The organism is Streptomyces sp. NPDC048415, assembly GCF_040651675.1.
Lineage (GTDB): Bacteria > Actinomycetota > Actinomycetes > Streptomycetales > Streptomycetaceae > Streptomyces.
In genome coordinates, this window is record NZ_JBEZKJ010000072.1 from 1 (window position 1) to 42,375 (window position 42,375).

Genomic DNA, 42,375 nt, shown 5'->3' on the forward strand with positions numbered 1-42,375 from the left:
CCGCGCGCCCCGCCGCGCCCGCGCCGCCCCCCCGGCGCCGGGCGCGCCCCCGCGCCGGGCCCCGGCGCCCCCCCCGCCGCGCGCGCGGGGGGGTGGGGGGAGGCGATTGCCCGCAGGGGTGAGCGGTCCCTCCGCGAGGTTTCTGGTTTCCCTTCGGGGGGCGGCCTTTCCCCCGGGATGGAGGATTTCCTGGGGGACGGGTTCCCGGGGGGGGCGGGTTCCCGGGGGGCGGGCTCCCGGGGGGCGGGTTCCCGGGGTGGCGGGGTTTTCTGGGGTGGCGGGGTTTCTCGGGTGTCGGGTTCCTGGGGTGCCGGGTTCCGGGTGCCGGGGCTACTGGGGTGCTGGCTCGCCTCCGGGCGGCGTGGCGCGACGCCCTCCCCCGGGGCCACGCTTGGGCTCAGCCCATGAGGGGAAGCAGCCCGCCGAGGTCGGCGCGCTCCCCGCTCGCGCTGACCTTCGCGTCGTCCAGCGCCGTCTTCCACTCCGTACGTCCCGTCGCGAGCCGGATCCACGTCAGCGGGTCGGTCTCGACCACGTTCGGCGGGGTGCCACGGGTGTGCCGGGGACCCTCCACGCACTGCACGACGGCATACGGCGGAATCCGTACCTCCGTCGACGCGCCGGGCGCCTTCGCCGCGAGCGCGTCGGCGAGCAGCCGGGTGCAGGCGGCGAGTGCCTGACGGTCGTACGGGATCTCGAGCCCTGGCACGGCGCGGTTCAGGTCGTCGGTGTGGACGACGAGTTCGACCGTGCGGGTGACGAGATAGTCGGCGAGCGTCATGACGCCGGTGCGCGCGGCGATCAGCCGGTCGTCCGGCGCCGTGGCCAGGCGCTCGGTGATGCGCTGCTCGGTGCGGGCGTAGAGCGCGTCGAGGTCTGGGTTCCGCTCGGCGAGTTCGCGGCTGTCGTCGGCGATGTCCGGGGCTCGCCCGGCGGTCGCGAACGGCCAGTCGAGCAGGGCGAGTGCTCGCGGGGCGGGCTCCGTCCGGGCGGACTCGGGCCGCGTGGACTCCGGGCCCACGGACTCCGGGGGCCCGGGCTCCGGGAGGGCGGGCTGCGGCCGAGTGGACTCCGGGCCGACGGACTCCGGGGGCCCGGACGCCGGGAGGGCGGACTCCGGGCGGCTGGACGCCGGCCGGGTGGGCTCCGGCCCATGCGGTCCGGGCATATCCGACCCCGGCCCATCCAGCGCCGACCCATCCGACCCCGGCCCACCGGACCCCAGCCCACCGGCCTCCTGCCGGTCAAGGTTCCGGCTGACGGTCTCGACGGCCATCGTCACGTGCGCCGCCAACTCCCGCACGGTCCAGTCCCCAAGGTGCGTGGGCCGCGCCAACTGCTCGTCGCTCAGGCCCCGTACGCCTTCTCGTACGTGCCCGAACTGCGTAAGGACCGCGGCACGGATCTTGGCGTAGTCGTACGTACGGGCGCGTCTCTTGGCCGGGGGCATGATCTCCAGCCTAGGCCTTGACCGCGTATCCGTTCAGGCCGTTCTCGATCAGGTCGAAGGCCAGATGGGCCAGTTCGGCGGCGTCGGCGGCGACCTCGGTCTCCGCGACGGACGTGGTGTTCTGGGGAGCGGCCGGAGTGATGGCACTGGGGACGGTGCTCGCGGTGCGGTTGCCCAAGACCGCCGCGCCGCAGGGCGGTTCCCTGTCCGAGCCGGCGCGGGAGGGGCAGCCGGTCGCGGCCTGAGTACGTCAGGACGAGCGAAGGCCCCGCCCGGGAACGCCGGACGCTGCGTCCGGGAACGCCGGGCGGGGCCTTCTTTCCTGCCCTGCTCAGGCCAGCAGCGCCGGGATCGTCTCCTCGTGCGCCGTGCGCAGCTCGGCCAGGGAGAGCGCGAACTCGCCCTGGACATCGACCGCGTCGCCGTCGATGACACCGATGCGGGTGGCGGGCAGGCCCCGCGCGCCGCACATGTCGTTGAAGCGGAGTTCCTCCGAGCGCGGGACGGCTACGACCGCGCGGCCGGCCGACTCCGAGAAGAGGAAGGTGAAGGCATCGAGACCGTCGGGCACGATCAGCCGGGCGCCCTTGCCACCCAGCAGCGCCGACTCGACCACGGCCTGGATCAGACCGCCGTCGGACAGGTCGTGCGCGGAGTCGATCATGCCGTCGCGGGAGGCCGAGATCAGGATCTCGGCGAGCAGCCGCTCGCGCTCCAGGTCGACCTGCGGCGGCAGGCCGCCGAGGTGGTCATGGATCACCTGCGACCAGGCCGAACCGCCGAACTCCTCGCGGGTGTCGCCGAGCAGGTAGAGGAGCTGTCCCTCTTCCTGGAAGGCGACCGGCGTGCGGCGGGCGACATCGTCGATGACTCCCAGCACGGCCACGACCGGGGTCGGGTGGATGGCGGCCTCGCCCGTCTGGTTGTAGAGCGAGACGTTGCCGCCGGTCACCGGGGTGCCCAGCTGCAGGCAGCCGTCGGCCAGACCACGGATCGCCTCGGCGAACTGCCACATGACGGCCGGGTCCTCGGGCGAGCCGAAGTTCAGGCAGTCGGAGACGGCCAGCGGCTTGGCGCCGGTGGTCGCGACATTGCGGTAGGCCTCGGCGAGCGCGAGCTGTGCGCCGGTGTACGGGTCGAGCTTGGCGTAGCGGCCGTTGCCGTCCGTGGCGATGGCGACGCCGAGTCCGGTCTCCTCGTCGATGCGGATCATGCCCGAGTCCTCGGGCTGGGCCAGCACCGTGTTGCCCTGCACGAAGTGGTCGTACTGGGAGGTGATCCAGGACTTGGAGGCCTGGTTGGGAGACGAGACCAGCTTGAGGACCTGGTCCTTGAGCTCGTCGCTCGTCGCCGGGCGGGGAAGCTTGTTCGCGTCGTCGGCCTGAAGGGCGTCCTGCCACTCCGGACGGGCGTACGGGCGCTCGTAGACCGGGCCGTCGTGCGCGACCGTGCGCGGGTCCACGTCGACGATCTTGCCGCCGTGCCAGAAGATCTCCAGGCGGTCGCCGTCTGTCACCTCACCGATGACCGTGGCGATGACGTCCCACTTGTCGCAGATCTCGAGGAAGCGTTCCACCTTCGCCGGCTCGACGACCGCGCACATGCGTTCCTGCGACTCGCTCATGAGGATTTCCTCGGGCGAGAGGGTGGAGTCGCGCAGCGGTACGTCGTCCAGCGTCACGCGCATGCCGCCGGAGCCGTTGGAGGCCAGCTCGGACGTGGCACACGACAGTCCGGCCGCACCCAGGTCCTGGATACCGACGACCAGCTTCTCGGCGAAGGCCTCGAGCGTGCACTCGATGAGCAGCTTCTCCTGGAAGGGGTCGCCGACCTGGACCGCGGGACGCTTCGACGGCTTGGCGTCGTCGAAGGTCTCGGAGGCGAGGATCGAGGCGCCGCCGATGCCGTCGCCGCCCGTGCGGGCCCCGTACAGGATGACCTTGTTGCCCGTGCCGGAGGCCTTCGCGAGGTGGATGTCCTCGTGCTTCATGACGCCGATGGCACCGGCGTTGACGAGCGGATTGCCCTGGTAGCAGGCGTCGAAGACGACCTCGCCGCCGATGTTGGGCAGGCCCAGACAGTTGCCGTAGCCGCCGATACCGGCGACGACACCCGGCAGGACACGCTTGGTGTCGGGGTGATCGGCCGCACCGAACCGCAGCGGGTCCACGACCGCGACCGGCCTGGCACCCATCGCGATGATGTCGCGCACGATGCCGCCGACGCCGGTGGCCGCGCCCTGGTAGGGCTCGACGTACGACGGGTGGTTGTGCGACTCGACCTTGAAGGTGACGGCGTAGCCCTGGCCGACGTCGACGACACCGGCGTTCTCGCCGATGCCGACGAGGAGGGCGTCGGACTGCGGGGCCTTCTCGCCGAACTGGCGCAGATGCACCTTCGAGGACTTGTACGAGCAGTGCTCGGACCACATGACGGAGTACATGGCGAGCTCGGCACCGGTGGGCCGACGGCCGAGGATCTCCACGACCCGCTCGTACTCGTCCTTCTTCAGACCGAGTTCGGCCCAGGGCAGCGCGACATCGGGGGTCGCGGCCGCGTTCTCGACCGTGTCCAGAGGCGTGCGGCTCATGCGGTGACCAGCTTCTTGAGGATCGAGGTGAAGAAGGGGAGGCCGTCGGTGCGTCCGGACCCGATGAGGGGCTCGACGGCGTGCTCCGGGTGCGGCATCAGACCGACGACGTTCCCGGCCTCGTTGGTGATGCCGGCGATGTCACGCAGCGACCCGTTGGGATTGAAGCCCACGTACCGGAAGGCGACGCGGCCCTCCGACTCCAGCATGTCGAGGGTGCGCTCGTCGGCGACGTACCGCCCGTCCATGTTCTTCAGCGGGATGTGGATCTCCTGGCCGGACGCGTAGTCGGTGGTCCAGGCGGTCTCCGCGTTCTCCACCCGCAGCTTCTGGTCACGGCAGATGAAGTGCAGGTGATCGTTGCCGAGCATCGCGCCGGGCAGCAGGTGCGCCTCGGTGAGGATCTGGAAGCCGTTGCAGATGCCGAGGACCGGCATTCCGGACTTCGCCTGCTCGATGAGGGACTCCATCACCGGGGAGAAGCGTGCGATGGCACCGGCCCGCAGATAGTCGCCGTAGGAGAAACCCCCGCACAGCACCACGGCGTCGACCTGCTTGAGGTCCTTGTCCTTGTGCCAGAGGGCGACGGGTTCGGCACCGGCGAGCTTGATCGCACGCTGCGTGTCCCGGTCGTCGAGGCTGCCGGGAAAGGTGACGACTCCAATACGAGCGGTCACTTTCCGGCCTCCGCGACTTCCTCGACCTTGACGGTGAAGTCCTCGATCACGGTGTTGGCGAGGAAGGATTCCGCCAGTTCATGGATGCGGGCGAGCGCGGCGTCGTCCACCGGTCCGTCCACTTCCAGTTCGAATCGCTTTCCCTGACGTACGTCGGAGACACCTTCGAAACCGAGGCGCGGCAGTGCACGCTGCACCGCCTGGCCCTGGGGGTCGAGGATCTCCGGCTTGAGCATGACGTCGACTACGACGCGTGCCACTGGCACTCCCGGTGTGTGGTGCTGAGCAGGTTCCTTCAGACTACCCGCACAAAATTTCTACTCGCGTAGATTCGTAGAATCCTACGTGACCGCGATCACGATCCCGCATCGACGCGGGGGCCTGCACGGAAAATCCTGGGAAAAACCGCAGAAGAACGGCAGGACCCCATTGCCTCCGGACACGCGGAAGGATTTAGTCGGGCTTCACAATGCAATGCCGGGCACTGTACAAAGGAATTGGCAATAGCCGATACTTTGCCCAATAACAGCCGGACAGTCGACATCTCCACGACAACTCCGTGACGTCAGCGCACGTCATGATGCTTGATCGCAGAGGTGTCGCACGAAGGGACCGATATTCGTGGCGCAGCGTGTCGTGGTCACTCTCTTTGACGACATCGACGGCTCAGAAGCGGCGGAGACGATCGCCTTCGGACTGGACGGCAAGTCGTACGAGATCGACCTCAATCCAGCGAATGCCAAGAAACTGCGTAAGGCGCTCGCGCCGTACGTCGAGGCCGGCCGCAAGCGTTCGAAGTCCGGGAAGGCGTACACGCACACCGCGCTGACCCCCGACCCGGCCGCCGTCCGCGCCTGGGCCCGCTCCAACAAGATGGACGTGCCGCCGCGCGGACGCATCCCCAAGAAGGTCTACGAGGCCTTCGCCGAGGCGCAGTGAGCCGAGGGCGCACCGAGTCGGAGTGTCCCGCCAGGGCCCGTCATCGGGCCCTCGGGACAACCGACTTGCGCTGACCCCCCGCTGGTCAGCTAGAGTCTGGAACACGCCGAGGGGCAAGGCCGAAAAAGCCGGACCCCGAGGAGTCACGCGGGTGTAGTTCAGTAGCAGAACATCCCCCTTCCAGGGGGAAGGCGCAGTGTGCAATTCCTGTCACCCGCTCTGCATCCCTTACCGACCACTCTTGTGGATCAGGTAGGGTGGTGCTCGCGCCGATCGGTGAGAGCCGGTCGGAGGCAATGCGGACGTAGCTCAGTTGGTAGAGCGCAACCTTGCCAAGGTTGAGGTCGCGAGTTCGAGCCTCGTCGTCCGCTCCACGAAGCAAAGGCCCCGGTCAGTGACCGGGGCCTTTCTCGTGCGCGCACACCCTTGTCGGTGGTTCTGACATTTGTCATGCGGAGTGATGACACCGCGCACTGCTGCCGCCTCCCGTCCGCGGGGAGGCTGATTCCATGAACACGAACGAGCACGATGACGTGATTGAGGTCACTGATCTGCGACGTGTGTATGGGGGAGACGGGGCAGCTTTTTGAGGCGGTGCGCGGAGTCACGTTCTCCGTGGCCGCGGTGAGCTCTTCGCTCTGCTGGGCACGAATGGCGCGGGCAAGACGTCCACGGTCGAACTGCTGGAGGGCCTCGCGCCTCCGACCGGCGGCCGGGTGCGGGTCCTCGGACACGCTCCGTATCAGGAACGGCGGCTGTGCGGCCCCGGATCGGCGTGATGCAGTGACGTCTGTGTCGTCGTCCGTCCCCTCCGTTCTGCCTGTGCGGCTGTCGCTCGCTGACGATGAACACCTCATCCGGGGAGCGCTCGCGGCGCTGCTCGCTCTGGAGGACGACCTGGTCGTGGTGGCCGAGGCGGCGACCGGGCCGGAGGCAATGGCGATGGCGCGGGCGCACCTGCCCGATGTCGCCGTGTTGGATCTTCAGATGCCGGGGGCGGACGGTGTGAGGGTGGCCACAGCGTTGCGGACCGAACTGCCCGACTGCCAGGTGCCGATCGTGACGAGCCATGGGCGGCCGGGGCATCTGAAGCGGGCGCTCGCGGCGGGTGTGCGGGGGGGGCGTCCCGAAGACGGTCAGTGCGCAGCGGCTCGCGGAGATCATTCGTACGGTGTATGCGGGAAACCGCTATGGGGACCCGGAGTTGGCCGCCGACGCGATCTCCGCCGGGGATTCGCCGCTGACCGCGCGCGAGGCGGAGGTGCTCGAATTCGCCGCCGACGGGGCACCCGTGGCTGAGATCGCCGAGCGGGCCGCGCTGTCCCAGGGGACCGTACGGAGCTATCTGTCGTCGGCCGCGACCAAGCTGGGGGCGGAAAACCGTCACGCGGCGGTGCGGCTCGCGCGTGAGCGAGGTTGGGTATAGTGGCTGTCGCGCCACGGCGCAATGCGGACGTAGCTCAGTTGGTAGAGCGCAACCTTGCCAAGGTTGAGGTCGCGAGTTCGAGCCTCGTCGTCCGCTCAGGAGAAGAAGCCCCCGGCCTCAGGTCGGGGGCTTCTTCGTGCGCTCCGGGCCCGGCGCCGGTGCTTGCGGGCCCATACGCGATTACGACCAGCTCGTGCCCGTCAGGCGCTCGTACGCCTCGATGTACTTGGCGCGGGTCGCCTCCACGACATGCTGGGGCAGCGCGGGCGGCGGCTGCTCGCTCCTGCGGTCCCAGCCGGACTCCGGGGAGGTCAGCCAGTCACGGACGTACTGCTTGTCGAACGACGGCTGGGCGTGGCCCGGCTCCCACACGTCGGCGGGCCAGAAGCGGGAGGAGTCCGGGGTCAGGACCTCGTCGGCGAGCACGAGGGTCTCGCCCTCGAAGCCGAACTCGAACTTGGTGTCCGCGAGGATGATGCCCCGTTCGCGGGCGATGTCGCGGGCACGGCCGTAGACGGCGAGGGTCGACTGGCGCAGTTGGGCCGCGGTCTCGGCGCCGACCTGGCGGGCGACCTCCTCGTAGGAGACGTTCTCGTCGTGCTCGCCGACCGCGGCCTTGGTGGCGGGGGTGAAGATCGGCGCGGGGAGCTGCGAGCCGTCGACGAGGCCTTCGGGGAGGGCGAGGCCGCAGACGGTGCGGGACTCGTTGTACTCGGCGAGACCGGAACCGGTGAGGTAGCCGCGTGCCACGCACTCCACCGGGACCATCCGCAGGGACTTGCAGATGAGGGTGCGGCCGGCCCAGTCGGCGGGGGCGCCCGGCGGGAGTTCGGTGCTCAGGACGTGGTTGGGCGCCAGGTCGGCGAGCCGGTCGAACCACCACAGGGAGAGCTGGGTGAGTGTGCGGCCCTTGTCGGGGATCTCGGTGGGGAGTACCCAGTCAAAGGCGGAGATGCGGTCGCTGGCGACCATCACGAGGTCGCCCGCCTCGTTCTGGTACAGGTCGCGCACCTTGCCGGTGTGCAGATGTACCAGACCCGGCACCTGGAGAGGCTCGGGCTTTTCGACGAATCCGGACACGGTTCCTCCCCGTGGTTTTGTGCAAGTGGCTCGATTCTCCCGTATGCGGGGAGCGGTCTTGGCCAGGGGGTGTGGGGTGACGGTATGGGACGCGGCGTTCGGAGGTTTCCTCAGTCGCGTTTGCAGATGCGGTCCAGGAGGTTCGCGGTGGCTCGCTGGATACGGGCGTCGACGTGGCCGGGGCGGTCGAGGGCAGGAGACCACGCGAACGTTCCGGATGCGAAGACCAGGGCGCCGGACGGCGCTCGGTAGAGGGAGGTCTCCTGGTGGCGGCCGATGCCCTCGCTGTCCCGGTACGGGGAGTGGGCGAGGAGGATGCGGTCCTCGTGCTCGGGGAGGGCGGTGCGCGGGAAGTAGCGGTCGGCCTCGCCCGCGACCATGCCCTCCAGCTCGTCGCTCTCGTGGGCACCGGTCGCCTCCCACAGCCAGTGGTCGGCGTTGCGGACGATCAGCGGGTGGGGCTCGGGGACCCTTCCCGCGTACTGGATGCCGATGAGTTGCTGTTCCGGGCGGTCGATTTCACGCCACAGGGCCGGCTTCCCGGGGCCCTTGCGCTTGCGGCAGGTCAGCAGGCGGTCGGGGACCCCGGACGGGGACGGGCCCAACTCCACCTGCCAGTACATGGTGTTGGCGGAGAGGAACACCAGCGATGTGCCGTTTTCGCGGGCGAGTTCTGTGGTGCGGCGCATCTGAGGCGACCAGTACTCGTCGTGGCCCGGGAAGACGAGGCCGCGGTAGCGGCTGGGGTCGACGCGGCCCGCGTGCATGTCGCGGGCGTCGGCGTAGGCGAGGTCGTAGCCGTAGCGCTCGGCCCAGCGGATGAAGTCATAGGCGTGGCCCACGTGGAGGGGGAGGCCGGCGCCCGCGTACGGCCGGTCGAAGGAGACCGTCGTCGCGGCGTCGGCCTCGCCGAGCAGCCGGCCCTGCTCGTCCCATGCGTGGTAGAGGCTGGCACCGGTGTGGCCGTCCTCCGGGTACAGGTTGTAGGCCTGCCACGTGATGTCCGGAAGCAGGAGGAGCAGGTCGGCGGGGTGGTTGTCGCGGATGGTGAAGGGGACGTGGGAGCGGTAGCCGTCGACGGTGGTGAGGACGGCGACGTACGCGCCGATGCTCCAGTACGACGGGATCTGGAGCCGCCAGGACAGCCACCAGTGGTGGCAGGAGACGGTGCGGTCGGCGGTGAGGGGCGGGGGCTGCACGATGCCGGAGAGGCGCGGGCTGGTGGTGATCTTGCTGGCGCCGTCGCCTCCGTAGTGGCCGATCCGGTAGATGTCGACGCTGAATTCCTGGGGCGGGTCGACGGTGACATGGAAGTCGATGGCCTCGCCTGGGGCTGCCGCGCCGGTGGAGGCGAAGCCCTTGATCTGGCGGTGGACGTCGTCGGCGGAGCGGGGGCCGCCCGCTCGGGGGTGGGGGATGGTGAGCCTGGCCCCCGCCTCCTGGACCAGGGTGGCGCCCGGGGCGTTCTCGATGTACCAGGGGACGACATGGCCGGTGTCGTCGAAGTAGTGCTCGTCTCCGCGCAGCCACGGGACGGGCCCCTGACCGAAGGGGTCCGTCACAGCGTGCGCGAGTGCCCCCGACTCCCAGCGGCGGATCTGCTCCGACCCCATGCCTGCTCCCCTCCCTCATGCCCCCGTCGTCCTGTAAGCCCTTGCCGTGCGCGCGATCGGTCCCAGCACATCACATTACGCACGCACTCCGTCACCGTTCGTCGCGAATTGACGCGAGTGGAACGAGGGCCTCCGCCTCGCTTAGCCCGTCCGGCGTGCTGTTGGGGTCTGCACGGGAAGCCGTCGGTCTCAGACCAGCCGAACCGGCTTCTCCGGGCGGACGCCGAGGTGGCGAAGCCAGTCGCGCAGCGGTGCGGCGTCCCCGGTCTCGATGAGGGTGAGCACCCGAGGGCCAAGGTCGGCGGCCCGCTCACCGCCGACGAGGAGCGAGGGCCCGTCGAGCCAGTCGAGCCCGGGCGCCGCCCCCGCGGTGTCCATCGCGGCGCAGCACACCATCGCCGTGACATGGTCGGCCAGCAGCTCACGCCCGGTCCGGGGCGGCTGAAGGGGGAAGAGGGGAAGCATCCCGTCGTCCCACAGGGCCCGATCGGGATCCTGCGGCTCCGCGCCCACGGCCGGCGCGGGCGCCACTGCCGACGTCAACGCCTCCTCGCGGGCCAGCTCCGCGGTGATCCCGGCCGCGAGCGCGGCCGTCCGCTCGTTCCCGACGGCGAGGTCCGTGTCGTCCTCGTCCTCGGCCATCCCCATCTCCTCGTACGCGTCTGCGCGGTGGGGGGCGAGGGCAGCCGCGTGCGGGTCCGGCATCTCCGCGTCCTGCGACCGCGAGGAGAGGTGCTCCATCACCCTCGCCAGCGTCGGACCGACCGAGTCGGGCACCGCGGGGTCGGTGGCATGCCGGACGCCCAGCGCGTCCAGCACCCGGTGCAGTCGGGCGGCGTCGGTGCGCCACTTACGGTCGACCACCTCGTCCGGGTATTCCTGCCAGTTGACCGGCGCCCAGTCGGGCCCGGGTTCGGCGGGGCCGCCGTGGAAGAGGCGGGCGGCGAGGAGGGAGGCCGCCTCATCCACCGTGCCGGGCTCTTCGAGCAGGTCGCAGGCCGGACGCTCGCCGAGGCGGGAGGTGAAGCCCTCGGCCAGGCGGTCGCGGCGGGACAGTTCCGTGAGGGCCGCGACGACGCCCACGTCCAGCCGGGACGGCCAGCGGCCCATCCGCCAGGCGGGCAGCGCGACGCGGGTCAGCAAACGGTCCCAGCCCGCATAGGCCAGACCCACCTGTTCCTGGGCGACGATCCGCAGTCCGTAATCCACAGCCTGTGCACGCTCGGCCGCGGCGGCCGCCACTCCCCTTTCCATTTCGGCCGCGTGGCCCCGACAGCTGCGCAGCAGGAGGCGGGTCACCCACCCGACGCCGGCCAGGACGGTGCGGGACAGGGGGCCGCGGGCGGGCGCCGAGGTCACTGCCACGGCCGCGTCCAGGCCCCGTACGAAACGGCGGGCCGCGGCTATGTCCGGGTGCGCCGACGGGCCCGTACCCGCGACGACCGGGGCGAGGACCGCGCGCAGTTCCCCAACTCGCATCCACCACAGGAAGGGCGAGCCGATGACGAGGACGGGAGCGGAGGCCCGGTGGGACCGGGTCGGCAGTCCCCGCCCGCCCCGCCCGCCTCGTATCCCTCGCACTCCGTTGGCCGCGTCCTCGGGCGGGCCGTGCGCCGGGTGGGTGCGGTCCTCCAGCCAGCTGTCGCAGTCCGGGGTGAGCGCTATCGCGGAGGGGGCCGGGACCTCGAGGCGGTCGGCCAGGTCGCGGACCATGCGATAGAGGTCGGGGGCCGATTCCTCGGCGATCGGGACCGTGGGGCTCACGGCGGGCCGCGCTCGGGCGACGACGAGCGCGATGCCCGCGGCCGCGAGGAGCACGACGACGGCTAGGGCCGTCACGATCCAGCGCGTGATTCCCCAGTGCCCGCCGGAGATATGGCCGGTGGAGCCGCCGACGAGCAGCACGACGGCGACGGCCGCGGGCAGCAGGGCGACGGCCAGCGCCCTGCTGCGTATGCGCAGCACGGCGAGAGCCCGGGAGCGCGCGGCCTGCGCGCCCACCTCCACACCCATACCGGTCACGACCGGACGTCACCCCCTCTTGTCCGCGCGGCCCCGGCTGTCTCACAGCCCGCGTCGGCGGATGCCTTGGCGTTGCTCACTCCCCCACTGTGGCACCCGTCACTGACATCGCAATGCCGGTGGGCCAAGTGCCCGAACGCTTTCGCCGCACCCTAGTTGGGGCCCCGGCCCCCGTCAGCCGGTTGGGGCATCGGTCACTCGATGGAATGGCTTTGGGGAAAGGTGGATGACGCTGGGCAATGATCAGGCCCCCGATTCCGTACAGAAATGACCCCGGATTCGTATGGAATCCGGGGCCTGGCGACTCAGGTGAGGGGGGAGGAGAGAGCGGGTCTACGCCTCCGCCGCCGCCTTCGCCGCGATGTCCGTGCGGTGCTGCGAACCGTCGAGACCGATGCGGCCGACCGCCGCGTACGCGCGCTCGCGGGCCTCGGTGAGGTCGGCGCCGATCGCCGTGACGGACAGCACACGGCCGCCCGCGCTCACCACCGCGTCTCCGTCGCGCTTCGTCCCGGCGTGCAGGACGTACGCGTACGGGGCGTCCTGGGCGGCCACCTCGTCGAGCCCGGTGATCGGGTCGCCGGTGCGCGGGGTTTCCGGGTAGTTGTGCGAGGCCACGACCACCGTGACGGCGGCGGCGTCGCTCCAGCGCAGCGGCGCGAGGTCGGCGAGGGTGCCGGTCGCCGAGGCCAGGAGCACGCCCGCGAGCGGGGTCTGCAGACGGGCGAGGACCACCTGGGTCTCGGGGTCGCCGAAGCGGGCGTTGAACTCGATGACCCGTACGCCACGGCTGGTGATCGCCAGACCCGCGTAAAGAAGGCCGGAAAACGGTGTGCCGCGGCGGCGCAGCTCGTCCACGGTCGGCTGGAGGACGGTCTCCATGACCTCCTCGACGAGCTTCGGGTCCGCCCAGGGCAGCGGCGAGTACGCGCCCATGCCGCCGGTGTTCGGACCCTCGTCGTTGTCGAGTGCGCGCTTGAAGTCCTGGGCGGGCTGCAGCGGCACGACGGTCTCGCCGTCGGTGATCGCGAAGAGGGAGACCTCGGGGCCGTCGAGGAACTCCTCGATGACGACACGGTCGCAGGCGTTGGCGTGCGCGCGGGCCTTCTCGATGTCGTCGGTCACCACGACGCCCTTGCCGGCCGCGAGCCCGTCGTCCTTGACGACGTACGGGGCACCGAAGGCGTCGAGCGCCTCGTCGACCCCCTCGGGCGTCGTGCAGACGTACGAGCGCGCCGTCGGGACGGCCGCACAGGCCATCACGTCCTTGGCGAAGGCCTTGGAGCCCTCCAGCTGCGCGGCCTCCTTCGAGGGACCGAAGCAGGGGATGCCCGCCTCGCGCACGGCGTCGGCGACCCCCGCCACGAGCGGGGCCTCCGGGCCCACGATCACCAGCTCGGCGCCGAGCTCCGTGGCCAGCGCGGCCACGGCGGCGCCGTCGAGGGCGTCGACCGCGTGCAACTCCGCCACGTCCGCGATGCCCGCGTTCCCGGGGGCGCAGTGCAGGGCGGTGACGTCGGGGTCGAGGGACAGAGAACGGCACAGGGCGTGTTCGCGGGCACCGCTGCCGATGACAAGGACCTTCACGGGGTCAGCCTAACCGCCGGGGAGGGACGGCTTTGTGGGGGCTGCCTAGGTGGAGGGTGGGAAGGGTTGGTGTGATCGTCCGAGAGGGGTGGGCCGAGCTGGGGGATCACAGGGACGGGGGTGTACGTCTTTGGGGTCCTGTGCGCTGGAGGCGCCGCCCAGTCAGGCGCGGTACGTCGCTGGAGACGCCCGCCGCGCCAGCCGCCGTACGTCGCCGGAGGCGTCCACCCCGCCAGCCGCCGTACGTCGCCGGAGGCGTCGCCCTCCAGCTGCACGGCCCCGCTGGCCGCCGTACGTCGATGGAGGGGTCCGTCCGCGAACCGCCGTACGTCACTGGAGGCGTCGCCCTCCAGCTGCACGGCCCCGCTGGCCGCCGTACGTCGATGGAGGGGTCCGTCCGCGAACCGCCGTACGTCGCTGGAGGCGTCCACCCCGCCAGCCGCCGTACGTCACTGGAGACGCCCGCCCCACCAGCCGCGCGGCTCCGCTGGCCGCCGTACGTCGCTGGAGGCGCCCCGCGTCGCCCGCTCGTCCTACTCGTTCGTGAACTCCTCCATCACCGTCGCCCCGAGTTCGCGGACGATCAGGTCGTGGCCCGAGAGGGCGGACTCGTCGAGGTCGGGGTCGTCGTCCTCGGGGATGTCGTCCTCCGGGGCGACGGGCGGCGACTCGGGGGCCGGAGGCCGGGTCGGTGTCGGGGCGGGCGCGGCCTGAGCGTGGCTCGCGGACGGGCCGCCGCTCTGGGGTGAGGATGCAGGGGCCGTTGGCTGCTGGGGAGCAGGGCGCTGGGCGGCCGGAGCCCCGCCGTAACCGCCACCACCACTGCCACCGCCGTAGCCGCCACCGCCGCCGAACCCGCCCCCACCGGATCCGGGACCGGCCGAAGCCGGCGGTGCCGAGCCGCCCGAGGCGTCGATGATCGCCTCGATCTTCCACTGGACGTTGAACTGCTCGGTCAGCGCCTGCCGCAGCACCTCCTCGCTGCCGCTGCTCGCGAAGTTGTCCCGCGCGCCCGCGTTGACGAAGCCGATCTGCAGGGTCGTACCGTCGAAGCCGGTCACCTGTGCGTTCTGGCTGAGCAGGATCCAGGTGAACCGGCGGCGGTTCTTCACCGCCTCGAGGATGTTCGGCCACAGCGTGCGGGGGTCGACACCCCCGGAAGCCGGAGCCGGTGCCGAGGCCTGAGCCGAGCCGGGCGCGGTGGGAGGAGCCGCCGCAGGAGCAGGTGCGCCGGCGGCCGGAGCCGACGGGGCCGGGGACTGTCCCCCACCCGCCGGTGTCGCCGTCGGCCACCCGCCGGGTCGCCGGCCACTGCCCGCAGTCGTCGCGGTGGGCCAGGCGCCGGGCGCGGCCCCCGACGGGGCAGCGGCGGCGGGAGCAGGCGGCTGCGAAGCCACCGGAGCGGCAGCCGCGGGGGCGGCGGGGGGAGCGGAGGGGTGCGCGGCAACCGGAGCGGCAGGGGGTGCGCTCACGACAGGAGCCGCGGCCGCGGCCGGGGCCGATCCCGCATCAGGCTCGGCCCCACCCGCACCGCCCACTCCAGGCCCTGTCCCCCGTACGGCGGCTCGGGCCGCCGCGGCCCCGCCCCCCGGAGGGGCCGCGGATACGGAAGCGGCCGGCGCGCCGGGTGCGACGGGCACCGCCCCATGCACCTCGGGTCCGGGCACGTACCCCATGGCAGGGGCGCTGCCGCCGCCGGAGAAGTTCAGCCCGCGCTCGATACGGTCCAGCCGGGCCATCACGGACCGCTCGTCACCGTAGGCGGCGGGCAGCAGCACGCGCGCGCAGATCAGCTCGAGCTGGAGGCGCGGCGAGGTGGCGCCGCGCATCTCCGTCAGCCCCTCGTTGACCAGGTCGGCGGCGCGGCTCAGCTCGGCGGCACCGAAGACCCCGGCCTGGGCCTGCATCCGCTCCACCACATCGACTGGAGCGTCGATGAGCCCCTTCTCGGCGGCATCGGGCACAGCCGCCAGAATCACGAGATCCCGCAACCGCTCCAGCAGATCGGCGACGAACCGCCGAGGATCATTGCCGCCCTCGATGATCCGGTCCACCACCTCGAAGGCCGCGGCACCGTCCCCCGAGGCGAACGCCTCGACCACCGAGTCCAGCAGCGACGCGTCCGTGTAACCGAGCAGCGAGGTGGCCATGGCGTACGTCACACCGTCGGTGCTGGCCGCCGCGAGCAGCTGGTCCATGACGGACATGGAGTCACGCACGGACCCCGCACCGGCCCGCACGACCAGCGGCAACACACCGTCCTCGACGGGGGTGCCCTCGCTTCCGCAGACCTCGCCGAGGTACTCCCGCAGGGTGCCCGGAGGCACGAGCCGGAAGGGGTAGTGATGGGTCCGCGACCGAATGGTCCCGATGACCTTCTCGGGTTCGGTGGTGGCGAAGATGAACTTCAGATGCTCGGGCGGCTCCTCGACGACCTTCAGCAGCGCGTTGAAGCCGGCCGACGTGACCATGTGGGCCTCGTCGATGATGTAGATCTTGTACCGACTGCTCGCGGGGCCGAAGAAAGCCTTCTCCCGCAGGTCACGGGCGTCATCCACACCACCGTGGGAGGCGGCGTCGATCTCGATGACGTCGATGGAGCCCGGCCCGTTGCGAGCGAGATCCCGGCACGACTGGCACTCACCGCACGGGGTGGGCGTGGGCCCCTGCTCGCAGTTGAGACACCTGGCGAGAATGCGCGCACTGGTGGTCTTCCCGCACCCGCGCGGACCGCTGAACAGGTACGCGTGATTGACCCGGTTGTTCCGCAGCGCCTGCTGCAGCGGGTCGGTGACATGCTCCTGCCCGATGACCTCGGCGAACGACTCCGGGCGATAGCGGCGGTACAGCGCGAGAGACGACACGCATACGAGGTTATAGGCGCCCACTGACAACGCGGACCGCCCGGGAAAGCCCGGGGCCGGCCCCCTACCCGTACCGGGAACGCAAGCGCCCCCCACGCACCCGCCAGAGCCAACCTACCCTTGCTGCCTTCCGGCCCTGGGGGAGTTCAGTCAGATAGCGCCACGTGAGGGGCTCCGCACAGGGTACAGGATCTGAGCGGGGGGAACGAGTTCGCGAGCACTCCTCAACGTCTTGTATTGTTTGCCGCGGAGGATTCGCCTAGTGGCCTAGGGCGCACGCTTGGAAAGCGTGTTGGGGGCAACCCCTCACGAGTTCGAATCTCGTATCCTCCGCCAGTGCCTCACCGGGCACGATGTCGAAGGGCCCCACCGTTCGCGGTGGGGCCCTTCGACGTTCTCCGTCTCAGGTTTCCGTCTGATCCGCGCTGACAGCCGCCGCGGGGCCCTGTCAGCGCGCTGACCGCCTGCTGTCAGCTGACCCCGGCATCGTCTTGTTCATCGAGAACGGCGAGGGCTGAAGGGGAGAGACGATGTCATACGCCATCCGGGCCGAGGGTCTGGTCGAACGCTACGGGGACATGGTCGCGCTGGACGGCGTCTTCCTGGAGGTGCCGGCCGGCAAGGTGATCGGTGTGCTCGGCCCGAACGTGGCCGGGAAGACCGGAGCGGACGGACTCGACGCCCTTGCCGGCCGGGTCCTGCAGCGACCATTCGAGGTACTAGGTACTTCTTGCGCGGTCGCCCGAGAGGCAGTGGAGAAACCCGGCGGCCATCTGCGAGCGCCCGGCGCTGTGGACACAGAGGAATCCAGCAGCGGCAGCGGCTTCATATGCGACAGACATCTATGGCTTCATTTGCGACAGACATCTATGTTGACGCACGTCAAATCAGTGGGCCGGGGGCCGGACGGCAGGCTCAGAAGCGGACCCCGGTGTCGGATCAGCCGATCTTCACGGTCTTCGACACCGTGACCTGGTCGATGTCGCTGGTGCGTACCGTGACTCTCATCGTCCAGGTGCCGGCCAGCGGGAGGGTCAGGCCGTCGGTGCCCCAGTAGCCGCCCTTGTCGGTGAGTTCTGCGTCGAGGGGGCCGATCTGCTGGGCGGCCAGGGTGAAGGTGAGGCGGAGTTCGGGGACGGTCGCGATGCCGCCGTCTGGGCCGAGGATCACGGCCTGCACCGAGTTCTCGCCCACCCGGCCCGGTGCCAGCTCGATCTGTACCTTGCCATGGCCGCCCGGCGTACCGACGTCGAAGGGCACCAGCGTCGTCGAGGACGTCGGCCGGTCCGCGGCGGCGGCCGACGCGGCCGTCTCCGTGGCCGCCCGGCCCGGCTGGGTCCCCGTGAGCACCGTGGTGATCACCAGGACGACGATGCCCACGGTGACCTCCGCGAGGACCGAGCGGCGCAACGCCCGACGGTGCTTCGAGGAGTCCGGAGGGGTGGATTCCGTGTCGTGTCGTACGTGTCGTACGCCCTTGGGAGCGGCCGTCTCCATGACGGGCGGGCCCCCGACGGCCTCGCGCACCCGCGCGGCCGGCACGGTCACCGTCTCCTCCGTCGGGGTCGCGGCCGCCACCACCCACCGCCCCGTCCACCGCCGCGAATACGCCGCCCCCGCCAGGAGCAGCAGCACCGCGCACACCTTGGCGAGAAGGAGCCTGCCGTACGACGTCGAGGTGAGGGCGTTCCAGGAGCCGAGGCCGCGCCAGGACTGGTAGACGCCGGTGGCGGTGAGGACGGCGACGGAGGTGAGGGCGAGACGGGAGAAGCGGGTGACGACCGCGACGGGGAGGGGTTCGGCGGGGCGGTGCAGTGCGGTGAGCAGGGCGGTCAGGCCGCCGAGCCACACCGCCATGGCGAGCAGGTGCAGTACGGAGGAGACCATCGCCACGGGGACCTGGATCCCGGCGGACGCGTGTTCGGCAGCGGCCCAGGTGACCGCGAGGCCGAGGCAGAGCAACCCGCCGAGGACGAGGAGACCCCGGCCGCGTACGGGGAACAAGCCGCGCTCCCGAGCCCGCACGGGAAGGATGCCGCGCTCCCGAGGCCGTACGGGATAGAAGGCGGCCGCCCCCAACAGCACCAGCCGCACCACCAGTGCCACCCCCGGTCTGCTCGTCAGCGTCTCGCGCAGGACGGCCGGGTCGACCGCCTCGGTCACGCCCGTGCCGCGTTCGTACGGGCCGCGCAGGAGCAGCAGCGCGAGCGTGGACAGCAGCAGCGTCCACCAGCCGGTCAGCAGCAGGCGCCGTACGCTGCCCGGGAAACCGCAGGCCAGGACGAAGGTGGCCGTGCCGATGAGCAGGGCAAGACCGCTGTACGCGGCGTACCGGGCAATGTCGTAGAGGGCGGCGGAGGCGGGGTTCTCGGCGGATGCGGTGGGCACGGGCGCGGCGGTCTCGGAGGGTTTGCCGATGGAGAAGGTGAACGCGCCGGAGACGGGGTGGCTGTCCGCCGAGATGACGCGCCAGGCCACCGTGAACGTGCCGGTGCCCAGGCCCCGTGGCAGCGTCACCCGGGCGGTGTCGGAACGGCCGCCCGCGTGGCCCGGCGCGCCCGTGTGGACGCGCCGGTTCTCCGGGGTGAGCACGCGGAAGGAGTCGTCGAGGAGGCCCACGGACTCGCTGAAGGTCAGCGTGACCTGTCGGGGCGCCGACTTCAGCACGCTGCCGTCCTGCGGATCGGTGCCGGTCAGCGCGGCGTGCGCGGACGCGCCGCCCACGCCGCCGAAGAGGACCAGCACCAGGACTCCGCCGAGCAGCGCCAGGGCCCGCACGGCGCGCCGCCGCCCGCCTCGCTGTCGGCTTCCGCTTCCGCTCACACGCCGTCTCCGTATCCGCGTTCCCCGAGTTCTGCGCTTTTCCAGGGTCTCGGATACGTACGGACGAGGACCGCGCGCTGCTCACCGCCCCGCTGAGGAACCTTCCCCGAAGGTCTCCCTGGAGAGGAAGAGGAGTTGGGCGCGCTTCTCGGGCAAGTAGACGTCGGGCAGGTCTATTTCGGGCAGCACGACTTCGTGTGCGGGGACGAAGCCCTGCCGGGTCAGGCGGGAGATCGCCTTGGCGTTGCGCGCGTCCGGCTCGACCACGACCCGCTGCCGGTCCAGGCCGATCAGCACATACGTCGCGAACGCGGTCAGCAGGGCGGACGACCAGCCCGGCCGGTCACCGCCGGGACCCGCGGGTCCGATCAACAGGTGTACGCCGATGTCGCCGGACCGGACGTCGTAGCACTCACTGACGCGGTCGGCCTCAGGCTCATACGTCTGGAAGAGCGCGGCCGGCCGGCCGTCCTTGACCGCGAGGAAGGCGTGATGGGTGTCGAGGGAGTCCAGCTGGACGTACGTCTTGCGCACCTGCTCCCTGGTGAGCCCGTTCATCCCCCAGAACCGGGCCCGCTCCTGTGTGACCCAGCCGTGGATGACGTCCAGGTCGGCATGCGGATCGACCGGCACGACACGGACGGTGCCGAAGCCGTCGAGCAGTTGCTCGTGCACGGCCTCGCGATCCTGGGCGTACGTCTCAGTCGTCATGCCTCTTCCTTGGTCAGCTTGTTCCAGTCGGTGGTCACCGGGACGAGATCTCCCTCGCGCCACAAGGGGAGTTGGTCACGGTGGTGGGCCGAACCGGGGACACCGTCGGCGCCGAAGGGAACCACCCAGAGGCTGTGGTCGCGGTCCGCGAGATCCCAGACGTATCGGGCGGCGGGCCCGCGCGCGCTCAGGTCGGTGAGACCGGGCACCGCCGATGTGCACAGCACACAGTGGTGGTCGCCGGACAGTCCCGGTTCGTCGTACGACGTGCCTTCGTCGTACGACGAACCGGTGAGCGCGCGCCACGGCGCGAGCCGGTGGGTGTCGCCCCAGGTGGGGGACGTCCGCCGGGCGGCCACCTCTTCGACGGCCTCGCGGACGACCGAGTCGCGATCGATGCCGTACAACTCCGGTGCGTTCAGCAGGTTTTCCAGGGCGTAGCCGACGCGGGGCGTGAGCGCGAGCCAGGGGAGGAAGACCTCCGGGTATGCGGGCGGGTCGGCCAGGACGGCCAGCGCGGGGTGCGCCACGAGCCGCCGTACGACCGTGCCGCGCACCGCGGCGTAGGCCGCCGCCACCGTGCTGTCGGCGTCCATGTGCCGGTCCCAGCACAGGAGTTGATCCCTCAGCTCGGCCGCCTCGGGGCTGAGGTCCCCCTCGACGAGCCGGTCCAACAGGGATGCCGCCGAGGCGAGATGGGTGTCCATGTGGACGGCGGGCATGTCCTGCGCGGACCACTTCCGCGACGCGTCGAGGAGCCGGCGGATGCGCGTGGCGCGGTGCGGAGGGGCGAACTCGACGCCGAGCGGGGTGGCCGGGCCGCGCTGGTTCGCCATCACCGCGATGCCGTCCTCGACGGGTCCGTACGGCGTCTCGTGCCAGCCGAGCCAGTCGTGCCCGGCCTCCCACGCGGCCACCACCCGGGTGCGGTTGTCCTCGCCGCGGACCGGGACCTTTCCCGCCACCCGGTGCAGCAGACCGCCCTCGACGTCGGCGGCCTGCACGACGTTCACGGGCTCCGCCCAGCGGTCGAACGCCCGGTCGACGTCGGCGACTCGGCGGGCGCGCAGGAGGGGAAGGAGCGCGCTGAAGCCGAGGTCCTCCGTGACGCGGGGCGGGTAGCGCAGACTGATGGGCTCCCGCGCCTCGGCCGCTGTGATGATCACCGGTCCGCGTGCCGTCTCGGTCACCTCGACCTCGACGGACTCGCCGCCGGCCACCTCGATCGTCTCCGTGTGCCGCCGCGCCGGCCGCCACTCTCCGTCCGAATCGAGTGCTTCGACGGACACACTGTCATCGGTGCCGGTGACCCGCAGGCGTTCCCGGTACAGGTCCTGGTAGTCGGCCATGGCGTTGGTGATCGCCCAGGCGACCGTTCCGGCGTGGGCGAAGTGGGCGATGCCCGGGACGCCGGGGACCGCGAGCCCGACGACGTCGAACTCGGGGCAGGAGAGGCGGATCTGCTGGTAGACGCCGGGGTCCTCGATGAAGCGGTGGGGGTCCCCCGCGATGAGCGCCCGCCCGGTGACGGTCCGTTCGCCGCTCAGCAGCCACCCGTTGCTGCCCGACGTGCCCGGCCCGTCCGTGGCGAACAGCGCGACCGCCTCCGCGCCCAGCCGCCGTACGACCTCCTCGCGCCACAGCTTCGCGGGGAACCCGGCGAAGAGGATGTGCGTGGCGAGCCAGACGCCGAGCGGGCTCCAGGGCTCCCACCGGCCGGGAGCGAGCCCGGTCGCGGCGAACTCCGGTGCGCGGCGGGCGCCTTCGGCGAGGCCCTCATTGACTCCGTCGACGTACGAGGCGACCCACTCGGCGGTCTCGGGATCCCGTCTCTCCAGGGCCGCGAAACAGCGTCGCGCGGTGTCGTCGAGCCTGGCCTGCCTCGCGAACCGGTCCCAGGCGACGGCGTCGGCGCCGAGGAAGGCGGCCGAGGTGCCCTGCGAGCGGTGCCGTTCGACTTCCAGCTGCCAGGCGCGGTCCAGGGCGGTGGTCCGGCCCTGGGCGTGGGCGAGTTCGCCTGCGCTGTCCGCGCGCAGGTGGGGGATGCCCCAGGGGTCACGGTAGGTTTCGGCGGTCACGTTCCATCCCCACTCGTATCAGGTTAGGCTAACCTAACTTACACCTCGTCGGAATCGTGAGCTCAGGCAGGCCGCGCGACCGGGCCCCGTACGCGGGATCATCGGTCCATGGACGTCACTCTTCACCTCGCCCAGCAGTCCGAAGCCGACGAACTGCTCGGCCGCAGCCCGCTCGCCGCGCTGGTCGGCATGCTGCTGGACCAGCAGGTACCCATGGAGTGGGCCTTCGCGGGGCCGTACACGATTGCCCGGCGGATGGGGACGGACGATCTCGACGCGCACGAGATCGCGGCGTACGACCCCGAGAAGTTCGCCTCGCTGCTCTCCGCCAAGCCGGCGGTGCACCGTTATCCCGGATCGATGGCCAAGCGGGTGCAGCAGCTGTGCCAGTACCTCGTGGAGCACTACGGGGGCGATGCCGCCGCGCTGTGGAAGGACGCCAAGACGGGGGACGAGCTGCTTCAGCGGCTCAAGGAGCTTCCCGGGTTCGGGGCTCAGAAGGCCCAGATCTTCCTGGCGCTGCTGGGCAAGCAGCTCGGGGTGCGGCCCAAGGGATGGCGTGAGGCCGCGGGGGCCTACGGGGAGGCGAAGTCCTTCCGGTCGGTGGCCGACATCACTGGGCCCGAGTCGCTGGCGAAGGTGCGGGCGCACAAGCAGGAGATGAAGGCGGCGGCCAAGGCCGCGAAGGCCTCCGGCAAGTAGCGCACGCGTTCCCCTTGCCTGGGCCTACAGCGGGTTTCGCCCCTCCGCCCCTGCCCGGGCCTACAGCGGGTTTCGCCCCTCCGCCCCTGCCCGGGCCTACAGCGGGTTTCGCCCCTCCGCCCCTGCCCGGCTCTCATCCGGGGGCCGCCCCTCAGACCCCCGTATCGCGCTTCGCGCTCGTCCTCGAACGCCGGACGGGCTGAGACCGGACGGGCTGAGACCGGACGGGCTAACAGCGGTGGCGGGATCCCCATGACCGTTCACACCCTGGGGTATGACCGAGCCCCCAGAAGGCTCCCCCTGGAGCCCTGAATATGACGATCGACGCGTGCACGCGCAGGCGAGGGATCCGCGTGGTCCCGTGGAAGGGCCCCTCGTCGAGGGGCCGCTGCATCTGTTGACGCGCACTGCATGGCAAACCGTTCTCGTCGCGGGAATCGCCGCCCTGGTGCTGGGCGTCATGGTGCTGGTGTGGCCGGGCGCCTCGCTTCTCGCCGCCGGTGTCCTCTTCGGCCTTTATCTGCTCGTCAGCGGGGTCCTGCAGCTTGCCGCGGCGTTCGGCACGCATGCGGCGACCTCTCTGCGCGTCATGGCGTTCATCAGCGGCGCCGTATCGATCCTGCTGGGGCTGTTCTGCTTCCGCGGCGCGATGCAGTCGATCCTCCTGCTCGCCCTGTGGATCGGCATCGGCTGGCTCTTCCGCGGCATCACACAGACGCTCGCCGCCGCGTCCGACCCGAGCGTGCCGGCCCGCGGCTGGCAGGTCTTCCTCGGGATCGTCAGCTTCCTGGCGGGCATCGTGCTGATCGTGTCCCCGTTCGCGTCCGTCGCCGTGCTCACGCTCGTCGGCGGCTGGTGGCTCGTCGCGGTCGGCATCGCCGAGATCGTCACGGCGATTCGGATCCGCTCCGGCGCCCGGCGCGTCCCGCAGGTCGTCTGAGCGCCCCCCGGCGTCAACTCCGCGCCCGCCACGTACGCCAACAGGATGTATCTCCCGGCGAGTCCGATGAAGCACCCGCCTTCGGTGGGGAGATGAGGTCTCATGAGCCCCTCCCCGCGCCTCCCGCACTCGCTGCGCCGCCACGGGCGGGCGCGGGAAGGGGCTCCCGTGAGGACCTTGCTCCGCCTTCTCGTCCTCCTGGTCGTCGCCATGCTGGCGGCGGGCCCGCATCCCGAGGCACTCGCCACGCCCCCGGCGACCGTCAGCTCCGAGACCAGCGCCGCCGAGCACGACGTACTCGACTCGGTCCTGCACCCCTCCGCCCGGCAGGGACACCGCCTCCTCGCCGCCCCGCGCGTGCGCGCCGTCACGGGCACGGGGCCGGAGCCCAGCCGCGGCCCCGTAGCCGCGCCTCCCCCGTACTCCCCGCTCCCGCGCCTCCTGCGCTGCGTGGTCCTGCGCTGCTGACAGACCCGGCCACCCAACCGGCCGACCGGTCACTCACCAGCGAACTCGAGGACACATCCATGACCAGCGACCCCTACGCGGTTCTGCGCGCCCTGCTGCGCGCCGAAGCCCTACGCAACGCGCCGAGGCGGGACACCCGGCCGGCCCCGGACGGACAGCCGTCCGGCACACAAGGCCGACAGGCCCCCCAAGGTCCCCAAAGCCCCCAACGGAAGACGTCCCCGAAGGAACACGGACGGGACTGATCACGACGGCGACCGCCCCGCTCCGGGGTGGTCGCCCCTTACCTCCGCCCCCTTACCTCCGCCGCCGCGCCGTCCCGAAGAGCGAGCGGGTGATCTCACGCCCGATCTGCGTACCGACCGACCGGGCGAGGGACTTGAAGAGCCCACTGCCGACGACCTGTTCGACGACCGAGGCTTCCTCCCTGGGCTCCCTGGGCTCCCTGGGCTCCTTGGACTCCTTGGTCTCCCTGGCCTTCGCTCTCGACGCGGGCCGAGGAGGCTCCGGGGCCTGGGCCTGCGCCGCCGTGAGTTTCTCGTACGCCGACTCCCGGTCCACCGCCTGCGCGTACCGCCCGTACAACGAAGACCCCTTCACCACCTGATCGAGCACGCCCTCCTCAACCGGCCCCATCAGGGACTGCGGCGCCCGCAGCCGCGTCACCGCGACCGGTGTCGGCGCGCCCTTCTCGCTCAGCACGGTGACGACGGCCTCGCCGGTGCCGAGGCCGGTGAGGACCTCTTCCAGGTCGTACCCGGAGTTGGGGAAGGTCTTCACGGTGGCCTTCAGCGCCTTCTGGTCGTCCGGGGTGAAGGCGCGCAGCGCGTGCTGGACGCGGTTGCCGAGCTGGGCGAGGACATCGCCGGGTACGTCTTTCGGGGTCTGCGTCACGAAGAAGACGCCGACCCCTTTCGAGCGAATGAGCCGGACGGTCTGCGTGATGGAGTCCAGGAAGGCCTTCGACGCGTCGTTGAAGAGCAGATGGGCCTCGTCGAAGAAGAAGACGAGCTTCGGCTTGTCGGCGTCGCCGACCTCGGGCAGGTCGTGGAAGAGGTCGGCGAGCAGCCACATCAGGAAGGTCGAGAAGAGCTGCGGTTTGTCCTGGACCTCGGGGAGTTCCAGGACGGACACCACGCCGCGCCCCTGAGACGCCGTACGCAGCAGCTCGCTCGTGTCGAACTCCGGCTCTCCGAAGAACGGGCTCATGCCCTGCGCCTCGAACGCGGTGAGGGAGCGCAGGATCACCCCGGCCGTGGCGGTGGACAGACCGCCGATCCCCTTCAGCTCCTGCTTGCCCTCGTCCGAGGTCAGGAAGGCGACGACCGCGCGCAGATCCTTGAGGTCGACCAGGTCCAGGCCCTTCTGGTCGGCGTAGTGGAAGATCAGGCCGAGCGACTGCTCCTGGGTCTGGTTGAGCTGGAGCACCTTGGAGAGCAGCACCGGGCCGAAGCTGGTGATCGTGGCGCGTACGGGGATGCCGTGGCCCATCCCGCCCAGCGCGTAGAACTCGGCCGGACAGCCGGTCGGCGTCCACTCCTGGTGGACGTCCCGGGCACGCTCCTGGACCCTGTCGTTCGACACGCCCGGCGCCGAAACGCCCGACACATCACCCTTGATGTCGGCGAGGAAGACGGGCACGCCCTGGGCCGAGAGCTGCTCGGCGATCAGCTGGAGTGTCTTGGTCTTGCCGGTGCCGGTGGCGCCCGCGACCAGTCCGTGCCGGTTGAGCATCGGCAGCGGGATGCGGATCTGTACGTCGGGCAGGCAGGGGCCGTCCCAGAGCAGGGCGCCCAGATCGAGGGCGGGACCCGTGAAGGCGTACCCGGAGGCGATCTTCAGGGCTTCCTGGGGGAGTGCGGGAGCACTTCTGGGGGTTTCGCGGGTTTCGGCGGCGGCCGTGGGCGCGGTGTCAGAGGCAGCCGACGGCACGGTCTCGCTGTCACTCATATCAGGCCTCTGTTCCCGATTCACACGGATTTGCGGCGTTTTTCCAGCGTCGCACTCCGACGCTCAGGCTGCGCCCGGAAGGTCATGACCGGTAGGCTTTCCGTGTGATCTTCAAGCGCATCGGAAACGGCCGGCCGTACCCCGACCACGGCCGGGAAAGCACCCGGCAGTGGGCGGACGTCGCGCCGCGCCCGGTCCGCCTCGATCAGCTCGTGACGACCAAGGGCCAGCTGGACCTGGAGACCCTCCTCGCCGAGGACTCCACCTTCTACGGCGACCTGTTCGCGCACGTAGTGAAGTGGCAGGGCGACCTGTACCTGGAGGACGGCCTGCACCGCGCCGTCCGCGCGGCGCTCCAGCAGCGCCAAGTGCTCCACGCGCGCGTGCTCGAGCTCGGCTGACGCCCCCAGGGGCAGAGACGCACCCGCCGCCGCGCTACTCGGCTGACGCCCCCACGGGCAGAGACGCACCCGCCGCCGAGCTCGGCCGACGCCCTTGGGACCGAGGCTCACCCGCCCGTTGACCCTTTTGGGTTGGACTGAGCATCGGGCAATGATCATTTAGTAGGCATCGCCGTCCCGGCACACTACGCTGCGCCCATGAGCATGCTCACTCCCCCTGGCATGGGCGGCCAGTACCGGATCACGGGGGACAAGTACCCGCGGATGCGCCGACCCCGGGGGCGCCGCAGGCTCGTCTTCCTCGTCGTCGCCTCCGTCACCGCACTCGGGCTGATCGGATGGGGCACACTGCAGCTCATCGACGTCTTCACGGGCGGCGGCGACAAGGCTTCGGCGGCCGGACCCAAGACCGACTGCGCCTCGAAGGTCAGCCCGTCACCGAGCATCGCCGCCAAGGCGCTGCCCACGCCCGGCCAGATCACCGTGAACGTCTTCAACGCCACGCCCCGCAGCGGGCTCGCCAAAGAGACCGCGGACGAACTCAAGAAGCGCGGGTTCAAGATCGGCGACGTGGGCAACGCGACGGACGCGTACGACAAGAAGGTCGCAGGCGCCGGGATACTGCTCGGCGCGAAGGCCGCCTACGGGGCCGCACTCCCCGTCCTCAACACACAGCTCCCCGGCGCCCAACTCAAGACCGACGGACGCGACAAGGCCACCGAGGTCGACCTCATCATCGGTACCGGCTTCAAGGCGCTGACGAAGAAGGAGGACGCCGACAAAGCCCTGGCCGTCCTGGCCAAGCCCCAGCCGACGCCCTCCACCACGAACAAGAGCTGCTGAACCCCGTACCTACTCGGCAGCCCCGTACATCCGGTCCCCCGCGTCCCCGAGGCCCGGCACGATGTAGCCGTGCTCGTTGAGCCGCTCGTCGACCGAGGCCGTGACGACGGTGACCGGTGTGCCCGCCAGCTCGCGCTCCATGAGCTCGACGCCTTCGGGGGCGGCGAGCAGGACCACGGCGGTGACGTCGTCGGCGCCGCGCTTGATCAGCTCATGGATCGCCGCGACGAGGGTGCCGCCGGTGGCCAGCATCGGGTCCAGGACGTACACCTGGCGCCCGGAGAGATCGTCGGGCATGCGGGTGGCGTACGTAGAGGCCTGGAGCGTCTCCTCGTCGCGCACCATGCCCAGGAAGCCCACCTCGGCGGTCGGCAGCAGGCGCACCATGCCGTCCAGCATTCCCAGGCCCGCCCGCAGGATCGGCACGACCAGCGGACGCGGGTAGGAGAGCTTGACGCCCGTGGTCGGGGCGACGGGGGTCACGATGTCGACCTGCTCCGTGCGTACGTCCCTGGTGGCCTCGTAGGCGAGCAGGGTGACCAGCTCGTCGGCGAGCCGCCGGAAGGTCGCGGAGTCGGTGCGCCGGTCGCGCAGGGTGGTGAGCTTATGGGCGACCAGGGGGTGGTCGACGACGTGGAGACGCATGTCCACCACAGTAGCCGGGCCCTGCGCCCCCGCCACTGTCCAGCCCGGCAAGGCCCGGCTCCCGCATTAACCCGTGTGCTGGCATCAAACCGCCCATCAGAGGGAAAGTGGGAGGGACGGACCTGGGGTGGTGTGCCTATGCGGAACCCGGAAGAGGAGTCCCCCGAGCGGCTGGAGACCGACGCCGACCGCAGGCGGCGGCGCGCCCAGTTCCTCAGGGAACTGACCGAGGCCCGCGAGCTGCGCGACCGCGTCCAGCCCCGCCGCGCCAAGGCCGCGCGTCTGCGCCACGCCATGCGCATGCGCAGCTTCCGCTGGTAGACCGCCCACGGTGAAGTCGGTGTCCCGCCCGCGCCGCGCGAGCCCGTGTCGGGCGAGGAGGTACGTACGCGGCGCCGACAGCCGCGTACGATCCGCTGTTACCGATCAAAAGAGGCAGACACAGCAGGCCGAAGACGTCCCCTGAGCGCTCTGTTTCTGCCACGATTCCGAGTGGGTGGGACCTCGGAGCAGCACGCCCCGCCCACAGCCTCCGCCGGGGGGATCCCCAACCGGCACGCCTATGACCAGTGGGAGAGTCACGGTGTACTTCGCCGCACTGCTCGCGCGCACCGAAGACGGGTGGGAAGCGAGCGACACAGAGCTCGACGATGTGGAGACCCTGTCGGATCTGACCGACCTGGCCCGTGAAGCCTCGGACGAGGACACGGTGCTCGTACTCATCGAGCAGGAGGACGCGTGGTTCGGCGTCGTCCGCGTGGACGGCGAGGAGGACCCTCGTATCTACGTCTCGGACGCCGCCGCGGCCGCCCGCAGCTCGTACGGCGAGATCCTGCTCACCGACGAACTACTAGGACGGGAGCCCGGTGACGACGACGCCGACCTGGACTCCCTCGACCTGGACGGCACGGAGGACGGTGAACCCGACGGCGACGACTCCGACGAAGAAGAAAACGAGGAAACCGTGTCCGGCGAGGCCGTGTCGCACAGCCCCGTCGGGGACCGCGACATCCTCGCCGACCTCGGAGTGAGCGAGAAGGAACTCCTCGCCCTGGACGAAGGCGACGCGCTCAACACGATCGCCGACGCCCTGGGAGCGGCGGAGGTCCTGGAGACGGTGCGCTAGGCCTGGTCTCCGGGGCAGGCCGGGCCGGCTGCTCCGGGCAACGGCGCCCGGTCGGCGTCGGTGAGCGGGGTCTGACGCGGCCTTACGTCTGTCCCCGGGGATCTCGCGCCGGCTCGGGCTCACGCAGGGAAGCTTCCGCCGGGTCGGGCTCAAGCTCACGCACGGAAAGCCTCCGCCGGGTCCGGCTCGGGCTCACGCTCGGAGAGCTTCCGTCGGCTCGGGCTCCGGCTCACGCTCGAAGAGCTTCCGCCGGGTCGGGCTCCGGCTCACGCTCGAAGAGCTTCCGCCGGCTCGGGCTCGGGCTCACGCACGGAAGCCCTCCGCCGGATCCGGGTCGGGCTCGGGCTCACGCACGGAAAGCCTCCGCCGGATCCGGCTCGGGCTCGGGCTCACGCACGGAAAGCCTCCGCCGGATCCGGCTCGGGCTCAGGCACGGAAACCCTCCGCTAGGTTCGCCGGGTGAGCAACACCGACCAGACCTTCCCACCCGATCCCGTGCGCGACCGCTGGCGGGCCGCGATGCGGCTCGCTCTGGACGAGGCCCGGCTGGCCGTCCGGGGCGGGGACGTTCCCGTCGGCGCCGTCGTGCTGTCCGCGGACGGTACGACGGTGCTCGCGACCGGGCACAACGAGCGCGAGGCCACCGGCGATCCGACGGCGCACGCCGAGGTCCTCGCACTGCGCAGGGCCGCGGGCGAACTCGGCCAGTGGCGGCTGTCCGGCTGCACGCTGGTGGTCACCCTGGAGCCCTGCTCGATGTGCGCGGGCGCGCTCGTGCAGTCCCGGGTGGACCGGGTCGTGTACGGCGCCCGCGACGAGAAGGCGGGCGCGGCCGGCTCCCTGTGGGACCTCGTACGCGACCGGCGGCTCAACCATCGCCCCGAGGTGATCGAGGGCGTCCTCGCCGACGACTGCGCCCGCGTCCTCACCGACTTCTTCCGCGACCGCTGACCCCCGTACGTCCCCCGGAAACGGATTTCAGAGCACGACCCACCTTGGGGTAAGGTCTCCCTCGGTAGCGTGTCCGAGCGGCCGAAGGAGCTCGCCTCGAAAGCGAGTGTGGCGCAAGTCACCGAGGGTTCAAATCCCTCCGCTACCGCTTGAGAAGGGCCCCGTCGAGAGACGGGGCCCTTCGTGCTCCCCGTGCCGTGACGCCCGTTACGGGCTCGCCCAGCCGAGGACGGGGGAAGCCCGCGGCGTGGATCCCGCAGTGGGGTCCGTCCCGGCCCCGCGGACTCCTGCCGGGCCCACCGCACCATCCATCCTGGGCCCTCAACCTCCCGGACCGGTCCGGCAAAAGGCCTCGACCAGCGAGCCGTTGGTCCTTAAAAGCGGCGTGAAGGTTACACTCACCGCCGGCAACAGGGGGCCCACCGGGCGCAGCAGTCACAGGGAGGCCGCGATGGCGGTGAATTCGAAGAAGATCGCCGTCTACGCACTCGTGGTCTTCGCGCTCTACGTGATCATCACGGATCCGGCCAAGGCCGCGGATTACGTCCAGATAGGGTTCGAGGGCATATCGAGTGCCGCTCAAGCCATCGGGGACTTCATGACGTGGGTCGCCGACGGCGCCAAGAACTGAGCGTCGTCCGCCGCACCTCCAAGGAGTTCCCGTGATCCGCCATCTGGTCCTCTTCAAGCTCAACGAGGGCGTGGGACGTGACGACCCGCGCGTCGTCGAGGGCGTCGCCGCCTTCCGCGCGCTGGGCGGCCAGATCCCCGAGCTGCGGTTCTGGGAATGCGACTGGAACATCACCGACCGGCCCATCGCGTACGACTTCGCGATCAACTCCGCCGTCGACGACACCGACGCGCTGACACGGTATCTGGAGCACCCGGCGCACCAGGCGGGCGTCGCGCTGTGGCGGGAGTTCGCCACCTGGGTGATCGCCGACTATCCGTTCTGAGCCGCACCTGTCCCTGAGCCCCTGGCCGCAACCGGCCGGGGGCTTTTCGCAGCTTATGGCCCCAACTCTCCTTCAACACGGCGTTATGCGGTGCTTGCACACAGTGCACATGTCTTGTGATGCTATGACCGCTTTTGACGGATGCGTTGACGGATGATGAAGAGGTGGCGTTGACCGTGTCGGCCAGTACAGCGCCGCCCCAGGAGGAAGCCCCGGCCCAGGCCGCCCAGACGCCGGCCCAGGCAACGCCCCAGGAACCGATTCAGGAACCGCTCCAGGAGGCCCTCCAGGAGGCCACGCCCGAGCGGCGTCGCGGCGCTGACACCCGGGCCCTCACCCAGGTGCTGTTCGGCCAGCTCAAGACGCTGGAGCCGGGCACCACCGAGCACAACCGCGTACGCGGGGCCCTCATCGAGGCCAACCTCCCGCTCGTCCGGTACGCGGCCGCCCGCTTCCGCTCCCGCAACGAGCCCATGGAGGACGTCGTCCAGGTCGGCACGATCGGCCTGATCAACGCGATCGACCGCTTCGACCCGGACCGAGGCGTGCAGTTCCCGACCTTCGCGATGCCGACGGTCGTCGGGGAGATCAAGCGGTACTTCCGCGACAACGTACGCACCGTCCACGTACCGCGCCGCCTGCACGAGCTCTGGGTGCAGGTGAACGGCGCCACGGAGGACCTGACGACCGCCTTCGGGCGCTCGCCCACCACCGCCGAGATCGCCGAGCGGCTGCGCATCACGGAGGAGGAGGTGCTGTCCTGCATCGAGGCCGGCCGCTCCTACCACGCCACCTCCCTCGAAGCGGCCCAGGAGGGCGACGGAATGCCGGGACTGCTCGACCGGCTCGGCTACGAGGACCCGGCGCTCGACGGTGTCGAACACCGTGACCTCGTACGGCATCTGCTCGTACAGCTGCCCGAGCGCGAGCAGCGGATCCTGCTGCTGCGCTACTACAGCAATCTCACCCAGTCACAGATCAGCGCCGAACTGGGAGTCTCCCAGATGCACGTGTCAAGGCTGCTCGCCCGCAGTTTCGCGCGTCTTCGATCCGCAAACAGGATCGAGGCGTAACCGGTGGGAGCGAATCGCTCCGCGGCGCCTTTTCCGACAGTTCTGCGCTGAAAAACCGTCAGACCCCTTCTTTCCAGGGCCTATTCATGCTTTACATGTCGACATGTCACTACAGCGTGTTGCCGACATGTGACATTCTGCCGGAAGCGCGTTTGCCGCGGCCCCGCCTCCGGTATTCAGGTGGAGGCTGCGTTCCTCCGACGGGAGCGACTGCCGCTACCGTCCGCGACCCAAAGGGGGTGGCATGTCCGCAGACCAGGGCAGCTCGAAGGTGCTCACGCTCACGAAGAGCGAGTCCGCGCCCGACGCGCTTCACGATGTCCCGGCCCTTCCGGCCCCCGACGCCGCTCCGGCCCTCGAAGCCGTCCCGGCTCCCGAGTCCTCGGGCGCCATCGACACCCGCACCCTGTCCCGCTCCCTGTTCCTGCGGCTCGCCGCACTCGGCGAGAACAGCCCCGAGCGTGCCTACGTCCGGGACACCCTCATCGAACTCAACCTCCCGCTCGTCCGGTACGCGGCAGCACGCTTCCGCTCCCGCAACGAGCCGATGGAGGACATCGTCCAGGTCGGCACGATCGGCCTGATCAAGGCGATCGACCGCTTCGACTGCGAACGCGGCGTGGAGTTCCCGACGTTCGCGATGCCGACCGTCGTCGGCGAGATCAAGCGCTTCTTCCGCGACACGTCGTGGTCGGTGCGCGTGCCGCGCCGCCTCCAGGAGCTGCGCCTCGCCCTCACCAAGGCCAGCGACGAGCTCTCGCAGAAGCTCGACCGCTCCCCGACGGTCGCCGAACTCGCCGTCGTCCTCGGTGTGTCCGAGGAGGACGTGGTCGACGGCCTCGCGGTCGGCAACGCGTACACGGCGTCGTCGCTCGACTCGCCCGCCCCCGAGGACGACGGCGGCGAGGGCTCCCTCGCCGACCGCCTCGGCTACGAGGACACCGCCCTGGAGGGCGTCGAGTACCGCGAGTCCCTCAAGCCGCTGCTCGCCAAACTCCCGCCCCGCGAGCGCCGGATCATCATGCTCCGCTTCTTCGCGAACATGACCCAGTCGCAGATCGGCGAGGAGGTCGGCATCTCACAGATGCACGTCTCCCGGCTGCTGACCCGCACGCTGGCGCAGCTGCGCGAAGGACTCATCGCCGACTGAACACTTCATAATTGACGGACCGTCAGTCACACTGGCGCGATGCGTCGAGAGTCGATCCATGCGATACGCGGCCGCCGAGGTGCCCTTGTGGGTGCCTCGGCGGCTGTGGTGTGTCTGGGAGGCGTGCTGGCCGCGTGCGGGAGTGGCGGGGGTGGCGGCGGGTACGTCGCCGTCGGGGCCGCCGGGGGATCGCCGGGGGCGGTGGTGGCGCCCACGGGGGAGGTGTCGCTGATACCTCTTGATGAGGGTGGGGACGGGTCCGCATCTCCGGAGCCCAAGAAGACCGCCGAGTCGGGTGGCTTCGACACCGCGGGGCCCGGCATCAGCCCAAGTGGTCGACTCACCCACAGCGTTACGCCATCGCCCTCGTCCCGGACCGGCAAGTCCGGCCGTACAAGCGGTGGTTCCGGCGATACGTCCCCGTCACCGACCCCGACGGCCTCCGGGACCGGCGCGGCAGGTCCCACCGGACCCGCCGCCCTCAGCGTGGGTGATCCCTCACGCCGGGCCACCGATCAGCGGTGGTGCGAGAAGGTGACCGTCTCCTTCCGCAACACCGGTGGTGCGGCGGTGCGTTCGGGCACGGTGACCCTCGGGACGCACATCATCGGGGCGCTCGGGATCGACTGGGCGACGATCGAGTCCACCGAGGCCCTTCCCGCGCCGATCGGCGCCGGCGCGAAGAAGGACAAGACCTGGACGGTGTGCGTCGACGCGTGGCGCGTGCCGCTGGGCATGCACATCGAGACGCGGGACGTGTCCGTCCAGTGGAAGTGACGGCCGCCGCTACTTCAGCGCCAGCCACGCCACCGCGGCGATGATCGCCACGGCGACGACGACGCCGACGATCAGGCCTACGCGAGGCCCTGCGGGGGCGGCCGCCTGCTGCTGCCGGCCCTGGGGAGCCTCGTCGACGAAAGCGCGGAACATCTGGGTGCTACCCGCGGGGTCGTAGTTGCCCTCGGGGCCCTGGGTGTTTGCCATGGCCCTGGACCCTAGCGAATTCGTGGGGGCTGCCCAAGTGCGGGGTCCCCTTGGCACTGGCTGCCTTGGTCACCCCGACGCTACCCACCCTGGGGGCTCCGGCCCCAGACCCCTGTATCGGCCTGACGGCCTCGTCTTCAAAGGCTGGACGGGCCGACAGGTCCCCTTTGCCAAGTTTTTAGGGCCTGTGGCCCGGCTTTCATTTGCCTGTGGCAACCAACTTGTTTATGGTTGCCCGGAGCAACGAATACGGAGGGGCGATGGCCGAGCAGGCGCAGTACGAGGAGCTGGCTCGTCAGCTCAGTGCCGTCGGTGCCGTGAAGAGGGAGATGGCGCGGATCCTGCCGCCCGAGTGCCCGGCGGGTTCGGCCGCCGTCCTGACGCTGCTGGGCCGCCACGGCGCCATGCGGATGAGCAGGCTCGCCGAGCTGCTCGCCGTGGACATGTCGGTGACCAGCCGCCATGTCGCGCATGTAGCCGACCGGGGCTGGATCGAACGGTCCCCCGACCCGGCCGACAAGCGCTCACGCATCGTGCGGCTCACCGTCGCGGGTCAGAAGCAGCTCGACGAGCTGTCCCGGCGCACCTCGCGGCTGCTGGCCGCCCGGCTGAGCGACTGGTCCGACCAGGAGGTCGGGCTGCTCATCGCGCTCATGGGCCGGCTGCGGGAGAGCTTCGGCGACTGCCGCTCCACGCAGCGGACCGCGCACCCGCATCCGTATGCGACAGACGTAACAGAACTGACCACCCGTACACCCGCGTAACTACGTAAGAAAAGGAAGCCCATGGCAACGACCACACCAACCGGTGTGCGGGGCTCTCACGCCAAGCACGGAGGCGCCGCGGACGGCACTCCGATGACGCACCGGCAGATCATGGAGGCGCTCTCCGGGCTGCTGCTCGGCATGTTCGTCGCGATCCTGTCGTCGACGATCGTCACCAACGCCCTGCCCGAGATCATCGGCGACCTCGGCGGCGGCCAGTCCGCCTACACCTGGGTGGTCACGGCCGCGCTGCTCTCCATGACCGCGGCCACGCCCCTGTGGGGAAAGCTCTCCGACCTGTACAGCAAGAAGGCGCTCGTACAGCTAGCCCTGATCATCTACGTCCTGGGATCGGCCGCCGCCGGCCTGTCGCAGAACCCCGAGATGTTGATCGCCTGCCGTGTCGTCCAGGGCATAGGCGTCGGCGGTCTGTCCGCCCTCGCGCAGATCGTGATGGCCGCGATGATCTCCCCGCGCGAGCGCGGGCGCTACTCCGGCTACCTCGGCGCGACGTTCGCCGTCGCGACCGTCGGCGGCCCGCTGCTCGGCGGAGTCATCACGGACACCTCATGGCTCGGCTGGCGCTGGTGCTTCTACGTCGGTGTGCCCTTCGCGGTCATCGCGCTGATCGTGCTGCAGAAGACCCTGCACCTGCCCGTCGTGAAGCGGGACGTGAAGGTCGACTGGGGCGGCGCGTTCTTCATCTCCGCCGCCGTCTCGCTGCTGCTCCTGTGGGTCACCTTCGCCGGTGACAAGTACGACTGGATCTCGTGGCAGACGTACGCGATGGTCGGCGGCGCGGTCGTCCTCGGGCTGCTGTTCATCCTGGTCGAGTCCAAGGCGAGCGAGCCGATCATCCCGCTGCGGCTGTTCCGCAACCGCACCATCACCCTGTCCTCCCTCGCGTCGCTCTTCGTGGGTGTCGCGATGTTCACCGGCACGGTGTTCTTCAGCCAGTACTTCCAGCTGGCCCGGGACAAGTCCCCGACGATGTCGGGTGTCATGACGATCCCGATGATCGGCGGCCTGTTCATCTCCTCCACGGTCTCCGGCCAGGTCATCACCAAGACGGGCCGGTGGAAGTACTGGCTGGTCGCCGGTGGCCTGCTGATCACCGCGGGCCTCGGACTGCTCGGCACCATCCGCTACGACACGACGTACTGGCACATCGCGATCTTCATGGCGCTGCTGGGTCTCGGCATCGGCATGATGATGCAGAACCTGGTGCTGTCCACGCAGAACCAGGTGGCGCCCTCCGAGCTGGGCGCGGCCAGCTCCACCGTCACCTTCTTCCGTTCCCTCGGCGGTGCGATCGGTGTCTCCGCGCTCGGCGCGGTGATGGCCAACCGGATCACCGACTACGTCAAGGACGGCCTGACCGACCTCGGCCCGAAGTACGCCTCCTTGGCGTCCGGTTCGAGCTCCAGCTCCAGCATCCCCGACATGGACAAGCTTCCCGCGCCGCTGCGCACCGTGATGGAGAGCGCGTACGGCCACGGCATCGCGGACGTCTTCCTGATCGCCGCGGGCATGGCGCTGGTCGCCTTCCTCATCGTGCTGTTCATCAAGGAGGTCCCGCTGCGGACGTCGGGCGCGCTGGCACAGGCGGCGGAGGCGAACGCGGAAGCGAAGGCGGAGGCCCCGGCCGCCGAGCCGGTCACGGAGAAGGTCCCGAGCTGGGCCGCCGTCTCGGAGACCGAGGCGGGCCCCGCGGGAACCCAGCGGCTCGCCGCCGTCGCCACCGCGACGAGGGAGAGCGCCCCCGTGCCCCCGTCCGGCGGGATCCCGGTACGCGGTCATGTCCGCGGCGCCGAGAGCGCGCCGGTGCCGCAGGCCGCGGTCACGCTGATCTCGCTCGCGGGACGGCAGCTCGGCCGCTCGGTCGCGCAGGCCGACGGCTCGTACGCGGTGGACGCGCCCGGCGTCGGGTCGTACGTCCTGATCGCCTCCGCCGACGGCTTCCAGCCGCAGGCCTCGACGGTCCTCGTGAACGACGAACCGGTCGCCTACGACATCCTGCTGAGCGGCACGAGCGGGCTGAGCGGTGCCGTCCGGGCCGCCGAGGGCGGCACGCCGGTCAAGGACGCCATGGTCATCGTGACCGACGTTCGCGGTGATGTGCTCGCCACCGGAACCACCGGTGAGCAGGGCGAGTTCGGCTTCGCCGAGCTGGTGCCGGGTGTGGTGACGGTCGCGGTGAACGCCGCGGGTCACCGGCCGAAGGCCCTGCCCGTCGAGGTCGGCGGCACCGGAGTCACCCGGATCGAGGTCGAACTCGACTCGGGCGCCCAGCTCCAGGGTGTCGTACGGGCACCGCACGGCGCCCTCGCGGACGCCCGGGTGACGCTGGTGGACGCGGCCGGCAACGTGGTCGGCACGGCCAGGACCGGTGAGGACGGCGCGTACGCCTTCACCGATCTGGACGGCGGCGAGTACACGGTCATCGCGACGGGTTACCCCCCGGTGGCGACGGCACTGACGGTCTCCGGCCGAGGCGTCGACGACCACGACATCGAACTCGCCCACCCCGGCGAGTAGTTCGAACCCCGGCCCGTGGGGACGCGCGCACTCTGAGCGGAGGTGCGCCCCCCACGGGCCGGTTTCATTTGCTGCATCGCAAGGAGTTACTGCACATGGGACTGACCGCGAAGATCCGTACGCGGGACGGATGGGCCGTGTCGCACGCGGTCGTCACGGTGACCGACATGACGGGCGCCCAGGTCCTGCGGGCCGAGGCGGACCCCGAGGGAGCCGTGCGCGACACGACCTCCCTCGCACCCGGCGCGTACACCGTGATCGTCACCGCGGTCGGATACGCGCCCGCCGCGGCCGGCGCGATCGTCACGGCGAGCGGCCGGGCCGAGATCGGCACCGTGACCCTCGCCCGCCAGGGCGGCAGCGAACTGCCCCCGCCCGGCCCCTGGACCATCGACCCGGCCCACTCCTCCGTGGGCGCGGTGGCCCAGCACCTGGGCATCTCCAGCGTGCACGGCCGCTTCACCGACTTCTCCGGCGCCATCGAGATCGCCCCTGACGACGTGACCAAGTCGCGCGTGGAGGCGGTCATCCAGTCGGCCTCCATCGACACGGGCAACGGGATGCGCGACGGCCACCTGAAGTCGCCGGACTTCCTGGACGTCGAGACGTACCCCCAGATCACCTACCGCTCGACGGGCCTGACCTCCGCCGGCTCCGACCGCTGGACGGTGCACGGCGAACTGACCATGCACGGCGTCGTACGCCCGGTCGACCTGAACCTCGCCTACCTCGGCACCGGCGCCGACCCCTGGGGCGGCACCCGCGCCGCGTTCCGGGCCACGGCCGAACTGCACCGCGAGGACTTCGCCATGAACTACAACCAGGTCGTCCAGGCCGGCATCTCGGCCATCGGCACGACCCTGAGGGTGGAGCTGGACATCCAGGCGGTGCAGGGAGAATCACTGCCCTCTGCCTGAGCCGGTCGTCCGGGCCACCAGATCCCCGCACAGATCACGGAGTTTGACGTTCGAGTCCTGGGAGGCGCGGCGCAGCACGGCGAGCGCCGTCTGCGCGGTGCAGCGCTCCTGGGCCATGAGGATGCCGATCGCCTGGTCGATCACGCTGCGGGAGAGCAGCGCGGTGCGCACGTCGTCCGGGCCGGCCCGCTCGCGCTCGATGCGCAGGGCGGCGTTGATGGCGGTCGAGGCGCTCTCCGCGAAGGCCCGGGCGATCTCGCGGCGCCCGCGGAAGGCGTCCTCCTCGACGGCGTAGAGATTGAGGGCGGCATCGGTCTCCCCGTCGACCGCGAGCGGAACGGCGAGCACCGAACGCACCCCCAGGGAACGCGCGTACTCGACATACGAGGGCCAGCGGGTCTCCTCGGACAGAACGGGAACGTGCTGCTCCTCATCCTCCCGCGCCGCCTGCACACACGGCCCGTCCCCGTTCTCGTACTGCCGCAGATCCAGCCCGCTCGGCAGCCCGTCGCTGCCCGCCAGGGTCAGCAGCCGCCCGTCGCGCCGCACGGTGACGCTGCTGGCCACGGCTCCCTCCACGGCACTCACCGCCCGCTCGGTGATGTCCCGCAGCAGCGTGTCCACCCCGTCGCTGCGCGCAAGCGCCTGATGCAAAGTGCTGGATTCCGCGGCCTCGGCACGATCGACGGACGGACTCATACAGACCGGATATCCCTTTCCGTCCCCCTCATGCGCCCGCGCGGGTGTCCACAATGCGCCGGGACAGGTCGCGCAGCTTGATGTTCTCCCGCTGCGAGGTCCGTACGAGGCTGTCGAAGGCACCGGCCGCGTCGATGTCGAGGCGCTCCATGAGGATGCCCGTGGCCTGCCCGATCAGGTCCCGGGTGCGCATGGCCTCGGTGAGCTGTTCGCGTACGGTCGCCGACTCCAGCGCGATGCTGACATGCGCGGTGAACAGCCGGCCGATCCGGGTGGCCGTGTCGTCGAAGGCGCGCGGCTCGCGGGCGTAAGCCGTCAGCACGGTCAGCCGACGCCGGTCGGCGCGCAGCCGCAGCGAGAGCACCGAGCGCAGTCCGAGGCTGGAGAGCGCGAGATCGCCTTCCCCCTCACCGGACGCGCTGTCCTCGATACGGGCGACGGGTGCGCTCCACAGCCGATTCCAGTACGGGTGGTGCTCACGGCCCGCGTTCAGCGTGTCCGCGGAGCGAACGACCTCGTCGGTCCAGACGAGGGTCTGGCGGCGCTCCGTGCGCTCGAGCACCGAGATCCCGGCGTGCTCGGCGCCGGGCAGCAGATGCACGGCAAGCCGGACGGCGGTACGCAGGGTCCCGTGGGGACTGGACGTGGCGTGCAGCTGCTCAGCGGCGACCGTCAAGGCCTCGGCCAGCTCAAACCCCTTGGCAAAACGGGGCAATTCAGAAAACTCGGACGCAGCCACCACGAACCTCTTCGGCATGCACGGCCAAACGGCCATGCGCAGGAGAGCTCCGCAGCACATTCCCGACTGCGAGCACAGGACGAACAGCACTTTAGCTGCTCCGATGGGGTGAGGTGCCGCCCACCGGCAGAGGTCACACGCGTCACAACCGCTCGCGTCCTAGGCTGGCCGTATGGCACCCAACATCGCGACAAACACCTCCGTCTCCCTCGACGAGTTGCTGGACTTCGTACGCCCCCGGCACCGCGCCATCTTCCTCACCCGCCGTGCCGACGGCAGCCCCCAGGGCTCCCCGCTCGCCTGCGGCGTCGACGACGCGGGCCGCATCGTCGTCTCCACCTATCCCGAGCGCGCCAAGACCCGCAACGCCAAGCGGGACGACCGCGTCAGCCTCATCGTCCTGAGCGACGAGTGGAACGGCCCCTGGGTCCAGATCGACGGCACCGCCGAGGTCATCGACTCCCCCGACTCCGTCGAGCCCCTCGTCGAGTACTACCGCAACATCGCCGGCGAACACCCCGACTGGGACGAGTACCGCGAGGCGATGCTCAAACAGGGCAAGTCGATCATCCGGGTCACCCCCCAGCACTGGGGACCCGTGGCAACAGGCGGCTTCCCGGCGCGCCTGGCACCGTAGGACTCACGGCACCCGGCACGTGATCCGAGGCAGATGGGTGCGCAACCCGGCGTGAGCGGGGGGACCCCCATCGCCCCAGCGGCTCGATTGCCCACAGCTACGCGGCCCGCACCCGCCCCCCGGGCGGAAGGGGCCGTGTCGGTACATCGAATGCCCGCATCCGGACGGATCCAAAGAAGACAGCACTTCCCGGCCCACAGCCGATCCGTCCGGATGCGGGCGGATGTACCGGCGCGGCCCCGACCCCCCACCGGACCATGGGCGAACCGGCGCTCAGGTTCCCAGCCCACAGCCGATCCCTCCGGAAGCGGGCGGATGTACCGACGCGGCCCCGACCCCCCACCGGACCATGGGCGAACCGGCGCTCAGGTTCCCAGCCCACAGCCGATCCCTCCGGAAGCGGGCGGATGTACCGACGCGGCCCCGACCCCCCACCGGACCGTGGGCGAACCGGCGCTCAGCCCCGCGCAACCATCGCCTCGATCCCCGCGATCAGCATCTCCAGCGCAAACCCGAAGTCCCGCTCCCGCATCTCCTCCACCGTGTCCCCACCCCGAGCCTCCATCAAATCGGCGGCACTCTCGAAGTTCGCCGCGAACTGCGGCTGTTCGCCGATCGTGCTCATGGCCTGACGGAAGTACTCGTCCTGGGTCACACCGGCCGAAGCGCACCGCTGCACAAAGTGCCCCTCGATCGTGCCGAACCCGTACACGAACTGGAACACCGCCGACAGCGCCCCCATCTGCCCGTGCGGCGGCAGCCCGGTACTCCGGATCACCTGCTGCACCCGCAGCGAGAACGCCATGGAGTGCGGCCCGATATTCAGAAAGTTCCCGATCAGCGGGGAAACCCACGGATGCCGCACCAGCAGCGCCCGGTACCCACCGGCAAGCGCCCGCAACTGCTCCCGCCAGCCCTCACCCGACCCCACGTCCGACTCCACGTCCGACCCCGCATCCGGACCCGCATCCGGCAGCTCCAGCTCACCGAACACCGCGTCGAGAGCCAGCTCCAGCAGATCGTCCTTGGTGTCGACGTACCAGTACACGGACATCGCCGTGACGTTCAGCTCCGCCGCCAGCCGGCGCATGGAGAACTTCGCCAGCCCCTCCGCGTCCAGCAGCCGCACCGTGACCTCGGTGATCCGCCCCCGGTCGAGCCCCGACGGCTGGCCGCCCCCACGGGCCGCCCCGCCACGGGGAGCCTTGCCCTCCAGCCAGACACTGGTCCGCGCCGGACGCTTGGCCCGGTCGGCTGCCCTCGCCATGGCCCACCTTCCTCGGAACTCGAACCACGGGGCCGGGCCGGAACTCCCCGGTCCACCCTCCTGATGATGCTAAGCGGGCGCTCCGCGGAAACCGCCACCACGGCGCCCCCGCACCCGCACCCCCTACGCCGAAACCGAAACCGCCACCGCCACCGCCACCGCCACCGCCACCGCCACCGCGGAGTCTGCCCTCTCCGCCTGCCACAGCAACGCCGCCGCCAGCAGTCCACCAAGAAGTACGGCGACCGCACCCACCAGCCGGCTGGTCTCCACACCGGCCGAGAACGCGTCCGAAATCCGCCCCCGCCCCTCCACAGAGCGCGGCCGGAAGCGAGGTCGCCGCGACCGGAATCGACGCGGCGAACCGCGCGTTGCCGAGCACGATCGACACCGCCGTGCCGAGCCGCGCCGTCCACTTCGCTCAGAGCCCGGAGAAGTTCAGCGCCACGACCGACAGCGCGAGCGGCGCCGTAACCAGCCTGGCCTCCAACGGGCCGTATCCCAGGACGTACTGGAGATGCTGAGTCAGCAGAAACAGCGCACCGCCCATCCGGAACGTGATGAGAACGGCTCCCGCGACGGCTCCCGTGAAGACCAGCCAGCGCTGGGGATGGAGGTCGACACGCTCTACACCGTAGAACGGTGCCCCTACGCCGTACAACGCACAAAGTCCCCGTGCGCCGCGCAACGCACCCCGGCGACAAACGAAAGTGGCGGTGGCCCGGAGTGTGAGCGGCCGGGCCCCCCCCCCGGGACGACCGGACG

The 42,375-nt window shown here is 70.7% G+C and carries 37 protein-coding genes, 5 tRNA genes, 1 other RNA gene and 4 pseudogenes; 26 read left to right on the plus strand and 21 right to left on the minus strand.

What is annotated here, in order from left to right:
* Positions 1-397: 397 nt before the first annotated feature.
* The 5 genes from AB0D27_RS33340 to purS all read right to left on the minus strand — a co-directional run bounded on the left by AB0D27_RS33340 (position 398) and on the right by purS (position 4,977).
* Complete coding sequence (locus AB0D27_RS33340) at positions 398-1,450, minus strand: sterol carrier family protein (RefSeq protein ID WP_362516154.1); 1,053 nt, start codon at positions 1,448-1,450, stop codon at positions 398-400.
* A 10-nt stretch (positions 1,451-1,460) separates the two neighbouring features.
* Positions 1,461-1,628 carry a hypothetical protein gene (locus AB0D27_RS33345; RefSeq protein ID WP_362516155.1) on the minus strand — a complete coding sequence of 56 codons (168 nt, stop codon included), beginning with the start codon at positions 1,626-1,628 and terminating at the stop codon, positions 1,461-1,463.
* 153 nt (positions 1,629-1,781) lie between these two features.
* Positions 1,782-4,040: a phosphoribosylformylglycinamidine synthase subunit PurL gene (gene purL / locus AB0D27_RS33350; RefSeq protein WP_362516157.1), complete on the minus strand. Its 2,259-nt coding sequence runs from the start codon at positions 4,038-4,040 to the stop codon at positions 1,782-1,784.
* Positions 4,037-4,717 (minus strand): phosphoribosylformylglycinamidine synthase subunit PurQ, encoded by a 681-nt coding sequence (gene purQ / locus AB0D27_RS33355; RefSeq protein WP_362516159.1) that lies wholly within the window; start codon positions 4,715-4,717, stop codon positions 4,037-4,039. The genes purL and purQ overlap by 4 nt, the downstream gene beginning before the upstream one ends.
* Positions 4,714-4,977, minus strand: a complete 264-nt coding sequence (purS, locus tag AB0D27_RS33360; protein ID WP_005482678.1) for a phosphoribosylformylglycinamidine synthase subunit PurS — start codon at positions 4,975-4,977, stop codon at positions 4,714-4,716. The genes purQ and purS overlap by 4 nt, the downstream gene beginning before the upstream one ends.
* Positions 4,978-5,338: 361 nt before the next feature.
* Between purS and AB0D27_RS33365 the strand changes: the two genes are divergently transcribed.
* From AB0D27_RS33365 to AB0D27_RS33390, 6 genes and pseudogenes are all read left to right on the plus strand, one after another.
* Entirely contained in the window at positions 5,339-5,656 is a 318-nt protein-coding gene (locus AB0D27_RS33365) for an Lsr2 family protein (protein WP_362516161.1), read from the plus strand.
* 147 nt (positions 5,657-5,803) lie between these two features.
* Positions 5,804-5,875, plus strand: a tRNA-Gly gene (locus AB0D27_RS33370).
* A gap of 79 nt (positions 5,876-5,954) precedes the next feature.
* Positions 5,955-6,030: transfer RNA gene (locus AB0D27_RS33375), tRNA-Gly, on the plus strand.
* Positions 6,031-6,165: 135 nt separating this feature from the next.
* Positions 6,166-6,437 (plus strand): annotated as a pseudogene (locus AB0D27_RS33380) (ATP-binding cassette domain-containing protein); the annotation flags it as partial.
* Positions 6,438-6,472: 35 nt separating this feature from the next.
* Positions 6,473-7,082 (plus strand): annotated as a pseudogene (locus AB0D27_RS33385) (response regulator transcription factor).
* A 23-nt stretch (positions 7,083-7,105) separates the two neighbouring features.
* Positions 7,106-7,178 (plus strand) — tRNA-Gly (locus AB0D27_RS33390).
* 84 nt (positions 7,179-7,262) lie between these two features.
* On the opposite strand, the gene AB0D27_RS33395 is transcribed toward AB0D27_RS33390, so the two are convergent.
* The 6 genes from AB0D27_RS33395 to ffs form a co-directional block, all read right to left on the minus strand.
* Positions 7,263-8,162, minus strand: coding sequence for a phosphoribosylaminoimidazolesuccinocarboxamide synthase (locus AB0D27_RS33395; protein WP_362516163.1), 900 nt, complete (start codon positions 8,160-8,162; stop codon positions 7,263-7,265).
* 110 nt (positions 8,163-8,272) lie between these two features.
* Positions 8,273-9,775, minus strand: a complete 1,503-nt coding sequence (locus AB0D27_RS33400; RefSeq protein WP_362516165.1) for a N,N-dimethylformamidase beta subunit family domain-containing protein — start codon at positions 9,773-9,775, stop codon at positions 8,273-8,275.
* A gap of 189 nt (positions 9,776-9,964) precedes the next feature.
* Positions 9,965-11,788: a hypothetical protein gene (locus tag AB0D27_RS33405; RefSeq protein WP_362516204.1), complete on the minus strand. Its 1,824-nt coding sequence runs from the start codon at positions 11,786-11,788 to the stop codon at positions 9,965-9,967.
* 342 nt (positions 11,789-12,130) lie between these two features.
* Positions 12,131-13,384, minus strand: a complete 1,254-nt coding sequence (gene purD / locus AB0D27_RS33410) for a phosphoribosylamine--glycine ligase (protein ID WP_362516166.1) — start codon at positions 13,382-13,384, stop codon at positions 12,131-12,133.
* 533 nt (positions 13,385-13,917) lie between these two features.
* Positions 13,918-16,248 carry a DNA polymerase III subunit gamma and tau gene (locus AB0D27_RS33415; RefSeq protein WP_362516168.1) on the minus strand — a complete coding sequence of 777 codons (2,331 nt, stop codon included), beginning with the start codon at positions 16,246-16,248 and terminating at the stop codon, positions 13,918-13,920.
* Between the two features lie 78 nt (positions 16,249-16,326).
* An RNA gene (gene ffs / locus AB0D27_RS33420) (signal recognition particle sRNA small type) lies at positions 16,327-16,425 on the minus strand.
* A gap of 71 nt (positions 16,426-16,496) precedes the next feature.
* Between ffs and AB0D27_RS33425 the strand changes: the two genes are divergently transcribed.
* Positions 16,497-16,584 (plus strand) — tRNA-Ser (locus AB0D27_RS33425).
* Positions 16,585-16,778: 194 nt separating this feature from the next.
* Positions 16,779-16,916: pseudogene (locus AB0D27_RS33430) on the plus strand (daunorubicin/doxorubicin resistance ABC transporter ATP-binding protein DrrA); the annotation flags it as partial.
* Between the two features lie 271 nt (positions 16,917-17,187).
* On the opposite strand, the gene AB0D27_RS33435 reads toward AB0D27_RS33430, so the two are convergent.
* The 3 genes from AB0D27_RS33435 to AB0D27_RS33445 all read right to left on the minus strand — a co-directional run bounded on the left by AB0D27_RS33435 (position 17,188) and on the right by AB0D27_RS33445 (position 21,860).
* On the minus strand, positions 17,188-19,071 hold the full coding sequence (locus AB0D27_RS33435; protein ID WP_362516170.1) for a copper resistance protein CopC: 1,884 nt from the start codon (positions 19,069-19,071) through the stop codon (positions 17,188-17,190).
* Positions 19,072-19,152: 81 nt separating this feature from the next.
* Complete coding sequence (locus AB0D27_RS33440; RefSeq protein ID WP_362516172.1) at positions 19,153-19,782, minus strand: GNAT family N-acetyltransferase; 630 nt, start codon at positions 19,780-19,782, stop codon at positions 19,153-19,155.
* A complete protein-coding gene (locus AB0D27_RS33445) occupies positions 19,779-21,860 on the minus strand; it encodes a penicillin acylase family protein (protein WP_362516173.1) in 2,082 nt (693 codons plus the stop codon). The genes AB0D27_RS33440 and AB0D27_RS33445 overlap by 4 nt, the downstream gene beginning before the upstream one ends.
* A 108-nt stretch (positions 21,861-21,968) precedes the next feature.
* Between AB0D27_RS33445 and AB0D27_RS33450 the strand changes: the two genes are divergently transcribed.
* The 3 genes from AB0D27_RS33450 (at position 21,969) to AB0D27_RS33460 (ending at position 23,970) form a co-directional block, all read left to right on the plus strand.
* The gene (locus AB0D27_RS33450) at positions 21,969-22,562 is read left to right on the plus strand and encodes an HhH-GPD-type base excision DNA repair protein (protein ID WP_362516175.1); all 594 of its coding nucleotides are present in this window, start codon (positions 21,969-21,971) and stop codon (positions 22,560-22,562) included.
* Between the two features lie 274 nt (positions 22,563-22,836).
* On the plus strand, positions 22,837-23,502 hold the full coding sequence (locus tag AB0D27_RS33455) for an HdeD family acid-resistance protein (RefSeq protein ID WP_362516177.1): 666 nt from the start codon (positions 22,837-22,839) through the stop codon (positions 23,500-23,502).
* 168 nt (positions 23,503-23,670) lie between these two features.
* Positions 23,671-23,970 (plus strand): hypothetical protein, encoded by a 300-nt coding sequence (locus AB0D27_RS33460; RefSeq protein ID WP_362516179.1) that lies wholly within the window; start codon positions 23,671-23,673, stop codon positions 23,968-23,970.
* A gap of 297 nt (positions 23,971-24,267) precedes the next feature.
* Here AB0D27_RS33460 and AB0D27_RS33465 read toward each other — a convergent pair whose 3' ends face one another.
* Positions 24,268-25,920 (minus strand): helicase HerA-like domain-containing protein, encoded by a 1,653-nt coding sequence (locus AB0D27_RS33465; protein ID WP_362516180.1) that lies wholly within the window; start codon positions 25,918-25,920, stop codon positions 24,268-24,270.
* Positions 25,921-26,024: 104 nt separating this feature from the next.
* On the opposite strand from AB0D27_RS33465, the gene AB0D27_RS33470 reads away from it, so the two are divergent.
* The gene (locus tag AB0D27_RS33470; RefSeq protein WP_003955420.1) at positions 26,025-26,321 is read left to right on the plus strand and encodes a type II toxin-antitoxin system VapB family antitoxin; all 297 of its coding nucleotides are present in this window, start codon (positions 26,025-26,027) and stop codon (positions 26,319-26,321) included.
* A gap of 222 nt (positions 26,322-26,543) precedes the next feature.
* A complete protein-coding gene (locus AB0D27_RS33475; RefSeq protein ID WP_362516205.1) occupies positions 26,544-27,164 on the plus strand; it encodes a LytR C-terminal domain-containing protein in 621 nt (206 codons plus the stop codon).
* A gap of 9 nt (positions 27,165-27,173) precedes the next feature.
* Here the strand turns inward: AB0D27_RS33475 and upp are convergent, their stop codons facing one another.
* Entirely contained in the window at positions 27,174-27,809 is a 636-nt protein-coding gene (gene upp, locus AB0D27_RS33480) for a uracil phosphoribosyltransferase (protein ID WP_362516181.1), read from the minus strand.
* A 138-nt stretch (positions 27,810-27,947) separates the two neighbouring features.
* On the opposite strand from upp, the gene AB0D27_RS33485 reads away from it, so the two are divergent.
* From AB0D27_RS33485 to AB0D27_RS33525, 9 genes are all read left to right on the plus strand, one after another.
* The gene (locus AB0D27_RS33485; protein ID WP_362516183.1) at positions 27,948-28,130 is read left to right on the plus strand and encodes a hypothetical protein; all 183 of its coding nucleotides are present in this window, start codon (positions 27,948-27,950) and stop codon (positions 28,128-28,130) included.
* Between the two features lie 262 nt (positions 28,131-28,392).
* Positions 28,393-28,935 (plus strand): hypothetical protein, encoded by a 543-nt coding sequence (locus AB0D27_RS33490; protein ID WP_362516207.1) that lies wholly within the window; start codon positions 28,393-28,395, stop codon positions 28,933-28,935.
* A 519-nt stretch (positions 28,936-29,454) separates the two neighbouring features.
* Positions 29,455-29,886, plus strand: a complete 432-nt coding sequence (gene tadA / locus AB0D27_RS33495) for a tRNA adenosine(34) deaminase TadA (protein WP_362516209.1) — start codon at positions 29,455-29,457, stop codon at positions 29,884-29,886.
* Positions 29,887-29,949: 63 nt separating this feature from the next.
* Positions 29,950-30,034: transfer RNA gene (locus AB0D27_RS33500), tRNA-Ser, on the plus strand.
* A gap of 303 nt (positions 30,035-30,337) precedes the next feature.
* The gene (locus tag AB0D27_RS33505) at positions 30,338-30,517 is read left to right on the plus strand and encodes a hypothetical protein (RefSeq protein ID WP_362516185.1); all 180 of its coding nucleotides are present in this window, start codon (positions 30,338-30,340) and stop codon (positions 30,515-30,517) included.
* 31 nt (positions 30,518-30,548) lie between these two features.
* Positions 30,549-30,842: a Dabb family protein gene (locus AB0D27_RS33510; protein ID WP_362516187.1), complete on the plus strand. Its 294-nt coding sequence runs from the start codon at positions 30,549-30,551 to the stop codon at positions 30,840-30,842.
* 170 nt (positions 30,843-31,012) lie between these two features.
* Positions 31,013-31,915, plus strand: a complete 903-nt coding sequence (locus AB0D27_RS33515; protein ID WP_362516211.1) for an RNA polymerase sigma factor SigF — start codon at positions 31,013-31,015, stop codon at positions 31,913-31,915.
* Between the two features lie 244 nt (positions 31,916-32,159).
* Positions 32,160-33,065, plus strand: coding sequence for an RNA polymerase sigma factor SigF (locus AB0D27_RS33520; RefSeq protein WP_362516189.1), 906 nt, complete (start codon positions 32,160-32,162; stop codon positions 33,063-33,065).
* A gap of 486 nt (positions 33,066-33,551) precedes the next feature.
* On the plus strand, positions 33,552-33,842 hold the full coding sequence (locus AB0D27_RS33525) for a hypothetical protein (protein ID WP_362516191.1): 291 nt from the start codon (positions 33,552-33,554) through the stop codon (positions 33,840-33,842).
* A gap of 9 nt (positions 33,843-33,851) precedes the next feature.
* Here AB0D27_RS33525 and AB0D27_RS33530 read toward each other — a convergent pair whose 3' ends face one another.
* Positions 33,852-34,049: a hypothetical protein gene (locus AB0D27_RS33530; RefSeq protein ID WP_362516192.1), complete on the minus strand. Its 198-nt coding sequence runs from the start codon at positions 34,047-34,049 to the stop codon at positions 33,852-33,854.
* A 260-nt stretch (positions 34,050-34,309) separates the two neighbouring features.
* Between AB0D27_RS33530 and AB0D27_RS33535 the strand changes: the two genes are divergently transcribed.
* The 3 genes from AB0D27_RS33535 to AB0D27_RS33545 all read left to right on the plus strand — a co-directional run bounded on the left by AB0D27_RS33535 (position 34,310) and on the right by AB0D27_RS33545 (position 38,268).
* Positions 34,310-34,813, plus strand: coding sequence for a MarR family transcriptional regulator (locus tag AB0D27_RS33535; protein WP_362516194.1), 504 nt, complete (start codon positions 34,310-34,312; stop codon positions 34,811-34,813).
* A 21-nt stretch (positions 34,814-34,834) separates the two neighbouring features.
* Positions 34,835-37,351, plus strand: a complete 2,517-nt coding sequence (locus tag AB0D27_RS33540) for an MFS transporter (RefSeq protein ID WP_362516196.1) — start codon at positions 34,835-34,837, stop codon at positions 37,349-37,351.
* A 95-nt stretch (positions 37,352-37,446) separates the two neighbouring features.
* On the plus strand, positions 37,447-38,268 hold the full coding sequence (locus tag AB0D27_RS33545) for a YceI family protein (protein WP_362516198.1): 822 nt from the start codon (positions 37,447-37,449) through the stop codon (positions 38,266-38,268).
* Here AB0D27_RS33545 and AB0D27_RS33550 read toward each other — a convergent pair.
* Both AB0D27_RS33550 and AB0D27_RS33555 read right to left on the minus strand, forming a co-directional pair.
* Positions 38,251-38,967 carry a GAF and ANTAR domain-containing protein gene (locus tag AB0D27_RS33550; RefSeq protein WP_362516200.1) on the minus strand — a complete coding sequence of 239 codons (717 nt, stop codon included), beginning with the start codon at positions 38,965-38,967 and terminating at the stop codon, positions 38,251-38,253. The genes AB0D27_RS33545 and AB0D27_RS33550 overlap by 18 nt on opposite strands.
* A gap of 28 nt (positions 38,968-38,995) precedes the next feature.
* On the minus strand, positions 38,996-39,724 hold the full coding sequence (locus AB0D27_RS33555; RefSeq protein ID WP_362516212.1) for an ANTAR domain-containing protein: 729 nt from the start codon (positions 39,722-39,724) through the stop codon (positions 38,996-38,998).
* A gap of 154 nt (positions 39,725-39,878) precedes the next feature.
* Here AB0D27_RS33555 and AB0D27_RS33560 point away from each other — a divergent pair, with 154 nt between their 5' ends.
* A complete protein-coding gene (locus tag AB0D27_RS33560; RefSeq protein WP_362516201.1) occupies positions 39,879-40,343 on the plus strand; it encodes a PPOX class F420-dependent oxidoreductase in 465 nt (154 codons plus the stop codon).
* A 457-nt stretch (positions 40,344-40,800) separates the two neighbouring features.
* Here the strand turns inward: AB0D27_RS33560 and AB0D27_RS33565 are convergent, their stop codons facing one another.
* Together AB0D27_RS33565 and AB0D27_RS33570 are read right to left on the minus strand one after the other, a co-directional pair.
* The gene (locus AB0D27_RS33565; RefSeq protein ID WP_362516202.1) at positions 40,801-41,610 is read right to left on the minus strand and encodes a TetR/AcrR family transcriptional regulator; all 810 of its coding nucleotides are present in this window, start codon (positions 41,608-41,610) and stop codon (positions 40,801-40,803) included.
* Positions 41,611-41,733: 123 nt separating this feature from the next.
* Positions 41,734-42,202: pseudogene (locus tag AB0D27_RS33570) on the minus strand (MFS transporter); the annotation flags it as partial.
* Positions 42,203-42,375 lie beyond the last annotated feature (173 nt).

What these genes read in the sequence shown, in the direction of transcription:
- AB0D27_RS33560 (WP_362516201.1), top strand. Translation starts at nt 39,879, where the DNA reads ATGGCACCCAACATCGCGACAAACACCTCCGTCTCCCTCGACGAGTTG.
- AB0D27_RS33475 (WP_362516205.1), top strand. Translation starts at nt 26,544, where the DNA reads ATGGGCGGCCAGTACCGGATCACGGGGGACAAGTACCCGCGGATGCGC.
- AB0D27_RS33550 (WP_362516200.1), bottom strand. Translation starts at nt 38,967, where the DNA reads ATGAGTCCGTCCGTCGATCGTGCCGAGGCCGCGGAATCCAGCACTTTG.
- AB0D27_RS33340 (WP_362516154.1), bottom strand. Translation starts at nt 1,450, where the DNA reads ATGCCCCCGGCCAAGAGACGCGCCCGTACGTACGACTACGCCAAGATC.
- AB0D27_RS33520 (WP_362516189.1), top strand. Translation starts at nt 32,160, where the DNA reads ATGTCCGCAGACCAGGGCAGCTCGAAGGTGCTCACGCTCACGAAGAGC.
- AB0D27_RS33400 (WP_362516165.1), bottom strand. Translation starts at nt 9,775, where the DNA reads ATGGGGTCGGAGCAGATCCGCCGCTGGGAGTCGGGGGCACTCGCGCAC.
- AB0D27_RS33465 (WP_362516180.1), bottom strand. Translation starts at nt 25,920, where the DNA reads ATGAGTGACAGCGAGACCGTGCCGTCGGCTGCCTCTGACACCGCGCCC.
- upp (WP_362516181.1), bottom strand. Translation starts at nt 27,809, where the DNA reads ATGCGTCTCCACGTCGTCGACCACCCCCTGGTCGCCCATAAGCTCACC.
- AB0D27_RS33455 (WP_362516177.1), top strand. Translation starts at nt 22,837, where the DNA reads ATGACCGAGCCCCCAGAAGGCTCCCCCTGGAGCCCTGAATATGACGAT.
- AB0D27_RS33530 (WP_362516192.1), bottom strand. Translation starts at nt 34,049, where the DNA reads ATGGCAAACACCCAGGGCCCCGAGGGCAACTACGACCCCGCGGGTAGC.
- AB0D27_RS33485 (WP_362516183.1), top strand. Translation starts at nt 27,948, where the DNA reads ATGCGGAACCCGGAAGAGGAGTCCCCCGAGCGGCTGGAGACCGACGCC.
- AB0D27_RS33555 (WP_362516212.1), bottom strand. Translation starts at nt 39,724, where the DNA reads ATGCCGAAGAGGTTCGTGGTGGCTGCGTCCGAGTTTTCTGAATTGCCC.
- purL (WP_362516157.1), bottom strand. Translation starts at nt 4,040, where the DNA reads ATGAGCCGCACGCCTCTGGACACGGTCGAGAACGCGGCCGCGACCCCC.
- AB0D27_RS33505 (WP_362516185.1), top strand. Translation starts at nt 30,338, where the DNA reads ATGGCGGTGAATTCGAAGAAGATCGCCGTCTACGCACTCGTGGTCTTC.
- AB0D27_RS33450 (WP_362516175.1), top strand. Translation starts at nt 21,969, where the DNA reads ATGGACGTCACTCTTCACCTCGCCCAGCAGTCCGAAGCCGACGAACTG.
- AB0D27_RS33565 (WP_362516202.1), bottom strand. Translation starts at nt 41,610, where the DNA reads ATGGCGAGGGCAGCCGACCGGGCCAAGCGTCCGGCGCGGACCAGTGTC.
- tadA (WP_362516209.1), top strand. Translation starts at nt 29,455, where the DNA reads ATGCGGCTCGCTCTGGACGAGGCCCGGCTGGCCGTCCGGGGCGGGGAC.
- AB0D27_RS33440 (WP_362516172.1), bottom strand. Translation starts at nt 19,782, where the DNA reads ATGACGACTGAGACGTACGCCCAGGATCGCGAGGCCGTGCACGAGCAA.
- AB0D27_RS33535 (WP_362516194.1), top strand. Translation starts at nt 34,310, where the DNA reads ATGGCCGAGCAGGCGCAGTACGAGGAGCTGGCTCGTCAGCTCAGTGCC.
- AB0D27_RS33545 (WP_362516198.1), top strand. Translation starts at nt 37,447, where the DNA reads ATGGGACTGACCGCGAAGATCCGTACGCGGGACGGATGGGCCGTGTCG.
- AB0D27_RS33540 (WP_362516196.1), top strand. Translation starts at nt 34,835, where the DNA reads ATGGCAACGACCACACCAACCGGTGTGCGGGGCTCTCACGCCAAGCAC.
- AB0D27_RS33405 (WP_362516204.1), bottom strand. Translation starts at nt 11,788, where the DNA reads ATGGGTGTGGAGGTGGGCGCGCAGGCCGCGCGCTCCCGGGCTCTCGCC.